A 53,297-nucleotide genomic window follows, 5' to 3' on the forward strand; every position below is an offset into this window, starting at 1 on the left:
GCCCATTCGCCGTTGTTGAAGACGCCGAGGTCCTCGCCGGCGAAGAAGTGGTTGCGCGGCGTCCAGAGGCCCGTCCCCTCCTGCCAGCTCTGCTCGAACGGCCCCTCGCCGCCGGCGCGGCCGCGGGTGCGCACGTTGAAGGCGGCGAACTGGTCCTGCAGCAGCAGGCTCCAGCCCTGCACCGAGCGCCGGCGCTGGAGCAGGGATGCGTGCGGCGGCATCCGGCTCAGTCCTGTTCGAGGCTGGGCGTGAGGGTGAACGTCTTGCCGGACTGCGGCGTGAAGGCGGTGAGCGCCTGCAGGTCCCAGTAGACCGTCTGGCCGGACGCCAGCTTGACCGACCTTACGAAGCCCGATTGCGAGGACAGGATCGCGGCGGCGCCGTCCGCGAACTGCTCAAAGGTCCCTACGAACGTGCCCAGGTAGTTCACGCCGGCGCCGGAGGTGGCCACCGCATAGGCCCCGCCGTCGCCGTTGGTGTAGGTCGGCGCCGCCGTCCAGAGCCGCACCGTCACCTGCACGCCGGCCAGGCCGGTGGTGTGGTTGCTGGCCAGCCGCAGCTCGGCCACACGGAAGGAGCCCGCGGCGATCCGGGCCGCGGTGAAGCTGGGGACGACGACAGAGCCTGCGGTGACGGACGAGCCGACCAGGTTGTTGGCCGTGTAGGCCGTGGTGTTGGCCGGCCGGGTGAGCGTCGAGGCCGGGTTCGAGGCTGTGGCCCCGATGGCGAGCGGCGTCATCGACGCCACGCCCTGGACGGACAGGACATCCGCGGAGGCCGTTCCGGCGGTCCCCAGCGCAGGCTGCTTGGCCGCAGTCGCTGCGCCGGAAGGCAGGTCGGGCGTGACCAGCAATTTGTTGGTGAGCTGCGGCTGGTCCGTGGCGAGCACCACCCGCAAGGTCCCGGCGGACTTGGCTCCGGAATTGGTGTCGGCGGCGGTCCCGGCCACCTGTGCGACGTTCACGGCGCTGTTGGCGGTGATGGAGACCGTTCCGTCGATCGTAAGCGAGCCGCCGTTGTCGGTCACCGGCACGGCGCCGGAGATCGCCACCGTGCCATCGACGGTCAAGCTGCCGCCGGCGTCGCTGACCGGCATGGGGTTGGCGGTCGAGACATCGGTCGCCGAACCGTCGGCGCCGATCTCGATCTTCACGCGCTGATGCTTGACCCCGCCAATGTCGTCGGCCGCGATGACGGCGCCGGACGGCGTGGAGCCGGTGATTGTGACGTCGTCGGCCATGGCGTCCTCAGATAGTGGGTGTGGTGTCGTCGTCGGATTGCAAGAGGGCAGGCGGCCACATCGGTGGCTTGGCTGCTCGGGTGACGCGCTGACTCAGGCGCGCAAGCCCCTGAGGAGCACGATGTCCATGGGCGCCATGTCGTGAATCGCTTGCTTGTGGTAGAGTTGCTGTCATGGTGCAGCCATGAGGGGACTGCTCGCGAGGATCGTCGGTCTGTTCAGACTTGGGGCCCGCTGCGATCAGGCGGACAGGGATAGAAGACGTTCACGTCATAGGTCTGCCGCGCGATCCGGCGATGAAGTCTCAACACTCCCGCGGTAGCATCCGCCGATGCATGCCCTGCTCTTGAGCCTCGGCCTCGTTGCCGTTCTCACCCTGGCGGAACTGCGCTGGGCGGCGAGGCGGGACCCAACCGCCCGAAAGACCAATTTGGCGGCCTGGGCGCTCTACACGGCCGCCGGCGTCGCCTTCCAGCCGGCTACAGCCGCCCTGACGGTGCTGGTAGCCAACGCCGCGGGCGGCGGCCTGGTCGATCTCGCGCGCTGGCCGCTGTGGGCGGGCGCTGTCGGCTTCACCGTGGCGATGGACCTCGGCGAGTACCTCTTTCACCGTGCACAGCACGCCCTGCCGTGGCTCTGGGGGATGCATTCCCTGCACCATTCGGATCCGAACATGAACGCCACCACAGGCGCCCGACACTTCTGGGCCGAGCCGCTGCTAAAGGCGGTGACGATCTGGCTGGCCGTTGGGCTGGTGTTCAAGGCCACGCCAGAGATCCTCGCCGTCTACAGCCTCGTCTCCCTGTATCACTTCTTCAGCCACGCCAACCTTAACGTGAACTTCGGCCGCTGGTCTTGGCTGCTCAACTCACCCGCCTATCATCGGGTGCATCACTCCGCAGAACCAGCCGACTACGGCTCGAACTACGCCGCCCTTTTCCCGGCGTTCGACATGGTGTTGGGCAGCTACTGCCGGCCGTTGCACGTGCCGAAGACAGGCCTGCCCTCCCGTCCCACCGGCTTGATCGACATCGTCGTGTGGCCGTTGCGCGTCGGCCGCCTGACTTGACCGCTTCCCCTCCCCTCGAAAAGCCCGCGCCTCTGCGCATCGGCCTCCCGCTGGCCATTCTTGCGAGCGCGGGAATCGCCTACCTGATCCCGTTCGACGCCGGCTTCGACCGGCTCACGATGGGCAGCCCGGCCTTGCGTTTTGTCGCCATGATAGGCGTGTGGACGGCGGGTCTGTGGCTGCAGCGCAGGAACGGCTTCATCCTTCCGGTCCACGGATTACGATGGCCGGTTTCGACGATCATCCTCATCTGCGCTGGCGTCGCGGCTTGGTGCGCCGCAATGGACGCTGTGGTCTTCAAGGCCGTCGTGCCGGCGAGCTACGTTGCTTTTGAAAATCAGCCCCTGGCCCTGCGGTTGTTCTATTACTGCACCCGCGCGTTCAACGAGAACGCGCTGCACCGGTTGTTCCTCGGCGGGCTGTTCGCCTGGCTGCTCCGCCTGGCCCTTCCCCAACGGAAGCTGGCGTTTCCACTCGCCCTTCTTGGGATGTCGGCGGCGCACTTGGTGAACGTCGTGTTGAACGCTGGGCCTATGGTCGACCTGACGCCGGTGACAGCCGCGTGGATGTTCTGCCGTTTCTTTCTGCCGGGCGCCTTCTGGGGCTGGCTCTATGTCCGGCATGGCTTCGTCGCCAACGAGACGGCTGCGATTGGAGTGCACCTCGTCTTGCAGCCCATGATGAGCGCGGCTTTCTAGGGCGCTCCAAGATCGCGGAAGGGCCGCTATGGACGGGAGAATCCCCGGTCACCGGCGTAGCGCGCTATACGCCTTGTGACCCGCAGATCATCAATCCAGCCGTCCGCGCGGACACGCTGCCAGGCGCTCGTGGACGGCGATCCGCAGGACAATTTGCGGTATTGTCGACTCCTCAGATGTCCCGGGTGATGTCGTAGTTGCGCTGGCGCTGCAGCGCGGCGTCCACGCGCAGCTTGCCGGTCGGCCGGCGGCGGGCGTCGCGCAGCTCGCCCAGCCCAGCCTCGAATTTCTGCAGGTAGCGGTTGGCCGCCTCGAAATCGCGGTCGAACTCGTAGAAGCCGGCCAACGAGCCGTCGAGGTAGACGTCGGGGGCGTCTTCCAGCAGCCAGTTCGTGGTGTTCGTGTCCGACAGCGCCGGCAGCTTCGCGAAGTAGGTCAGCAACACCGCGTAAGCTCGGTCCGGCGCCGGGTAGAGCTGCAACTGTGGGCCCAAGAGGCCGTAGAAGCGCGGCCGGCCCCTGGCGCCCACGTCACTGTCGTAGGAGGCCAGCACGTCGGACAGGGCCGGATCCAGCCTGGAGTACGGCTCCGACGCACCGAGCCGTAGCTGCACGGTGATCACCGCGGCGAAGTCCTGTGGCAGCGCCGTGAGCGCCGTATCGACGCTGGCGGCGTCCTGCGCCTCCAGCTTCTGGTCGCGCAGCCAGCGGTTCGCCTTGGCCTCGGCGTTGGCGACGAAGGCCGGCAGCCGGGACGTCAGGTCGCCGCGCTCGACCCAGTCGGCGATGGCGGCCTGGAGCTCCGCATAGGTGGTGATCGCCACTAGGGATTGACCGCTGTCGGCGTCTTTTCGCCGCGGAACCAGAAGATCAGATAGGTTTCCGAAACTGGGTCGATGGCGCCGCCCGTGGCGTTGACGAACTTGATGGCGATGGTGTCGGTGGCCGATACCCGGGCGTTGACGACGCCGAGCCCGGCGTTGAGCGAGGGCTTCACCACCGAGACGAAGTCGCCAGACCTGAGGCCCCGCAGGGTGAAGGTCTGTTCCGCCGTGGTGTTTGCCGCCACCGACGCCACGTCGACGGCGAGTTGGCAGACGCCGAAGCGGTCTTCATTGATCAATGCGCCCATAGGGCCTCCAAGGATGTGGGGAAGGCTGGTCGCCGGCGCCGCTTGCAGCGTCCGGCGAAGCGTCGGCCGCCTAGTTGTTGGCCAGGCGGCAGGCGAGCTGCGGACGCAGGGTCTTGAACCCGTAGAGGACGTCCAGGCGGCACGGGAACTGGTCGGTGCTGATGTTGTACTGGCGCACGATCCGCATCGAGATCCCGTCGAACACCTCGCGCGCGGCGAAGTCGACGCCCCGCGGCATCACCAGGTCGGCCGTCGCGAACGAGAAGGCGCTCTTGTGATAGGCGAGCGAAATCCCGTGGTTGGTGGACGCCGTGCCCGCGATGGTGATCGCCACATTGTCCGCGGGCGCGCCGGAGACGTTCTGCAGCGCGCCGGAGGTCACGATCGAAGGCGAAATCGGCCACGAAGTCGTGGTGGCCCCGGCGCCGACGACGAACTGCTGCAGGATGCCGGTCGACTGCTTGGTCTCCGGATGCACCCGGAAGACCCCAGCGATGGTGAAGACGTCGCCCTGGGCCGGCGCGTTGGCGCCGGTGTCGACGGTGAGCGTCGCCCCGGTCTGGCTGGCGCCGTTGGTCAGGTAGGCGCCGTTGGCCGCGCTGCGCGGGTGCGACGGCCACAGCGTGTTCTCCATGAAGTCGAAGCCCGCCGTGCGGCCCATATAGCCTTCGCGATGCTGCTTGGGGAGGGCCGTCCGGTCGTTGAACAGGCCCTTCAGCGCGTCCACTAGGTCGACGTTGTCCTGGGTGTTCAAGTTGGCGGTGCGGTTGGCCAGCGGCGCCAGGTTGTCCACCAGCAACTTCCGGCCCTGCAGGATCTTGGCGAAGGTCGCGGCCGCCGCCTGGTTGTTCACTTGGTTGTAGACGTCGCGGTACATGGTCATGGCGTCCGCCTCGATGGTAGCGGCCAGCACGCTCATCGCCGGCTCGATCACCCGCTCGGAGAAGTCGTCCAACGACATGGTCAGGTCGACCGAGGTGAAGTTGAGGTCCACCCCCTTCTGGGTCTGCACCTTCAGGTCGACGCTCTGCTCGGTGGTGTCCTGCGCCGCCAGCGTAGCGCCGGATCGCACCACGTACTGGTTCGGCAGCCGTACCTTCAGGGTGTCGCCCACCTTAGCGCCCTTGCGCGCGAAGCTGTCGTCGTATTCCCGGGTGATCGAGCCTACGAAGTTCAGCTTTTGATGCAGCACGCGCAAAGCTTCGCGCGTCACCGCCGTGGCGGTCAGAATCGTATTGGCCATAAGCCTTTCAAGTCCTCTGTTGAATGATCGGTACGGCGAATCACGCCGTGCCCTGCACGCCGCGTTCGCACTTCGTATACTTTGAAAAAATTCGCTTTTTCAGGTCGCAATGGCTCGGCGCGGTCGCGCCGGCTGCGCCATCCAGATCGCCTTAGTAGGCGGCTCGGGAAGATGCGGATGCGTGGTCTCGCACCGGTGGATCGGCGATCGTCAGAACCGCGGTCCGAACACCGCCTGGCGGACGCCCTGGTCGACCTGAGCCCCGCCCCAGCCTGTCGTCATGACCTGTGCGTTGCGCCTGGTCAGGTCGTCGGCGGCGGATCTCAGTCCTTGGACGATCTCATCGCGATGATCATAGGCTTGTTTGCCCAGGTACTCGCCGACCGCGTTCCCCACAGCGGCGCCGGCGATGGCGCCGACGGGACCTGTGACGGGAGCGGTAAACGCTCCAAGTCCCGCGCCGATTGCAGATCCAACCATTCCTCCGGCTATGCCGCTTCCAGTTCTAGCTTTGTTCTTAGCGTTATGGAATTCTGCGGCGTCGAGCACCAAACTAGGCGCCTTAAGCATGCCCTTCCCGCCGTAAGCCACCCAGCGTGACGCCTTGGGCCCGTTCTGCAAAATGAACTTGCCGGCTTGTTTCGTCCCCTCCTCAATACTTCCCATCAAAGAGCCGGGAACATAGTCTTGGACCGTATCGCCATTGGGCAGCCGCACCGAAGCCAATCCCTGCGATCCTCCAGGAACGCCGGCGCGAGCATTGTCCTGGGTTACGCGAGCCGCCCTGGCGCGAGCGTCACGCTCCCATTGACTGTCCATGCGATGAAATCTCCGGATCTAGGCGGCGTTCAGACACGATGAAATGGCAACTGACTTGCAAAAACAGCCCCCAAAATATGAGATTCGAGACACAGAACCAGATCATTGGAGTGAAAATATACCCTGGCCGCTCTGTCGGGGTGCAACCCTATTTTTATTTATTGGTATAGTTGGTCCACTCTGGGCCTGGAACGAAAGCAATATAGAAGATGGAATATTTTCGATCCGGGCTTTTGTGATCGCATACTGGCTTTCGGCGATCTTCCACATCTATCTGGCCTTTAAGCGCTTTCGGGGCGAAGGCGCGGATAGACCGATCGGGCAGATCACCGTGCCGCTCATCATCTTCGGATTGCCGCCATCGCTCGTGTTCACCCATGCGGTTGCGGCGGCGGCCGAGGAACCGCGCCTTGTCTACATCGGCGGACCGATCGCTTCGGCCTTGGCCGTTTCCGCCTTGATCGTCGCCTATGTGAGGGTTCGAAGCTGGCGCTAAACGCCGGCGGTGCCCCTATCCTCTCGTCACCTGCGCGTTGCGCCGGCGCATCCATTCCGCGGCGCCCAGTTCGTCGCGCACGCCGCCTGAGCCCGCCGCCGCGCCGGTCACGGTCACCGCCGGTCGCACGGCCTGGATCTGCGCCGTAGAGTCCGCCGTCGCTTGGCGCTGGGCCGCCTCGTCGCCCTGCTGGGCGCGGTGCAGGATGCGCCAGAGACGCGGGTCGGCTACCTCGCGCAGTTCGTCAAGGGTCACGCCGAAGGCCGCGGCGTACTCCACCAGCTTGTTGGCCACGTCCGGCGACCAGCCCTCGATTTCGCGGGCCAGAACCTGACCGGCGCTGGCGAACTGCTGAGCCTTCTCCCGCTCTGCATCGAGGCGGCGGCGGTCGTGCGAATGGGCGACCACCTGCGCGAACTCGGCGCGCACGGCCTGCGTCTCCTGGAACTGCCGCCAGAGCAGTTCGGCGCGCTGGGGATCCTCGGCGGCCAGGCCGTTCCAATCCACGCCCTGATAGGTCGCGAGATGCAGATCGAGCACGTGCAACTGCGCGCGGTCCGCCAGCGCCTGCTCGGCCAGCTCCGCCGCCCGGCCCAACGCATGGTGGCGGGTGTCGAGCTCGCGGGCGTGACCCGACAGCGCCTGCATCTTCTGCGCGTAGTCGGTCTGGGCCAGGAAGGCGTTCTGTAGCGCCGCGGGGACCTCATAGACCTCCCCCTCATGCTCCACCTGCACCATATCGCCCGCGCCCGGCTGAGCGCCCGCCGCGTCGAACGCGGTCGCGTCTTCATCTTCCATGCTGTCCTCTGGAGTCAGGCCTGCGATGCCGCAGAGGCGGCGCGCGACAGGCGAATAGGGATCGGGAACGTCACTCCGGGGAATGGCTGCGCGCTACGCTGCAAGCCGCGGACGCAATCCCCTACGACGCACGAAGTCTCTCAAATTCCCGCGGGAATGGGCGTTATTATACTTCGCGTACCCAATCCGCTCGACTCTGGCGGGTGAGGCGTTAGGATGAACGCGCCCGTAAGCCTTTCGGGCTGGCGGAGCCTGTTGGACGTGCTTGAAATCAACGGTCAGTCCTTCATGCACGCGGTGCAGGAATTGCGACGCATGCACACCTACATGCAGCAGTCTAACGATCAGGAGATATGGAAAGTATCCATTGATATGGCTCACCGCCAGCCATTGCTCGCCGCGATAGAGGGTATGATCGAGGCAACCAACCAACTCTATGCCCGCGCGGCGCGAATTTCGGCGACGCGCCTTAGAGATAACTTAGAGAATAACGAACACTACACTTGGGTGCAGATGGGCGAAGCCCTGCAAGACATCGACTCCCGTCTGAGGGATGAGCTGGGCTTGGTTAGGCTGTTTGTTCTCAACGATCAGGAGAGCATGTACCTCAGGCCCGGGGCCGAATTGTTCGGCCAGCAAATCTCGGACCGGTACCCCTCGATTATGTTCGATTTGGAGGAGGCCGCGAAGTGCCTCGCTCTGGGCCGGGCGACGGCCAGCGCGTATCACGCGATGCGCGCGCTAGAGGTCTCTATCCGCGCGCTGGCGGCATTCTTGGAGATCCCCGACCCCACCAAGCCAGCCGAGCGAAACTGGGGCACGGTCCTAAAGGCCATCAAGGACGCAATGGACGCCAAGTACCCGGCCAAACTGAGGATGCCCGGCTCTGAGGGGTGCAAGGTCGAGGCGCTTTACACAACCCTAGACGCCATCAAGAACCCATGGCGCAACGCCACCATGCACGCTGAGAACGTCTATCAGCCACACGAGGCGAACCATATTCTTCAGGCCGTCAACCAGCACATGATGAAACAAGTCGATGTGTTCAACGAGGACGGTGAAGGGGTTCCCACCGCCGCGGAACTGCTGGGATAGCGGGGCGGGGTTTAGCGGCGTCGTAGGAACTTCGGTCCGACTCCGTTATGCAGCGGGACAATGGCGCTTAGCTTTCACCCTAATCCCGGCGCGATCCTCGCTTGTGACTATGAGCCGGGCTTCAAGGAGCCCGAAATGGTGAAGCGGCGCCCCGTGGTTGTCATTACGCCGAGACTCAGGCGTCGTGAGGGCCTGTGCACGGTCGTCCCGCTCAGCACTTCTCAACCAGACCACGTTCAAGATTATCACTTTAAGCTTAGACTAAGCCCAATGCTGCCCGAACCTTTCGATTCAGAAGAGTGTTGGGCCAAATCTGATATGCTTGCCACAGTAGGTCATCATCGTCTTTCACCATTCAGGATGGGCAGAGACCGATACGGCAACCGCGTTTACTATAACGCTCTTATATCTGCGACGAATCTACGTGGGATTCAGCGCGCCGTACTTTGCGCCCTAAACCTTAAACACTTGACAGAGCACCTAAAAGATCCTAGCTAAAAGCTCCCGCTCTGCCTCGGCATCGGGCTTGAGACTGCCGACCCGTGTGTGGGCAGCGGGCTCCGCTGGCGATAACAAGCTGTCGGAGCCGTCAGATCGGGGCGCAGCTTAGCCGCTGCGCCCCTTCTCTTTGGGGGGTATGGCCCGCTCCAACAGCCGCTCAAACGCCTTTTCGCCTTCGGTGAGGCTTAGGTCGCCATCGGCCTCTAGCGCCTTTGCGGTTTCGATGAACCGGCGGCTCTGCGCCTCGTCTTCATGGGGCCGTTTGGGCGTCTTGACTGGCATGGCTCAGTTCCTCTGGTCGTACACGGCTAGGAACTTGATAATCTCGCCTTCCGCGAAGCCCGCCTGCCGCAGGATTGTGGAGGCATACTCAGGGTCGTGGTTGCGATGTCGCCGAATGAAAATGCGTTTCGTGGTGCCGCTCTGCTTATAGATCTCCATCCGGTCGCTTCGGGTCTTGTAAGAAAACCCCTTTGACCGGATGGCATTAACGAGGGCGGTGTTCGGTACCACGCGAAGATGCGCCGAGCACAAGCTCCATGGGTACGCGGAAATTCACTTCTTCTGTCCCAATTTGGTGGCCGTTGCTCGCGGTCCAGCCGCGGTCGCGGAGGAACTGGTCGAACTCGTCATCTTCGATGAGGTCCTTGAAGAGCAACTCGGTCGACTCTTCCATGAGCGAGCGGAGTTCGTCTTCGGAGTCCGCCTCAATGGCGATGCCGAGTGGGTCGCAGACGGCGATGAGCCTGCCCGAACGGTCCGCGCGCTTCGCGAACCACTGCAGGGTGGCGTTCACTTGGATTGTAATCGTGGCCATGGTCGGGTTGGTCTCAGGTCCCTCCTATATAGGTTGCCTGACCGTCCTTTACAAAGCAACAACCCCTATCAGTGGGGGTTAGATCCATTCAACTCGCCTCATCGGTGAGGCTTGGTACGCCATCGTTGCCGCCCTTTTCGGCGCTTTGGAGGCTCCCGCTTCTCACGCTTGCCCACGAGCTGTTCGATAGGTGAGCCGCTTGCCGACCACACCGGCCAGCAGGGTATCGGCCCGCGGCACGTCGCCGATCCCCAGCGCGCCGCGGTTGGAATATCGGAAGTCAAATTCCGCCAGATAGCGGTGAAGGTGGCGCTTGCCGCAGTGCTGGTACACGCCGCGCATGCCGCGCTTGAAGATGGAGAAGAAGCCCTCAACAGTGTTGGTGTGGACCTGCGGATTGAAGCGGGAGACGTACTCGCCGGCGCCGTGGTTGGTGTGGCCGTGGCCCGCGAAGCCCTTGCCGAGCTTCACGTAATGGCGAGCCTCATCGGTCATCAGGATCGCTTCCTTGGACAGGTTGGCGACAACGATCTCGCCGATCGCCTTGGCGCTGATGAAATCCAGAACAGTGGACTTGGCGCGGCCGGTCTCGCGGTCGATCAGGCTCAGCACCTTCATCTTGTGGTTCCCGCCGCGCTTGGCCTTGGGCTCGTCAGGATCGGTTCCGATGAAGGTCTCGTCCGCCTCGACGGTGCCGCCGCCATGGCCGAAGGGCGCCAATTCGCCGTCGCGCATGGCTTCGCGGATGCGGTGCGACATGAACCAGGCGGTCTTGAGGGTCACGCCCAAGGTGCGGTGCAGTTGGTTAGAGCTGATGCCTTTCTTGGACGACGCCATGAGGAACATGGCCTGCAGCCAGAACCGCAGCGGCACGTGCGAGGCTTCGAAGATGGTCCCGACCTTCACGGTGAAGGGCTTGCGGCACTGGTAGCACTTGTACGCGCCGATCCGGGTGGACTTGCCGCCCATGAGACTGATGCGCTCGAAGCCGCCGCAATGCGGGCAGACGGGGCCTTCCGGCCAGACGCGCGCCTCAACGTAGGCGTAGGCGGCTTTCTCGTTGTGGAAGTGCGGGGCGCTGAGAACCGACATCTGGGTAACTCCTTATAGGAGCTACCTTATCACGCCGGGTGGGTACGGCAAGTATAATAACGCCCGGGAATGTCAAGAACAAAATAGGAACATTATGTGCTGATCCGCCGCGGGTGGGGGGCTTTCAGCGAAATTCTGTCTTGAGCTGCAGCTTGCCTCGGCCGCCGACGACGTCAGTCGGCGTCGCTCCATAGTCGGTATAAACGTTTTCACACAACATGCATTGCTGATCTTCGACAACAACGTCGATACCATATGAGCCGGTGGGGTAGATCTCCACCACCGCATCGTCACAGACATCCGTACAGGTCTGAGGGTAGATAACGTGGCCGCCCGACTTCAGAAATATCGAGCGCCCCCATGCGCATAAATGTCGGCGCCCAAGAGGACGACAGTGTACTGGCCCACGCGGGGCCAAAACAGCACGGCGGCGCTGATCAGCAGACCGGGAACGATCACGGCCAGGACCGGCCAGATTCGCCACTTCGAGCGTGCTTCCAGTCTTGCTTCGTCCGCCATGACGCCATCTTTACCCGTCGGGCGTCGTGCGCATGGCTGGGGTTTGCCCACAGGGCTGACCAGCTTTGATCCGGGCGCCGTCTGGAGCCTGGAACGATCGATTGGCCGCCTCTCCCTCGAGGCGCGCACCCCCTCGGGGTTGTTCCGCAGGTCCATCGCGGCTTCTCCCAGCGGCTGTCCCGGCGCGAGTCTGACGCCTTGTGGCCCCAACCCCACCTGCGGCAGCACGCCCTGGATTTCGTGTTCCCAGCCCGCCATCTTCGTGAAAACCGGGCCGGCGACATCCGCGGTTCGGCGTGACCACTCCGCGTGCCTGAGCGCGTCGCCCTCGTCACTGTGGTGGCCCGCGTGAAGGATGTACTCCTGTTTGCTGATCCGCTGGGCCGCCTCGATCTTGGCGGGCAGCCGTGCACCTTGCTCAAGGCGCGGAAGCATCCGGCGATGCCTCCCCGCCACCTTCATCCGGTTGGTCTGCGCCTCGAAGGCGTCGATCTCCAGCTTCCGCGCCTGGTGGCTGCGGTCCTGCTCCAGCGCCGCGATGCGCGCCTTGGCGGCCTGCAGCGCCTGGCCCATCTGGCCCATCTGCGCCTGGGCCTGCTGTATCTCCGGTGCGGGCCCGCGCACTTGCTGCGGTAGGAGCGCCCCCAGCCGCCGGGCGACCTCGTCGGCGCCCGGCCAGTCGAGGTTCTTGGCCAGCAGGTCGCCGATCAGCGGCGCCGCCGGCGGATAGGCGCGGATCAGCTCGATCATCTGGGTCGCCGCCTCCTCCCGCCGGCTGGTGAACGAAGGGCCGGAGCGCACCGTCAGGTCATAGCGCCCGGCCGATAGGTCGTAGATCCGCTCGATCGCCCGCGCCCGCCCGTCGGCGTCCGGGGCCTTGGTCTGCACCTTCTGGTTCACCGGCACGAGCCCGGCCTCCCCGCCGGGGCCCAGCACCCGCACCACCCGGGGCGTCGCATAGACCTTGGGGATCAGGTCGATAAGGATCCGCCCGGCGTGGCGGATCGCACGCGCCAGGTTGTCGATGTAGTGGAAGGTGGAGACGTCTCCCTCCCGCTGCCGCGCCATGATCGCCCGGCCAGACGTCTCGTTGGAGCGCGCGCCCAGGCTGGCGTCGTGCAGGCCCATGATCGCCTTCATGTCGTCGGCGGCGTTCAGGGCCTCGTGGATGGCCCCGGCCGGCACGCCCGCGAACGGCTGGCGCTGCGGCGGCTCCGCGCCGTCGTACTCCAGGTAGGCGTGGGTCTGCACATTCGCACTCGCCCACTTGGCCGCGTCGGTGTCGAACGCCCCCCTGCGGCCGATGAACGGCGCCTTGGGCGCCAGCGCCACCAGTTCCGTCGTGGTGGTCCGCCAGTAGTTGAACATCCGCTGCGGATCCTTGGCGTCGCGCACCAGGCCGCGCAGCCGCCGGCGGCCGTCCACGTGCAGCTCCTCGCCGTAGACCGGCACGATGGGAATGAACCGCCCGGCCCACTCCACCGTCTCCAGCACCTCGGCGCCGGTCATGATCCGCTGGGTCACCTTCTGGCTGGCCGCCTCGCGCGGCCGGCCCACCACGCTCACCCCCAGGGCGTCGAACAGCGCCTTCTCCTTGCGGTAGGCGTCGAGCTCCACCACCTGGCCGTCGGACAGCGCCACGATGGTCCGCTTCACCGGCTCGCGCCGCCAGTACTCGGCGACCATCACCTGGTCGCCGTCGAGCCATGGCCCGTTCAGCCCCGCATAGGCGTCCGCCGCCCAGTCCACGGCGTCGGCCCCCTTCCAGCGCGCTTCGAACGCCGCCTTCGGCAGGCTGTCGACCACAAAGGCCGTGTTCCAGTCCGAGGAGTCCGCCGCGGTCGAATTCGGATCGCCGTAGATCGAGAACGGGTTCGCCACCCGCTCGATGGCGATGTCCTGCTCGAAGGCGTCGTCGCGGGTGTAGCGAGTGTTGATGCGGAAGTAGCCGAAGCCGCCGGTGACCGCGAAATCCAGCGCGGTGTCATAGGCCACCTCCGCGTCGCTCGACTGCTCGATGTGGCGGATCAGGCCGTTGAAGATCTCCGCCGTCTGCGGGTCGGCCGCCCCGTCCACGGGGTGGCAGACGATGGCCGGCTTGTTCTGCCGCGCATCGTTGACCACCTGACGGATGAAGGCCGGCAGCCGGTTGATGGTCAGGCAGGGCCGCCCGTCCAGTTCCCGGTCGCGCCGCACCTGTTCCGGCCACTGCTCGCCCAGCCGGGCAAAGCGCAGGTCGTCCAGCGCCTCGCGCCGGTTCTCCGCCTCATGGTCGGCCGAAAGCTCGAAGGCCTCGCGGGCTTCCTTCAGGATATCATCAGTCATGGGGTCTCCCGCTCCGCCGCCGGGACGGTGGCGAAGGTCAAGGCGTTCGGTCGTTTGGGACGCTCAGCCCCTGTCGGAGCCGGTGAAGGCGCGGCCGTTCGGCAAGATCAGCGCTGACCGCCGGCGTGGACGTGATTTTGATGGCTCGCCCGCAGGGAGGGAACCGGGGTTGGCGCGAAGCCGAACCGCGCTGTCTTCTCTTGGAAGGCTGGTCCGAAGTTCTCGCGGATATTGGGTTGCCGGCGCAGCGCGTTCTGAAGCGACGTGTAGGCGGCGGTGGCGGCTGGATCGGTGTTCGACGCGCCCTTCCCGCCCACGGGAAGTCCATCGACGCGATTGATATCCATCGCTCGTCCCTTGTAGTGATTGCTGCCCTTCTGGTGCATGCCGCCGGTGGTGCTGTTGATGTTTGCGGATGTCAGGCCGGCGTCGAGGATCGCGGCCGCGACCATGCCGGCCGTGCTTGCCGTCACCGGCTGCCGGGAACTGGGCGCCCCCGGATCGTCGTTGACGTAGCTGACGTGCGGCCCCAGGGCGCTGGCATCAACCGGCCTGCCCGCGACGAGATCGCGGACGCCTGATCGCAACTGCTCGTACGATGTCCGCACGCCCAGATTTGTCGCCGGATACTCGTCGATGTACGCATAGCCGTCGCGGCCGGCGCGCGTTGTCAGGGCGGAGGCCATGGCTGGGTCGCTCAAATCAGCGACGTAATCCAGGCGTCCGCCGCTCGCCGGCGCCGCGCCTCGCAACCTGTCGAGATCGGGACGATCGTTCCGCAAAAAACCTATGCCGGAGGCGACTGCCCGCTGGATGACCGCATCCGCCGCGCTTCGAAGGTTTGAGAGCAGGTGTTCGGGGTCGTCGAGCCAAGAGCGCCGACGATTTGCATCAGCATCCGGAGACATCGGTCTTCCTCATTGTTTGTTGGGTCCTGGAAAGGCCAACAGCGCGCAGAAAATCCGCCTCGCCTTTCAGGCGAGCCCGCGATTGCGAAGGCTGGCGAACAGCGGAACGTCGGCCGCGTCTAGTTAAGCGCCCCGATCCTCAACCCGTCTGCGTGGAGCGCCCCGCCGTTGTCGAGCTTGAAGACGTAGCCGCCCCGGCACCACGGTCCGCTCTGGGGGTCGGGCGGCGGCGCCTCCTCGGGCGTGAGGGTCAGGTAAACGCCGTCCGCTTTCCGCTCGAACTGCGCCCCGCCGCCGGTCGGAAATCCAACCCGGGAGTCGACCCAAACCACCGCGCCCACCGCAGGCGAGCCAGCGCGCCCGTTCAGGGCGTAGACTACGCCCAGACCCGTCCGGTCATGGTCGATGGGCGCCACCTCGCTGTCGAAGTTGCGAAACACCAGCGCGCCGCCGACCAGATGGTCGGGAGGCGTTCCCGGATCGCTGTACTGGCGCTCGGCGGCGAGCTTCAGCAGCTCAGCCACCCCCAGCGTCCCGGCCGGATCGACCTTGAAATACTGGCGGCACTGCGGGTAGGTCGATACTGGGCGAACCCCCGCCGTCTTCGCCTCTCCGCCGCTGCGCCCGCACCCGGACAACGCCAGGGCCACGACCAGGATCGCCGTCGCCCTCACCACCGCAACGCTCCCAGCTTCGCGCCGCCAGCCTCGAACATCCCGTCGTCGCCCAGGAAGGCCACGAAGCCCCGCGGACAACCGCTCATTCGCGTCCGCGGCGCGACCACCAGCTTCACGCCGTCCCTCGTCCGGCTCAGCACCGCCGGCATCGTCCCGAACGACGCCTCCGAGCTGGTCCACAGGACGCCGCCCGCCACCGGCGTGCCGAGGTCTGATCCCGTCGCCGCCACCACCACCAGCCCACGCCACGCGCCTTTTGCCGGGCGATCGGCGGGTTCGAACGTCCAGGCGATGATCGAACGATCGCCGGCGCCTTCGATCGACACCATCTTGCCCAGCCGCGCCACGTCGGCCACGGCGAGCCGCCCTTCAGGCTCGAACTTGAACAGGTCCGCACACCCCGCCGCCTGCGCCGCGCCGCTGCACCCCAACAGCCCGGCCGTCATAAGTGCTCGAATCATTCCTCCCCCGCCCACCGTCGCCGCCCCCCTCAGGGGAAGAACATAATCAGAACAACTGCACCTCGACAAGCCTGGCGCGCGCCGTCAGTTCGGTGCCCGTCCCCGATCAACCTGTGCGGCGAGTTGCGGGCCCTTTCCCGTTGTCCGATAGTATGGGAATCCTTTCGCACGTCACGCGGCGAAGGTCGGTCCTTACCCCATCCAACTCCGCCCGCCCCGCCCCGCGCGCGCCGCTTGCGGCGTCCCCGCCCCCCGCCTGTTCACCGCGAACTCGCCGAAGGCGTCCGCGCCGTGGCTCGCGGCGTCGTGCAACGGCCCGGCGTAGCTGCGGGTGGCCCCGCTCCAGCGCTTGCGGTAGGCGCGCAGGCGGTCGAGGCCCAGGGCGCAGCGCTCGGCGTCGAACCAGGTCACCGGGATCGTCAGCCGCGCCGCGTTGATGCGCTCCTCCGGGTCCGCGGCCGTCCCCACGTGGATGGGCCTGAGGCCCAGGCCGCCCAGGGTCTCGAACCGCGAGCGTCCCGCCGCCCCCAGCTCGCGCACCATCACGTCGTGCGGCAGGTAGTGGGTCCCGTAATGGTAGGGCCTGGTCCCGATGGCCGCCCGGGCGATGGCCTGCAGCCCCTCGCCGCAGGTCTCGAAATAGTCGATGGCCCGCACCTCGCGGCCGACCTGCTGGAGGAACCAGATGGCCGTGTAGTCGTCGACGCCCAGGTCCCAGGCGGTGTCGACCTTCAGCGCCGGGTCATAGGGTACGCGCCCGATCCGCCTGTCCCGCTGCGCCTCGGCCAGCAGGCTCGCGTAATAGGCGCCGGGCGCAGCGGCGTCGAAGTCCACCAGGTATTCGCTGGCGAAGCGGGCCTCGCCCTCCTCGGCCGATCCGGTCTCGGCGATCAGCTCCGCCCGCTCGCGCGCGAGTTGCTCCGGCGTGAACACATCCGTCTCCGTCGCCGCCGAGCGCCAGGCGAGCCAGCTGGGATCCAGGCTGCGCGCCTCGAACGCCCGCGCCGCGTGGTTGCGGCCCCGCGGCGTCCACAGGAAGACCGCCCAGCCGCCGTTCTCCGCCAGGATCGGCCGGATGTAGGTCCAGCAATCCGGCTTGGCCAAGGCCCACTCGGAGAACACCACCCCCACTGGCGGCGATCCCACCAGGCTGTTGTAATTGTCCGAGCCGCACACCTGCCAGGTCGAGCCGTTGGTGAAGCGGATTATCATGTCCGCGTCCCGGGTGGACGCCCGCAGTGATCTCGGGAACGCCTCGTCGATCCGCCGACGCCCCGTGTGCGGGTTGACGGCGTCCCAGATCGCCTTCCTGGCCTGCGAAGCCTCCGGCAGCAGGTGCCAATAGCTCCCCACCTTCGACTGGGCCGCCACCGCCGCCCAGTTCAGCGCCACCTCGTCCTTGCCCCATCGCCGGTGGGCGGCCACGTCGGCGCGCAGGCCGCCATCCTGCAGGTAGCGCCAGAGCGGCAGCTGGTAGGATCGCGGAACCCAGCCGGCGGGCAGCTCTAACTTGCGGCGCCGCGGCGGCTTGTCAGGCGCTTCGCCGCTCAATCCGCCGCCTCGTCGTCACCGAACCGCCGGATCACCACGGTCACCGGCTCGGCGGCCGCCTCGTCGGCGGCCCGGGCCTTGCCATAGGCGCGGTCCAGCACCTCGCGCGCCGCGCCCAGCTTGGCCGCGTCGCTGCCGTCACCGCGCATGATCTGGCCCAGCGTCTCCACGGCGAGGTCGCCCAGGGCCTTCGCGGCCTCTCGAACGTCGAACGCCTCGCCGGTCTTGCTGGGTCTGCGGGCCGGCACGGGCGTCTCCATCGGCATCGGGTCGCAGCGGGAACACCCCCGCGCCCGCTCCACGCCCCACGAGAGGCGTTGTCGTATCCGGAGCCGGGCGCGGGGGGCCTGGGCGGCGCGTCCTCGTGTCGGGGTCTCGAGCTTGCGGCGAAGAGGCGCCGGGCGCCGCGCCAGTCCGCCCGGGGGAGGCGGCAGGCGGAGGAACGGCGTCGCAGACGGGCGTCGCCGTCTTCACCCAGCCTGGTCGCGGCGCCCGAAGGCGCTCGCAGGGCTGCAAGGCCCGCCAGGCTGACAAGAGCTCTAAGACACGGACGGCCGCCCTCAGGGGCCGGCCTTTCGAGGTGCGCGCTGCGCCACAGACGCAAATCCCACCGATGTCAAAATCATCTCATAATTCCGCGCGAAGTCAAGAACAAATGGAGAACATTATGCCTCGCTCGCCAGGATATCCAGCGCCACCAGCAGCACCGCCTCCAGACGGCCCGCCTCGCGCTCCCCCGCCGCCGCCTCGCGCGGGGTCAGCTCCTCACCGCAGACCTGGTCGCAGGCGGCCACCAGGTCCCGTTGGCGTGACAGCCGTCCGCGCAGGATCACGAGGCGCGCCGCGGCCTGCGCCGTGCCTTCCGCATGCGACAGGATCGCCGACAGCGGCGCCCCGCCCGGCGCGCTGGTCCGCGGCTTGATGTTCAGGGTCGAAGGAATCGATCCCTCCACCTTGGCCCGCCGGTAGCAGGCACCATAGCGTTCGCCCGCCGCCCGCTGCGCGGCGCTGAGCCGGCCCTTGCGGGTCAGCCATTCCAGGCCGGGCTGCCGGCGATAGTGTCCTTCCCGCCGTCCGGGGGCCGGCTGGGGCGCTTCGATCGCACTGCCCCGCGCGCGGGAAAGGCCCACGGTCTCGGCGACACCTTCCGCGATGGCGAGATGTTCGGTCCGTTCGGCCGCCCGCCTCTCCAGCATCTGCAGACGCTCGCGTTCGCGCCGCGCCAGATCCAGCCTGCCTCTCATCCGCCTCTCCTGAGATGTCGTGTTGAACCGTTCGCGCCGCTCTCAGGGCGGACCGTGCTCGACCACGGCGTCGGCCAGCCGGTAGAGCGCCTCGGCCGCCGCCGGCGGCGTCTCGATCACCGCCAGCCCGGCCGCCGCATAGGCCAGGAGTTCGCGCAGGAATTCCGCCCGCACCGGTGCGGCGCGACGGCTGAGCGCGCTCGCCACCATCGACGCCGCCCCTTCGCCGCTCAGGCTCATGTGCGCACCCTGGTCGTCGTCTCGGCCGTCGGCCAGATAAGCGGAAGGCCGACCCGCATGCTCGATCTTCCGACCCGCCGCTCGGTCAGGCTGGGGAACCCACCCTGCGCCATCACCGCGGCGGCATGAGCTGCATGCCTGGCGAACTTCGGCTGCGCCTCCCCGCCGCCGCGCGCCGCCCGCATCCGGAACACCGCCTCCAGCCGCGCCGCGGTCGGCGCAGGCAAGGCGAGCTGAGTTCGGACAACGCCCGGTGGTGCGCCGCCTCTGCGCAAGGCGGCGTACGCGGACTCGATGGAGCCGAATGTTTCGGATGCGCTGGTCATGCGCGGACTGTATGTTAGATACAGTGGTTGCGCAACGAAAACCTGTATTCTAGGTACAGGTCCAACGCTATCTAAGGCTGCATGAACATGGATGAGCGATCCCAGCGCCTGCGCCTCGCCCGCACGGAGAAAGGCTATGAGACGGCTGCGTCAGCCGCGGACGCCTTCGGCTGGAACCGCAACACCTACGCCTCCAACGAGAACGGCAACGCCCCCTTCTCCTACCGTAAGGCTAAGGAGTACGCCGCCGCCTTCGACGTGCGCCCCGAGTGGCTGTACGACGCCGCGGGCCCGATGCACGCGGGCGCCGAGGCGGGCCTGGTCCGCATCATCGGCCGGGTCGGCGCGAACCCGGAGGGCTCCGTCCTGCTTGCCAACGGGCAGGAAGACGGCGATATGGCCCCCGTCCCCCCTGGCGGAACCGACCGCGCGGTCGCCCTGCGCGTGGTCGGCCACTCCATGCGCGGCGTCGCCGACGACGGCGCCCTGATCTATTTCGAAGACCAACGCACCCCGCCTACGCCCGACATGCTGGGCCACGTGGTCGTCGTCGAGCTCGACACCGACGAGGTGCTGGTCAAGCGCCTGCTGCGCGGGTCCATGCCGGGTCGCTACGACCTTGAGAGCCTCGCCGGCTCCACCCGCCAGGACGCCAGGCTTCGGTGGGCCGCGCACATCACCGCGATCATCCCGCCTTTCCAGGCCCGCAAGGTGATCCGCTTGGCCGGCTGAGATGGCGCACATTCTGGTTGCACTTATTAAGTATATAACATACAGTTCGTGCATGAACCTGGATTGGCTCGATCTGCTGGATGATGAGCGACGCCGCGACGCGACGGGCGTGCGGGCCTGGCGGCAGGAGGTCGACCGTCATCGCGGCGTCTGCTGGTCGGGACTCGCCCTTCAGCCGCCGCGGACGCGCTCCGAAGATCAGCTCGAGGCTGCGGCCCAGGCCCGCCTGCGGAAGCTGCAAGCATGGCGCGCCTCGGCCACGGGCCGGTTTCTGGCCGCCGTCAGCCGGGCGCAGCAGGCGGCGGAGGCGGCGCATTTCGCCGGCGAATCCGCTCGCGCTGCGGTCTCCCGCGACTTCGAGGGATCGGCGTCCGTCTGCCGCGGGGCGGCCGATATGTTCGATGCGCAAGGCCGCGCCCTGCTGGCCGCCGCCCGGGCGGCCCGGCGCGCGCTGCGTATCCATGGCGAAGGCGAAGCGGAACAAGAACCCCATGGCGCCTGTTGAGCAGGCGAGCCGAGTTGTTCCCGCCCTGGAAAGGCATGCGCCATGAGAGACCGAGACATCCGGGGGCGCCCCCTTCGCGACGACCTGGACCGCGAAGCGCCCCGCCGTCGCTACGATTCCCCTTCGCCGGACGACGGACAGGCCGACTACAGCCGCGACTATGGCTATGACCCCGTCCATCGCACCGGCTATCGCATCGCGGACGCCATGCCTGAGCGAGACGACTTCGGCCAGGCCGATTACGGCGAAGACTATGGTTACGATCCCGCCCGCCGCCGCGGCTACCGCCGCTTCGCCGACGACCGCGACGCTTATGATCGCGGCCCCTATACGGAAGCGGAGGCCCGCGACGCCGCCGCCGGCCCCCGCCCGGAGGACGGCCCCGTCGAGCGCCGCTCCTGGATGGACCGGGCCGGCGAGGAAGTCTCCTCCTGGTTCGGCCGGCGGCCCGACGCCTATGGCGACGACCGGCGCCGTCCCCGTGGCGCGCCGTCGGACCGGGTGATCTGGGCGGTGGTCAGCCAGCGTCTCGCCAATGAGCGCGGCCTGGACGCCTCCGACATCGAGGTCGTGGTCGACCGCGCCGAGGTCACCCTCAACGGCGCCGTCCGTGACCGCCAGGACAAGCGCCGCGCCGAGGATCTGGCCGAACTGCGCGGCGTGCCCCACGTGCAGAACAACTTGCGCGTCCGCCGCCACGGCTTCCGCTTCTAGCTAGCCGGAGATGCGCGCCGCCGCCCGGGTGACCAGCCGCGCCAATCGGGCCGCCGCCGCGGCCTGGCCGGCCTCATCCGCGATCAGGTCCTGCCGGATCTCAAGCTCGAGGTAGTCCAGCCCCCGGGCGATGGCGTGCGCCGGCACGGTGTAGTCGACGCCGTCCATGGCGTAAGGCTCGTTGTCGCCCACCGCCAGGCCAGGTTCGCTGGCAAGTTCCGCCAGCATGGCGGCGGACAGTGGCGAATCCCCCAGGTGCAGCACCCCGTACGCCCACGGCCGCGAGACGCCGTTCATCCACGGCGTGAAGCTGTGGATCGCCACCACGACGGTGGAAAGCCCCGCCGCCGCCCGGGCGTCCAGCACCTCGGCGATCCGCCGGTGGTAGGGCGCGTGCACCTCGGCGACCCGCACGGCCGCGGCGGCGGGGCTCAACGCCGCATTGGCCGGAATCTCCGTTCCGTCCGACACCGCCACGATGGCGTCCGCCCGCTCCGGCGCGCGGTTGCAATCGATCACCAGGCGCGAATAGCGCTGCTGGACCACAGGCGCGTCCAGGGCCCGCCCCAGTCGCAGGCCGACCTCGCCGGCCCCGATGTCCCAGGCGATGTGCCGCTCGAACGCCTCGGCCGGGAGGCCCAGCGTCCCCAGCGTTTGCGGGACGGCGCGTCCGGCGTGATCACAAACGATCACAAACGGTCCGCACCCGTCCAAATTGGCGACAATCGCCGGCTCCGGATCGCCTGCGACGAGAAGGCGCGTGAATCCGGTTGCCGCCTTCGGCGTAACTTCACTTGTCATGCCGATTCTCTCCGTCCGCCACCTGACGCGTTACCGCTACCGGGAACCGGTGTTCTTCGGCGAACACCGCATCATGTTCCGGCCGCAGGAGAGCTACGACCAGCGACTCCTGGAGTCACGGCTGGCGATCGGTCCGGAACCCGCCGAGTTGCGGTATGTGCAGGATGTGTTCGGCAATTGCGTGGCCGTCGCCAGGTTCGCCGAGCGCAGCCGCGAGCTCGCCTTCGAAAGCGTCGTGCGGCTCGAACACACCCCCTCGCCCCTGGCCACGGACACGGACGACGAGATCGACGCCTCGGTCCGCTATCCCTTCGCCTATAGCGTCGAGGACATGCCCGACCTCCTGCGCTCCATCGAGCGTCAGCATCCCGATCCCGATGGCGCCCTGGAAGCCTGGGCCCGGCGTTTCACCCACGCCGGCCGCCCGACCCGGGTGTTGGGCCTGCTGGCCGAGATGACCCGGGCGATCCGCGAGGAGTTCACCTACGGCGTACGTCTGCGCGGCGGCCCGCAGACGCCGATCGAGACCCTGGAGCTCCGAACCGGCAGCTGCCGCGACCTCGCCATGCTGATGATCGAGGCCGTCCGCTCCCTCGGCCTCGCCGCCCGGTTCGTCTCCGGCTACATCTATTCGCCTTCGGCTGGGCGCGGCGACCGGGTTCGCCGCGGCGGCGGCCACACCCACGCCTGGGTCCGCGTCTACCTGCCGAGCTGCGGCTGGGTGGAGTTCGACCCCACCAACGGCATCGTCGGCAACGCCGACCTGATTCGCGTCGCCGTCGCTCGCGACCCCCGCCAGGCTCTGCCCCTGCACGGAACCTGGTCCGGCCCCGCCTCGGCCTATGAGGGCATGGACGTTGAGGTCGACGTCCATGTGGAGCCCGAACCGGACCCCCGCAGGCTCGCCGAAATCGCCCCGGCCTTGTAGCCTCCTTCCCTCCACGCCGTCGGCGGGGGGATCCCATGTGCAACGAGTACAGCTTCCGTCAGTCCCTCGATCAACTGGCCGAGGCGTTCAGCACCCTCAAGCTGCCGCTCGCCTGGATAGGCGGCGCGCCGAACCTCGAGCCGCGCGATTCGATCCGCCCCACCGATCCAGCCCCGGTGGTCCTCGGCGGTGACAACGGCGCCGTCCTGCAGCAGCTCCGCTGGGGCTTTCCGCGGTCCAGGGGCGGCCCGGTCATCAACTTCCGTTCCGAAGGCCGTCGCTTCCCGGTCGGCCGCTGCCTGATCCCCGCCGACGGCTTCTATGAATTCACCGGCGCCAAGGCGCCCAAGTCCAAGTGGCGGTTCAGCGTCCCCGACCGGGAACTCTTCTGCATCGCGGGCCTTGCACGCGACGACCGTTTCACGATGCTCACTATTGAGCCCGGCCCCGACGTGGCGCCCTACCACGACCGGCAGATCGTCATCCTGCCCCGCGACCAGTGGGCCGCCTGGCTGGGCCCCGCCGACGCCCAGCCTCCCCTCGCACCCACCCCCGCAGGAACCTTCAGCGTTCGGCGCCTTCGCTAGCTTCCGGGCGACCATCGACCTTGACGAGCGTCCCGCGCGATTGTAGATAGTTTGTCAACCTAACTATCTCATGCTGCTTCGGATGACCGCCACCACACTCGCCGCCCGCCCGCAGGACATGATCGACCTCGCCGAAGCTCTGCGGCCCGCTCTGCTGCGGCTATCGCGCCGCCTGCGGCAGGAGGGCCAGAAGGCTGGTCTCTCCGCGCTCGACTCCATGCTGCTGGCGCGGATCAGGACCGTACCCGGCATCGGCGTCTGCGACCTGGCGGACGAGGAGCAGATCTCCCGCCCCACCATGAGCGGCCACGTCAAGCGGTTGGCCGCCGCCGGCTGGGTCCGCCGCATGGAAGATGCGGCGGACGGCCGCCGCTCGGGCCTGATCGTCACGCCTGCGGGCCTGCGGCAGATCGAGGCCATCCGCCGTCGCCGCAACGACTGGCTGGCTGCGCGCCTCGCCCGCCTTTCGCCCGAAGCCCGCGCGCAAGTGGCCGACGCCTGCAACCCTCTGCTGCAACTCCTGGCGGTCGGTTCATGAGCCGGCTCGCCAATTCCGGGATTGTCGCCCTGGAGCGCGCGGAGAGCGACCGCGCCGTCCGCGGCTGGCTGGTCCCCGCCATCATCGGCTCCGCGCTGCTGATGCAGAGCCTGAGCGCCACGGTGCTGTTCAACGCCCTGCCGGTGATCGCCCACGCCCTGCATGAGGATCCGCTCCGGCTGAACCTCGCGGTCACCCTTTATCTGCTGTCTTCGGCGGTGTTCCTGCCGGTCAGCGGCTGGGCGGCCGACAAATTCGGCGCGCGGCGAATCCTCGTCCTGGCCATGGTCCTCTATGCGCTCAGCTCCGCCATGTGCGGCTTCGCCACCTCGCTGTGGGCGCTGTTGTCCGCGCGGATCCTCCAGGGCGTGGCCAGCGCCATGATGGTACCGGTGGGCCGGCTCGTGCTCCTGCGCACCACGCCCAAGGATGAGCTGGTGGGCGCCATGTCCGTCCTCACCATGCCGGCGCTGCTCGGGCCGGTCCTGGGCCCCGTGGTCGGCGGCGCCATCGTCACCTTCTGGGACTGGCGCTGGATCTTCTTCATGAACCTGCCGATCGCCGTCATCGGCGTGGTCCTGGTTCTGCGCCATGTACCGAACGTTGAGGAACAGGGGGTCCCACCCTTGGACTGGCGGGGAGTGATCCTCACCGGCGTCGGCCTCGCCGGCCTGATCTTCGGCTTCGAGAACCTGGGGCGAGACGCGCTGCCGCCGGCCGCCGTCGCCGCCCTCTTCATCGTGGGCGCGGTCAGCCTCTGGCTCTACGGCCGCCATGCGCGGCGCACCCCCAACGCCGTTGTCGACCTCTCGCTGTTCCGCCTGCCCACCTTCAACGCCGCGGTGATGGGTGGCGGCTTCATGCGGATCGCGTTGGGCGCCAGCCCCTTCCTGCTGGCTATGCTTTTCCAGATCGGCTTCGGCCTGTCGCCGTTCCGGGCGGGCCTCCTCACCTTCATCAGCGCCGCGGGCGGCCTGGTGATGAAGACCGTGGCGCCCCCCATCCTGCGCCGTTTCGGTTTCCGCCGGGTGTTGATCGTCAACGGCTTCATCACCAGCAGCCTGTTCGTCGCCTACGCCCTGTTCCAGCCCTCAATGCCCCAATGGACGATCATGCTGGTGCTGCTGGCCGGAGGCTTCTTCCGGTCTCTGCAGTTCACCAGCCTCAACGGCCTGTCCTACGCCGACATCGACCAGCCGCGCATGAGCCGCGCCTCCACCATGGCCAGCATGTCCCAGCAGGTCGTCCAGTCGGTGGGCGTGGGCCTCGCCGCCCTGCTGCTTCACGCGACCATGCAGCTGCGCGGCGAGACCCGGATCACGGTGGACGCCATCGCCCCGGCGTTCGTGATCATCGGCCTGATCACCTTCGTTTCGCTTGCCTACTACATCCGGCTCCCCGCCAACGCCGGCGACGAAATGAACGGTCGCCTCCTGGTGACCGAAGCCGACAGCTGACGCGGCCTGACAAAGGTCAAGCCAGATGCGGATCGTCATCGTCCTTCGGGACCGTTGGCCAGGTGTCGCTAGCGAAGCCGCTTACCTGAATGTGCGGGTGGCGCTCGCCGCCGTTGAGAAAGGTATTCACGGCGTCAAGGTGTCCACGCGCCTTCTCTATGGTCGCGCCCACGGGATCCTCCGGCGATGGGGGCCCCTTTTCGAGGCCCAGAAAGCGCTTCCAAAACGGTATAGATGGAACCCGCTCCCAGAATTCTCCATCTATGACTTGCTTGATCCGCAGTTGGATTCCAATCCATACTGAATATGTCACAGCTATTTGCGGATTTTCCCCATCCTCAAACTCCAACGACAGGAACTGGCAGAGGCCGTCTTTAATACGAAAGAAATCGAATTCTCGTGCATCGGGATCTACAAGCGGATCATCCCGCCCATGTCGCCAACCCATGCTCAGGACAAGGGGCTCAAGCTCGGATCGGATGAGAGCCCGCAGCGTCCGGGGGCCGAACTTCCCCTACGGCGACTTGACGCGCGCCGCGTCGCCGGCCCATTTGCCGGGCGATGGTCGATCTGCTGCACCTTGCCGAACTCTTCCCGCCCGTCGACGAAACCGCCTGGCGCGCCTTGGTCGCCAAGGGCCTCAAGGGCGCGCCCTTCGAGTCCCTGACCTTGACGACCGTCGAGGGGCTGCCCATCGCCCCGCTCTACCCCGCGCAGGGCGCCCGGCCCGCGGCCTTCGTCCCGCGCCCCCACGACCCCGGACGACCGTGGGACCTGCGCACCCTGGTCGCCCACCCCGATCCCGCCCGCGCCAACGCCGACGCGCTGCGCGACCTCGAGGGCGGCGCGGCGTCCCTGGTCGTCAGGATCGACCCGACCGGCCGGAACGGCGTCGCCGTGGGCTCGGCCGACGCGCTGGTCCGTGTCCTCCAGGGCGTGGTGCTGGAACTCGCCCCGGTCGCCCTCGACGCCGGCTTCCTGGGCCCCAAGGCCGCCCACTGGCTGGACGCCGCCGCCAAGGCCTCTCCCGGCGCCAGGCTCGCCCCGAACCTCGACCCCCTGAGCGCCTTCGCCGAGGCAGGATCGAGCCCGGGGCCCATCGAGGCCCACCTGATCTCCGCGGCGGCCACCGCCGCCCGTCTGGTCGCAGCCTATCCCGCCGCGAACCTCTTCCTCGCCTCGGGCCGGGTGGTGCACGAGGCCGGCGGCGGCGAGGCGGCCGAACTCGCCTTCGCCCTGTCCAGCGCGCTCGCCTACGCCAAGGCCCTTGTCCGCGCGGGCCTGTCCATGCAGGAGGCCTTCGGCCGCATCAGCCTCGGCCTCGCCGCCGACGCCGACCACTTCCTGACCATCGCCAAGCTCCGCGCCGCCCGCGTCCTCTGGGGCCGGCTCACCAGCGCCTGCGGCGTGAATTCCGCCCCACGCATCGAAGCCCGCTCGTCGCACCGCATGCTGGCCGCCGAGGATGCCTGGACCAACATGCTGCGCCTCACCGCCGCCGGCTTCGGCGCGGCCATCGGCGGGGCCGACGCCATCGTGCTCGGGAACTTCACCGACGCGCTCGGCCTGCCTACCGCCTTCGCCCGCCGCCAGAGCCGCAACACCCAGCTGGTGCTGATGGCCGAGGCCCACCTGGGTCGCGTGGTCGATCCCGCCGCCGGCGCCGGCTATGTCGAGGCGCTCACCGACGCCTTCGCCCGCGCCGCCTGGGCCGACTTCCAGGCCATCGAACTCCGCGACGGAATCGTCGCCGCCCTCGCCAGCGGCCTGGTCGCCGACGCCGTCCGTGCGGCCGTCGAGGCCCGCGCCCAGGCCGGCCCGCCGAAGATCGTCGGGGTCACCGCCTTCCCGCCCACCGCTGCGCATGACCTGGACGTCGAACGCCCGGACATCCGTCCCGTGGACGCCCCCGACGTGGGCCTCCCCGGCCCGGACGGGCAGTGCCCGCCGCTGGTTCCGATCCGCCTCTCCGAGCCCTATGAGGGCCGCGCATGACCAGCTTCCCCGACTTCGCCGCCCTGCCCTTCGACGCCGCCGCCGTCCCCGCCGCACCCCTGCCCGATGCGCCCTGGGAGACGCCGGAGGGCGTCGTGGTCAAGGCGGCCTATGGCCCCGCCGACGTCGCCAGCCTCGACACCCTGGGCGGCTACCCCGGGCTCGCGCCCTTCCTGCGCGGTCCCTATTCGACCATGTACCGGACCAACCCGTGGACCCTGCGCCAGTACGCCGGCTTCTCCACAGCGGAGGACTCCAACGCCTTCTACCGCCGCAACCTGGCGGCCGGTCAGATGGGCCTTTCCATCGCCTTCGACCTGGCCACCCACCGCGGCTACGATTCCGACCACCCCCGCGTGGCCGGCGACGTCGGCATGGCGGGCGTCGCCATCGACTCCATCTTCGACATGCGGACGCTCTTCGACGGCATCCCGCTCGACAAGATGAGCGTGTCGATGACCATGAACGGGGCGGTCCTGCCGATCCTGGCCCTCTACATCGCCGCCGGCGAGGAGCAGGGCGTGCCGCACGCCAAGCTGTCCGGCACCATCCAGAACGACATCCTCAAGGAGTTCCTGGTCCGGAACACCTACATCTATCCGCCGGAGCCCTCTCTGCGGATCGTCTCGGACATCTTCGCCTACACCTCCCGCGAGATGCCGAAGTTCAACTCCATCTCGATCTCCGGCTACCATATGCAGGAAGCCGGAGCGACGCTGGACCTGGAGCTGGCCTACACCCTGGCCGACGGCGTCGATTATGTCCGCGCCGGCATCGCGGCCGGCCTCGACGTGGATGCCTTCGCGCCACGCCTGTCGTTCTTCTGGTGCGCCGGCATGAACGCCTTCATGGAGATCGCCAAGCAACGCGCCGCGCGCCTGCTGTGGGCCAGGCTGCTGACCGAGAAGTTCCAGCCTAAGGACCCGCGCTCCATCTCGCTGCGCGCCCACACCCAGACCAGCGGCTGGAGCCTGGCGGCCCAGGACGTCTACAACAACGTCGCCCGCACCTATGTCGAGGCCGCCGCCGCGGTGGGTGGCCAGACCCAGAGCCTGCACACGAACTCCCTCGACGAAGCCCTTGCTCTGCCTACGGATTTCTCCGCCCGCATCGCACGCAACACCCAGCTGTTTCTGCAAATGGAGACCGGCCAGACCCGGGTCATCGACCCCTGGGGCGGCTCTTACTATGTTGAGCGCCTGACCGCCGATCTGGCGACGCGGGCGCTGACCCACATCGAGGAGGTCGAAGCCCTGGGCGGCATGGCCCGCGCCATCGAGAACGGCCTGCCCAAGCGCCGTATCGAGGAGGCCGCCGCCCGCACCCAGGCGCGCATCGACTCCGGCCGCCAGGCCGTCATCGGCGTCAACAGCTTCCGCCCTGACACGCCCGATGAGCTCCCGGTGCTCAAGGTCGACAACAGCGCCGTACGCGAGCGCCAGCTGGAAAAGCTGAAGCGTCTCAAGGCCGAGCGCGACCCCGCCGCCGTGGCCAGGACGCTGGAAGCGCTCACCAGCGGCGCCCGCGGCAAGGGCAACCTGCTGGAGCTTTCGGTCGAGGCGGCCCGCGCCCACGCCACCGTCGGCGAGATCTCACTGGCCCTCGAGAACGCCTTCGGCCGCCACAAGGCCCGCGCCGACGCGGTGAAGGGCGTCTATCTGCGCGAGGCCGGCCCCACCGCCGCCAGCGACCGCGCCAAGGCCATGGCGGAGGCCTTCGCCCAGGCTGACGGCCGCAAGCCGCGCATCCTGGTGGCCAAGATGGGCCAGGACGGCCACGACCGCGGCCAGAAGGTGATCGCCTCCGGCTTCGCCGACCTGGGGTTCGACGTCGAGATCGGCAACCTCTTCGAGACCCCGGCCGAGGCCGCCGCCCAGGCAGTCGCCGCCAACGTCCACGCGGTGGGCGCGAGCTCGCTGGCCGCCGGCCACCTGACCCTGGTCCCGGAGCTGAAGGTGGAGCTGGCCAAGCTTGGCCGCGCGGACATCCTCGTGGTGGTGGGCGGCGTCATCCCGCCGGAGGATTACCCCGCCCTGCGCGAGGCCGGCGTCGCCGCCATCTTCCCGCCCGGCGCGGTGGTGCCGGAGGCGGCCATCGAGGTGATCGAGCGCCTCAACGAAGCCCTTGGCTACGCCCAGCTCGACGCCGCGCAGTAACCCAAAGGGAGGTCGGCTCAGGCCTAACCACGCCCCAACACCGCCCACTCCCGCGAAAGCGGGTACCCCGAGGTTTTGTGGCCAATTCGGCATCATCTCCGAAAGGGACTTGGAGGAGCGAAATCTCCACGCCCTCCTTTCCGATGACGATGTGGTCGGTAACCTACAGAGAAATCGACAATGGGCGCGCGAACGTCCTGGTTCCGATCGACGATCCTCCAGTTTCGCCGGCCGAACTCGCTGAGCGGCGGCAGACCATCAATCGCGCCTTGTTCATCGCGGATCATCCGTTTGGGGTGCTCGCCTACGACCTTGCCACGCTGGCCAACGCATCCCCACGGGCGCGTGACGGAGCGCTCATCGGGGGCGGGTTGGCTGACGTGGCGACGTTGGGAGCCGCGCCTCGCATCGCTTCGGTCCGTGGCCCAGCAGTGCGGCCACAGGGACAACCTGCTCCGCCGACGCTGCCGCTGCCGCGGCCCAACACCAGGTACGGAGATCTGAAACCGAACGGGCAGGCGACGGGCATAGCCGCCACGCTGACGGCGCCCATGCTCGGCTCCGGGACAAGGGCGAATCGGCGGCTGACTCCGCCAGGCTGGCAAGGCCACGGCAGGAAGTATAACGAGGCCAGGGGTCATCTTCAGGAACGGCAGCTCGGCTGTTCGGGTAGCGACATGCGGAACCTCGTCACGCTTACGCACAACGGGGCCAACTCGCCGCAGATGAGCAGCTTTGAGAATGGGGTGGCGCGCAGGGTGCGTGCGGGCGAGGTCGTCGGGTATTCCGCGACGCCGCTGTACGAGAGCGGCGTTCTGCCGCCGTCGGCGATCCTCTTGACAGCCCATGGCTCACGGAGGGCGCCTGCCGCGCGCATCGTCCAAAATCCTGCGGGGCGTCGCAGATGACCATCGAGACGCTCATCAAGGTTGTCCCGCCGCCGGCTGCGCCTTGCGAGGCGTTCAGTTGCCAGGGAGCCGATCGAAGCCGAACTCGGCACAGCCCTGCCTCAGGATTACAAGGACTTCGTTCGGATCTACGACGAGGGCGAGTTCATGGAGTTCCTCGGAATTCATGTCCCGGCATGCCGAAGTCCTCACGTGCGGTTCGAGGCCGAAGTCCACGCGGTTCAGAAGGCTTTGCTCGATGACGAAGGACTGGCCTATCCGTTGTGGCCGAACCCGGGCGGGCTCATTGTCTTCGGCAAGACCGATTTCGGCGATTACCTCTTCTGGCTTCCGCATGGTCCCCCTGAGAACTGGCGCGTCGTGGTGTGGGGTCGAGGTCTCCAAAAGTTCGAAACATTCGATCGCGACCTCACAGAATTCCTCGCGGGGCTCGCCACCGGCGAAATTCTGCCGGAGGACTTTCCCGAAGGAATGCTTCCTTGCGACCACCTGTTCAGGCCAAGCTCGGAATTCCCGAGCGCGACGATCCTGCCTTCCGTTGACGCAGCCAAGTGAAAGGAGCGCGCCGGCTTCGACGGTACGGTCGGCCCGAGTTCAATATCGCTTAGTTTTCGGCCAGACCGCCGCCTCTGCGTTAAATGGAAGTTTCCGCCGGCAACAGGGCATTTGCGGTGCGAAGCCGGGCCTCATCGCGGAGGCAGCTTTCGACCTCGCTACCGCACCGTCGCCGTCCCGCTGACCGGCCGCGCGTCGTCGCCCGGCTGTGCGCCCGGCCGCTCGGCCACGGCGTCCGCCGGCCCGTACCGCGCCTCGATGTCTCGCTGCAGCGCCTTCGCCGCCAGCAGATGGCCCGGAAAGACGGTGTCCACCGCCCAGCCGACGATCGGGATCTCGGATGTGGCCGAGTCAGCCAGCAGATAGAGGCCCATCCGCGCCAGGGTCGCCACCGACGCCGCCGCCTTGATCCCCTCGTAGATCAGCAGGCCGCCGGCGGCGACGCTGTAGACCACGTTGGCGCCCGGGATCCAGGCCAGCATGCCGTCGAGGCCCAAGCCGAATGGCCCGAAGCTGATCAGCCGATCCGAGAGCCGCTTGATGCGCTCCGCTCTACGCCAGGATTGATGGGCTCTATCGCGGGTGGCGACCATGGTCTCGCAACGTCCCGCGGAGCGTGCGGCTCCGGACAACTTCGCGATCGACATCGGAACGCCGCTCCACCACGTCAACCCCAGAGGTCCGGCCCCGGCGGCTGCAGCCGCGAGCCGTGGACCGCCAGCCCCGGCTTGCGGTCCCGCACCAGCAGCAACGCCCCGTCCAGGTCCACGAACTCCGCGCCCTGCGCCAGCAGCATCGCCGGTGCTATGGACAGCGAGGTCGCCACCATGCAGCCGGCCATCACCGCCAGCCCACGCGACCGCGCCGCCGCCGCCAGCGCCAGCGCCTCGGTCAGCCCGCCGGCCTTGTCCAGCTTGACGTTGATGCAGCCATAGCGCCGCGCGCAGGCGTCCAGCTCGGCCATGCTGTGCAGGCTCTCGTCGGCGCAGAGCGTCACCGGGCAGTCGTAACCCTCCAGCACCGCGTCTTCCGCCGCCGGCAGCGGCTGTTCGATCAGCTCCACCCCCAGGTCCTTCAGGGCGGGCGCCAGCGCCTTCAGCCCGCTCAGGCTCAGGGCCTCGTTGGCGTCCACCACCAGCCGCGCCCCGGGGACCGCCGCCCGCACCGCCGCAACCCGCTCCACGTCGCGGGTCCCGTCGATCTTCAGCTTCAGCAGCGAGCGCCGGCTGTTCGCCGCGGCCCGGCCCATGGCCTCCGGCGTATCGAGGCTGAGCGTGTAGAGCGTCATCACCGGCTCCAGGCCGGAAAGCCCCGCCGCCCGCCAGGCCGGCGTTCCCGACCGCTTGGCCTCCAGGTCCCACAGGGCGCAGTCCAGCGCATTGCGCGCCGCGCCCGCCGGCAGAAGGCCTTGCAGCGCTTCGCGAGAGGCCCCCGCCTCCAGCGCCGCCCGCGCCCCGTCGATCTCCACCAGCACGCCGGCGGTGGTTTCGCCGTAGCGGGCGTAAGGCGTGGACTCTCCGCGCCCCAGGGCCCCGTCCTCGGAGATCGCGACGACCACAACCTCGGCCTCCGTCTTGGCGCCGCGGGCGATGCGGAAGCCGCCGGCGATGGGCCAGCGTTCCGTGCGGACGGTGAGATCTCTGCGCGCCAAGCCCTGCGGCCTTCCGCTGATGAGCTCTTAAGACAGGTCGCCCGCCGCCGCCTCCAGCACCAGATAGGTGCGGCCGGCGTCGGTGTTCAGCATCTCCGCCACCTCGAAGCCGCCGTGGTCCCGTTGCGCCGCCTCCTCGAGCAGGCTCCGGTAGCGGGTGAGGAAGGTCAGCGTCTGGCGCTTCAGCTTCTCGTCGGTGAACAGGCGCCGCGAAACCCGCCGGTTGGCTGCCGGCGCCAGCATCCGCACCACCTCCCGCGCGCCCTCGGTGTCGCGCATCTGCACGACGGCGGCGATCTCGTCGATCTTCGCCCGCGGCAACAGCGCCACCGGGTCGATGCCCATCTCGGTGACTTGGCGGACCAGGGTCTGCTCCAGCTTGACCGGGTCGCCGCCCTCCGCCTCGTCGATGGACGACAGCAGGTCCTTCCAGGTCCAGCCGTCGCCGTCCGGCGCGTCCTCCGGCAGCTTGCCGCCGCTGGCCTCGAAGATGCTGGAGAACTCCTCGTCGGTGGCGGTGGGCGTCAGCCGCAGCCGTGGCCGTTGGTCCGGCTTCTCAGCCGGCGCAGGCTCAGGCGCGAGCGCCTCGACCCGCGGCGGCGGTGCAGGCTCCGGCGGCGGCCGCGGCGGGGCTTCCCAGGTGGGCGCGGGCGCCGGGGCGGGCTGCACGCCGCCCGCCGCCGCCACCGAGCCCATCACGCGCACGGCCTCGCTCAGCATCTCGTAATTGCGCCGCACCCGGCCCTGGAAGGCGTCGTCGATGGCCTGGGTCTCGGACGCGGCGCGGCGGGCCTGCTGCATCAACTCGTCCATGCTGCCGGCCACGGCGGCCCGCACCTGCTCCGCCTGCCCGCGCGCGGTGGCCGGGAGGGACGCCGTGCGCGCCTCCACGTCGCCCAGCATGCGCTGCAGCTCCTCCAGCGCCGAGCGCGCCGCCGCCGCGCCGTCCTCCAGCTTCTGGGCCGTGGTGGCGCCGGCCTGGTCGATCATCTGGGCCGATTGCTCGATCAGCCGGCGGGCCTCGTCCAGCCTGGCCTCGAACGCCTGGTTCGCCTTCTGGCCGGCGGTGAACGCCACTTCCGAAAGCTGGTCCACGTGGTGGCGCGCCGCTTCCGCGTGGGCCGCCGCCGCCGCCCGCGTCTCCTCCGCCGCGCGGGTCAGGCTGTCGATCGCCGCCCGGGTCTGGTTTTCCAGCCGCGCCCGCTCCAGGGCGGCGGCGTCGGACACCTGGCCCAGGGCGTTGGACGCCGACTGGCCGAACTGGTCGCGCTCGGCGGTGGACGCCTGCGCCAGCTCGCGGAACTGCTCGGCCGCATCGGCCACCATCGCCCGCAGGGTTTCGCCGCCCTTCAGCGCCCGGTCGCCCATCTCCACGGCGGACAGCCGCGCCTGGCTGATGAATTCGCCGAGCTGCGCCGCATGGGTCTCAGCTTCGGCGGCGAAGCCCTCATGGTCGGCCCGCAAGGCCTCGGACAGGCTCATCAACGCCGTGCGGTGCGCCCCCAGGCCGCCCTCCACGGTGCGAATCTGGTCGGCCACGCTGAGCCCCGCGGTCTCCAGTCGCACCACATGCCGGTTCAGGTCCTCACCCGCGGTGCGCGCCGCGTCGCTGGCCTCGGCCGCCGCCGCCGTCAGGTCTGCGGCCCGCGCCGCCAGCGCCGCCTCGGCCTCACGAAGCTGGGTCTGCGCCAGATCGGAGGCCTCGGCCACCATCCGCGCCTGCTGGCTGATCACGTCGGAGACCCGCACCGCCTGCTTGTCCAGGCTATGGGCCAGCACGCCCATCTCCGTGCGCTCCAGGCCCAGCGTCGTGGCCAGGCTCTGGGCCGACCGCACCGAGGTCGCCGCCGCGTCCTGCAGCCGCTCGGTCTCCAGGGCCAAGGCCTCGCGCAGCGCCAGCAGAGTGTCGCGCGCCTCCTCGGCCGCCTCGCCCGCCCGGACGATCTCCTCGCGGATCCCCATCACCACGTCGCCGGTGCGCGCCGCCGCCGCCAGCGCCGGCGAGGTCAGTTCGTCGGCCAGCTGCCTGGCCCGCCGCGTCTCCGCGCCCAGGCGCTGGCCCTGCCGGAGCACGTAGGCGGCGATCCAGACGAAGGCCGCGGGCCCGATCGCCAGCAGCGCGAACACCGCCAGTGCGAAGATGTCGTCATGGAACGGGACCACGTCGCCGCGATAGCCCACCGCAAAGGCGATCGGCCCGCATACCCACAGCACCGAGACCACCAAGGCGGAGAAATAGATCGGCCAGGCCGGCGGAAGCTCGTCGGCCTCCACCGGCGGCGCGTAGGTCGGCTCCGGTCGGCGCGCGGGAGAGCGGTGCGGCCGACGGGTCATTTCGGAGGACGCCGGCGGCGGGGCCATCGCCGGTTCGGGCTGGGGTTGAAGCTCCGGCGCGGCGGCGAACTTCGGCGGCGGCGCGAAGGTCTCGGCGATTCGCTCCGTGGTCGGTTCAGGGCCCGGTCCTCCCCCCGTCGGCTGAATCGGGACCTGATCCGCGAGGCTGCCGAACACCGCCGGCCGTTGCCGCTTCCTTATCTTCATACGCGGTCCTTGCAGCGGTCTTCCCGATCGCAAGTCCCAGACGCCCGCCCGGTCATCGGCGTCACCTCGATCATATGTCTGACTGCGCAATGGAATAACCGCGATGACCCAGGACGCAATCGATCATCCGGTCAATTCAGTGTGCTGAAGCTGATTGTCGGCGGCAAGACGGACGACGTCGCCGTCTACGCTCTCACGAACCGGGCGCGGCCGCCGGGGCGGTCAGAGACCTTGGTGACCTTCTTGGGCGCCGTGCGGGCCACCGTGCGCTCCACCGGAACCGGGTGCTCGATCTGCATCGGCTCCAGCGTCACGCCGAAGTGCGAATAGGCGGCTGCGGAGGAATGCACGACCACGGCGGCCACCAGCTCGGTGAAGGTCGTCATCGGATCTCTCCCGACTCCGAAGTGCATTTGCGCCAGTCTTCTATATGTCAAGCGCCGCCGTGCCGCGACGCCGGCGATCGTGAAATTTTGGTCATGTACCGCGCCGGGCCGGACTTGGTTCAGGCGGCGTCCTTGAACGCCGCCCCCTCGTGCCGCAGCAGCCAGCGCTTGCGCGCGAGCCCGCCGCCGTAGCCCGTCAGGTCGCCGGCCGCGCCGATCACCCGGTGGCAGGGCAGCATCACCGAGATTGGGTTGCGGCCGTTCGCCAGCCCCACGGCCCGCATGGCGGCGGGCCTGCCGATCCGCGCCGCCAGGCCCGCGTAGCTCACCGTCCCGCCGGCCGGGATGGTGCGCAGCGCCGCCCAGACCGCACGCTGGAACGCCGTGCCCCCGGTCGCCCAGGGCAAGGTCTCGAGGGCCTGGAGATCGCCTGCGAAATAGGCCTCGAACGCCCGGCGCACATGGGCCGGGACACCGCCGGCCGCCGACGGCAGCTCGCCATAGTGCGCCGCGAGCTGGCGGCGCAGCATCGGCTCGTACTCCACCCAGTTGAAAGCGCGCAGCACGCCGGCCTGGTCGGTGACGATCAGCGCATCGCCCACCGCGGTCGGGATCGTTTCGAGCGCCAGGCGTTCAGGCGGCTTGGGAGACATCGGCTCGGTCCTTTTTGGATGCAGGCTCGGAGGCCCACAGGTGTTGCGCCGCATAGGCCCGCCACGGGCGCCAGCGCTCGGCGCGCAGCAGCAGCTCCGCCGGCGTTGGGCGCTGGCCGTCGGCGCCGGCCAGCGCCCGCATCAGCCCCACGTCCGCATGCGGGAAGGCGTCGGGCTCGCGCAGTTCGCGCAGCGCGATGTATTGTGCGGTCCATTCGCCGATCCCCGGCAGGGCGCGCAGGTGCGCGATCGCCTCCTCGAGGCTGCGCCGCACCCCGAACAAGGCGGGGTCCGCGACAGCGGCCGTCGCCAGGGTCGACAGCGCCGTCCCCCGCGCCCGGGGCATGCCCAGGGCCGCGATGTCCTCACCCGCCAGCCGCTCCGGCCCCGGGAACATATGGGTCAAGCCGAGCGCTGCGGCGGCCGGCTCGTCCGACCGCTCGCCGAACGCCGCGGCCAGCTTGCCCGCCAGGTTGCGCGCCGCGCTCACCGTGATCTGCTGGCCCAGCACCGCGCGCACCGCCAGTTCGAAACCGTCCCAGGCGCCAGGCGCCCGCAGGCCGGGCCTGGCCGCCACCCGCCCGGCCAGCGCCGGATCCTTCGACAGGTGCGCCCCGATCACCTCCGGGTCGACCGCCAGGTCGAACACCCCGCGCACCCGCGCGATCACGCCTGGCAGGGCGTGCAGGTTGGTGAAGTGCGCCGTCACCCGCAGGAAGTCGCCCTCCCCCGGCCGCACCACCACCACGCCCCGCTCGCCGTCGATGCGGAGGGTGCGGGCGTAACGCTCCGCGCCTACCGTCTCGACGCCCGGGATCGCCCGCGCCGTGAGGAAGGCGACCATGGCCGCCCAGTCGTAGGGCGGCCGGTAAGGCAGCTTCAGCGTCACCCCGCCGGTCTCGGCGGCGCTCGCCAGTCCGCCCTGGCGGCGCAGCTCCGCGGGCGGGCGGCCGAACAGCTGCTGGAAGGTCTCGTTGAACCGCCGTACGCTGCCGAAGCCGGAGGCCATCGCCACCTCGGCCATCGGCAGCAGCGTCTCGTGGATCAGTTGCTTGGCCAGCAGCACCCGGCGGGTCTGGGCCACCGCCACCGGCGAGGCGCCCAGGTGCTGGCGGAACAGCCGCCGAAGCTGCCGCTCTCCCACGCCCAGCCGGGCCGCCAGCCCATCCACGTCGCCCCCATCCAGGGCGCCGGCCTCGATCATCGCCAGCGCGCGCGAGACGGTGTTGGAGGTGCCGCGCCAGGCCCCGAGGTCCGGCGAGGATTCCGGCCGGCACCGCAGGCAGGGCCGGAACCCCGCCTCCTGCGCCGCCGCCGCCGACAGGTGGAACTCCACGTTCCCGCGCTTGGGCGTCCGCGCCGGGCAGATGGGCCGGCAATAGATCCCCGTCGTCTTCACGCCCACGAAGACCTTCCCGTCGAACCGGGCGTCCCGGGTCTGGAAGGCGCGGTAGAAGGCGTCTGCGTTCATGTCCATGCGCTGGAAGATGGGCCCGGCGCCTCGCCCTGTCTCGCGGTTTTCGGACATCGTTGGCCCGGCCGATCGCGAAATCCGGTGGAATTGTTCGCACCGCCCGCGTCGTCGCGGACGCAGCCCCGCCGCGCGCTTGCGTCGGCGGCGGGGGTCGACTAAGTGACGCCCAGGGCCCCTCCGCGCGCCGCATAGCGACGGGCGGATTTTTTCTAGTTGTCGGAAGGCCCTGTATGGACGTCCGCGTCACCCCAGCTCCCGCACCCATGTCCAGGACCAGCGCCCTGTCAGCGCCCGATCTTACCCACCTGCAAAGGCTGGAGGCCGAGAGCATCCAGATCTTTCGCGAGGTCGTCGCCGAGTGCGAACGGCCGGTGATGCTCTATTCCATCGGCAAGGACTCGGCGGTGATGCTGCACCTCGCCGCCAAGGCCTTCTATCCGTCGCGCCTGCCCTTCCCGCTGCTGCACGTCGACACGACCTGGAAGTTCCGGGACATGTACGAGATGCGCGACCGCATGGCCCAGGAGCAGGGCTTCGAGCTCCTGGTGCACAAGAACCCGGAGGCGGTGGCCCGCAACATCAACCCGTTCGACCACGGCTCGGCCCTGCACACCGACATCTGGAAGACCGAGGGGCTGAAGCAGGCGCTGGACCAGTACGGCTTCGACGCGGCCTTCGGCGGCGGCCGCCGCGACGAGGAGAAAAGCCGCGCCAAGGAGCGCATCCTGTCGTTCCGCTCCGCCCAGCACCGCTGGGACCCCAAGAACCAGCGGCCGGAGCTCTGGCAGCTCTACAACACCCGCAAGGGCCAGGGGGAGAACTTCCGCGCCTTTCCGATCTCCAATTGGACCGAGCTCGACATCTGGCAGTACATCCACCTGCAGAACATCCCCATCGTCCCGCTCTACTTCTCGCAGGTGCGGCCGGTGGTGGAGCGCGACGGCGCCCTGATCATGGTCGACGACGAGCGCATGCCGCTGGAGCCGGGGGAAACGCCGATGATGAAGTCGGTGCGCTTCCGCACCCTGGGCTGCTACCCGCTGACCGGGGCGGTGGAGTCCACCGCCGCCACTCTGCCCGAGATCATCCAGGAGATGCTGCTCACCACCACCTCGGAGCGGCAGGGCCGCAAGATCGACCACGACCAGGCCGCCTCGATGGAGAAGAAGAAACAGGAAGGCTACTTCTGATGGCCCATGTCAGCGACATGATCGCAGAGGACATCGAGGGCTACCTCCAGGCCCACGAGCACAAGAGCCTGCTGCGCTTCCTCACCTGCGGCTCGGTGGACGACGGCAAGTCGACCCTGATCGGCCGCCTGCTCTACGATTCCAAGATGATCTTCGAGGATCAGCTCGCGGCGCTGGAGGCGGATTCCAGGAAGCTCGGCACCCAGGGCGATGAGATCGACTTCGCCCTGCTGGTCGACGGCCTCGCCGCCGAGCGCGAGCAGGGCATCACCATCGACGTCGCCTACCGGTTCTTCTCCACCGACAAGCGCAAGTTCATCGTCGCCGACACCCCCGGCCACGAGCAGTACACCCGCAACATGGTCACCGGAGCGTCCACCGCCGACGCCGCCGTGATCCTGATCGACGCGCGCAAGGGCGTGCTCACCCAGACGCGGCGCCACAGCTACCTCGTAAACCTGCTGGGCATCCGCCACGTGGTGCTGGCGATCAACAAGATGGACCTGGTGGGCTGGTCGCAGCAGACCTTCGAGCAGATCCTCGCCGACTACGGCGCCTTCGCCGAACGCATCGGCCTGGGCGATTTCACCGCCATCCCGGTCTCGGCCCTGCGCGGCGACAACATCACCGAGCCCAGCGCCGCGGCCCCCTGGTACAAGGGCCCCGCCCTCCTGCCGCTGCTGGAGATCCTGCCGGTCGAGGATGCGTTGCGCGACAAGCCGTTCCGCATGCCGGTGCAGTGGGTGAACCGCCCCAACCTCGACTTTCGCGGCTTCTCCGGCTTCATCTCCTCGGGCATGCTGCGCCCCGGCGACCGGTTGAAGGTGCTCCCTTCGGGGCGCGAGAGCGCGGTCGCCCGCATCGTCACCCAGGACGGCGACCTGGAGCTGGCGGTGGCCGGCCAGTCCGTCACCGTCACCCTCGCCGACGAAGTGGACGTCAGCCGCGGCGACGTGCTGGCCGCGGCAAGCTCGCCGGCTCCCGTCGCCGACCAGTTCGAGGCCACCATCGTCTGGATGGACGACGAGGCCCTGCTGCCGGGCCGGCCCTACCTCCTGAAGCTCGGCGCCCGCACCGTGAGCGCCAGTGTCTCCGAGCCCAAGTACAAGATCAACGTGAACACCCTGGAGCGGCTGGCCGCCAAGCGGCTGGAGCTCAACGAGATCGGCGTCTGCAACCTCTCCCTCGACGCGGCGATCGCCTTCGACGCCTACGTCGAGAACCACGACCTGGGCGGCTTCATCCTCATCGACCGCATCTCCAACCGCACGGTCGGGGCCGGCATGCTGCACTTCGCCCTGCGCCGCAGCCAGAACATCCATTGGCAGGCGCTGTCCGTGAACAGGGACGCCCGCGCCCAGCAGAAGGGCCAGCAGGGCCGCGTCGTGTGGCTCACCGGCCTCTCCGGCTCGGGCAAGTCCACCATCGCCAACCTGGTGGAGAAGCGGCTGCACGCCAACGGCCGCCACACCTACGTCCTGGACGGCGACAACGTCCGCCACGGCCTCAACCGCGACCTCGGCTTCACCGACGCCGACCGGGTCGAGAACATCCGCAGGGTCGCCGAGGTGGCCAAGCTGATGGTCGACGCCGGCCTGATCGTGCTGGTCTCCTTCATCTCCCCCTTCCGCGCCGAACGGCGGATGGCCCGCGAACTGCTGGGCGAGGGGGAATTCATGGAGGTGTTCGTGGACACGCCGCTCAGCGTCGCAGAATCCCGCGACGTGAAGGGCCTCTACAAGAAGGCCCGGGCGGGGGAGCTGAAGAACTTCACCGGCATCGATTCCCCCTACGAGGCGCCGGAGCGCCCCGAGATGCACATCGACACCACCCGGATGACGCCAGAGCAGGCCGCCGAGGCGATCGCCGACCTGCTCGACGGCGGCTTCGACCCGGTGATCTGACGCCCTCGCCCCGGACGACGAGGCGCCTCGTCGGCGTGAGCCGCCCAGGTCCATGGCCAGCGCCTTGCCGCATCTGCGCCGCAGGGTAAGGTCGCCGCGCCACGGGGGCAAAGGCGGATCTTTCAGCCCGATGTTCTGGACGCGACGCAACTGGATGACCCTGGCCGCCGCCGCCGGGTTCGTGGCCGTGGCGGCGGGCGCCTTCGCGGCCCACGGCGTCCGGGACCCCAAGGCCCAGGAGTGGCTGCGCACCGGGGCGACGTACGGCTTCGTGCACGCCATGGCGACCCTGGCCTGCGCCATCTTCATGCAGGTAGGCGCGCGGCGGGCGCGGTTCGCCCCAGCCTTCTTCCTGTCCGGCGTGGCGCTGTTCTCCGGCTCGCTCTACGCCCTGGCGCTGGGCGCGCCGCGCTGGCTGGGGGCGGTGACGCCGGCCGGCGGGGCCCTGTTCCTGATCGGCTGGGCGGTGCTGGCCTGGGCGGCGCGCGGCGTCGATCCCGGTCAGGCCTGAGCCCGGACGGGCGGCGCCAGCGCACGCAGCACGACGGCCGATCCCGCGCCGGCGGCGAATATGATCAAGGCCATGGGGCGGGGCGTACCGTCCTCCAGGACGCCGGCGAGCGTCGCGCCCAGCGCGCCCATGATGAACGAGGCCGCCCCCAGCAGCGAGGAGATCGCCCCGCTTCGCATCGGGTCGGCGTTCAGCGCGCCGGCCATGGCGTTGCCCTGCATGAAGCCGAAGCTGCCCAGCAGCGCGAACAGGAGCGGCAGGAAGGTCCACGGCCCGCCGAAGCCGGTCATGGCGGCCAGCGCCAGCAGCGCGCCCAGCACCGTGGCCGCCGCGGTGGCCCGGAGCAGCACCTGGTCGGCGCTCATCCGCCGCAGGAGACGCCGGTTCAACTGGCTCGCGCCGATCAGCGCCGAGGCGTTGAGCCCGAACACCCAGCCGAAATGGGCGGGTGAGATCCCGTACTGGCCGATGATCAGGCCGGGGGCGGCGGATATGTAGGTGAACAGGATCAATCCGTTCAGGGCCGAGCAGAGGGCGTAGCCCAGCACCCGACGGTGCCGCAGCAGCACCAGGTAGGCCTGCAGCGGGTTCTCGGCGCTGGCCCGGGCCAGCGTCTCGGCCGATCGCGATTCCGGCAGGCGGAGCAGGGCCACCATGCCCATCACCACGCCGAACGCCGTCAGGACCCAGAAGCAGGACCGCCACCCCCACAGCGTGATCAGATAGCCGCCCAGCATCGGCGCCAGGATCGGGGCGACGCCCATGATCAGCATCATCAGCGACAGCATCCGGGCGGTCTCGGCCGGGCCGAACCGGTCGCGCACGATCGCCCGCGCCACCACCGCGCCCGCGCAGCCGCCCAGGGCCTGGACGAAGCGGGCGGCGATCAGCACGCGGATGTCGGTGGCCATGGCGCACAGCACGGAGGCCGCCACGAAGATCACCACGCCGGCGATCACCGGCGGACGGCGCCCCAGCCTGTCCGACGCCGGCCCATAGAACAGCTGACCCACCGCCATGCCGAAGATGAAGGCCGCCACCGTGGTCTGGGTCTGGCCGGCGGGGGCGTGCAGCGCCCGGCCGATCATCGGCAGGCTGGGCAGGTAGAGGTCGAGCGACAGGGGCGCAAAGCCGGAGAGCGCCCCCAGCATGACCACCGTGCCCCAGGGCGTCTTCGGTCTGTCTATTGCGGCGGCGGTCATCGGGTCCTTCTAACGAGGTTTGCGCTCAGGTGAAGCCGCCCTGGCCTGTCCGCCGCTTCTGGCGCTAGACTGGCCGCAATGGAACGCAACACGCCCGCACCCGCCGTCTCCTCCTCCCTGAACCGGCGGGGGCTTTTCGCGGAAAACGACCCGTTCAATTACGGGTGGCTGCCCACGGGCGGTCCGCACGAGATCTTCTACGAGGAGTGCGGCAAGCGGGACGGCAAGCCCTGCGTCATCCTGCACGGCGGCCCGGGCGGAGCGATCAACCCGACGATGCGGCGGTTCTTCGACCCCCGGCGCTGGCGCATGGCGTTGTTCGACCAGCGCGGCTGCGGCCGGTCGCGGCCGAACGCCAGCCTCGAGGACAACACCACCTGGTCGCTGATCGAGGACATCGAGCGGCTCAGGGTCCACCTGGGCGTCGAGAAATGGACGGTGTTCGGCGGCTCCTGGGGCTCGACCCTGGCGCTGGCCTACGCCATCACCCACCCCGAGCGGGTGGAGGGGCTGATCCTGCGCGGCGTGTTCCTGCTGACCCAGCGCGAGCTGCGCTGGTTCTACCAGGAGGGGGCTTCCATGCTGTTCCCCGACGCCTGGGCCAAGTTCTGCGCGCCGATCCCCCGCGAGGAGCGCGACGACATGGTGGCCGCCTACCACCGTCGGCTGACCGACCCGGACCGCCGGGTGCAGGCCCAGGCCGCCGCCGCCTGGAGCCAGTGGGAGGGGGACACCATCTCGATCCGCGGGCCCGAGGCGCGACCGTCCAAGTTCAACGAGATCGACTTCGCCATCGCCTTCGCCCGGATCGAGTGCCACTTCTTCGCCAACCAGGGCTTCTTCCCGGAGGACGGCTGGCTGCTCAGGAACATCAGCGCGATCCGCAAGACGCCGGGCTGGATCGTGCAGGGCCGGTTCGACGTGGTGACGCCGATGGACGCCGCCTGGAGCCTGAAGACCGCCTGGCCGGAGGCGCGGTTCAACGTCGTCTGGGACGCGGGCCACGCTTCGACGGAACCCGGCATCGTCGACGCCCTGGTGCGGGCGACGGATCAGGCGCTGGCGGTCTGACGAGGCCGCCGGGCCCGGCTAGCCTTTCGGTGGTAAACACTTTTTTCGGGTGGCGAACAACACCTCTGCGTTTGTTGAAATGGGCGTGGAATCAAGATCTTGAGTGATCTCCGAGGTGTTACTGGGGGTGTTGACCGGTCAACGGCTTGCAAGGCTCCGGCGCGCGCGAATAGCGCCTACGGGACGTGCGGGTCGGCGCCAGACAGCCTAGCCTAAGCGGCGCGGATCGGCAAGAACATATAGGGAACATCACGAACTGGACATGAGGATCGGGCTCTCCCTTCCCCTCCAGGGCGAAGGGAGCTAGGCCCTACAGCAGCGCGCCCTTGCCGCTGGTGACTTCGGTGTAGCGGTTGACGCGGACGCATTGGACGAGGCCGAAGCCGATCATCACCGTGACCATGACCGTCCCGCCGTAGGAGAGCAGCGGCATGGGCACGCCCACGACCGGAGCGAGGCCCATGGTCATGGCGCCGTTGATCAGCACGTAGAGGGTGAAGGTGATGGTGGCCCCCGCCGCGGAGAGCCGCCCGAAGTGGCTGTGGGCGATGTAGGCGGTGCGCAGGGCCATGAAGATCACCGCCGCGTAGAGCAGCAGCAACGAGATGCAGCCCACGAAGCCGAACTCCTCGGCGAGGGCGGCGAAGATGAAGTCGGTCTGCTTCTCCGGCAGGAAGTTGAGCTGGCTCTGCGAGCCCAGGCCGTAGCCCTTGCCCAGCAGCCCCCCCGAGCCCAGGGCGATCTTCGACTGGAGTGCGTGGTAGCCGGACCCGGAGGGATCGCTCTCGGGATTGAGGAAGTTCAGCACCCGCTTGCGCTGGTAATCGTGCAGCACGAACAGCACCAACGGCGGGACCGCTACCGCGAACGCCGCCACGGCCGCAGCGATGACCCGCCAGGAGAGGCCGGCCAGCACCACGATGGCCCCGCCGGTGAGGGCCAGGAGGATCGCCGTCCCGAGGTCGGGCTGGTGCATGACCAGCACCACCGGCGCGCCGATCAGCGCCGCAGGGACCAGCAGCCACCAGGACAGCCGCGCATGCTTGCCCGACTGGCCGTGGTAGAAGCGGGCCAGGGCGAGCACGAGGCCGATCTTCATGATTTCGGACGGCTGCAGCCGCACGACGCCGAGGTTCAGCCAGCGCTGGGCGCCCATCGACACCTCGCCCACGGCCGCCACCGCCACCAGCAGCAGCAGGCCTACGCCGTAGATCGGGTAGGAGAGCGCGAACCAGACCCGAAGGTCGATCATCGCCAGCACGATCATCAGCAGGAAGCAGAGGCCGAAGCGCGCCAGGTGCGGGGCGGCCCAGGGCATCCAGGACGAGCCGGCGATGGAGAACAGCATCAGGGCCCCAGCCCCGGCGATCAGGCAGAGGACCAGGCAGAAGAACCAGTCCACCTCCCCCAGCTTGACGATCAGCCGGTCGCGTTCGCCGGGCCGGGTCAGGGCCGAGACCGTCATGTGGTCGCTCCTGTGGCGGGAGGCGGGATGGAGGTGGGCGCGATCGGGGTCGGCGCCTGCGGGACGCCGCCCTCGTCCGGCGTGTCCGGCGAAATGGCCGGCATGGGCAGCGGCTGCTCGACGCGGGCGCGGATCTGCGGGTCCTTCAGGAGGGCCACGCGCATGATCTCGCGCGCCCGGGGGGCGGCGGCGGAGGCGCCGAAGCCCCCGTGCTCCACCAGGACGGAGCAGGCGTAGCGTGGATCGTCGTAGGGCGCGAAGGCCACGAACCAGGCGTGGTCGCGCAGCTTCCACTCGCCGACGGCCCCGTGGGCGCCCCGCCCCCCGCCATAGGAGTAGGCCTGCGCCGTGCCGGTCTTTCCCGCCATCTTGATCGGCCCGAGGCCAAGGTCGGCGACACGCGCCGCGGTGCCCGTGCTGGTGACCTCCGCCATGGCGGCGCGCACGAAATCGATGTGCGCCGGATCGACCGCCAGGTCCTCGAACGAGTTCCCCGGCGGAAGCTCCACGCCGCCGATGGAGCGGACAAGCCGCGGGTGCAGCGCCTTCTTGCCGTTCGCCAGGCGCGAGACCATGACGCAGAGCTGCAGGGGGTTCAGGTGGGTGTAGCCCTGGCCGATGCCCATGCTGGGCGTCTCACCGGGATGCCAGACCGGGTCGTTCTTGAAGGTCCGCCGCTTGTAGGCGGTGTCCGGCACCAGGCCGGCCTTCTGGCCGGGGATGCCGATGTCGAAGATCTGGCCAAGGCCGAACTTGCGCGCCGTGGCCGCGATCTTGTCGGGGCCCAGGCCCAGCGCCGTGTGGTAGAAGAAAATGTCGCAAGACGTTGAAATCGCGCTGTGCATGTTCTGCGCGCCATGGTGCTGGTCGCAGTGCCAGACCCGGCCGCCCCACGGCCAGGCGCCGTTGCAGACGTAGGTGGTGTTGGGGTCGACGCCGTTCTCCAGGGCGGTGAGCGCCACCATGGTCTTGAAGGTCGAGCCCGGCGGGTAGGTGGCGGTCAGCGCCTTGTTGAACAACGGCTTGCGCTCGTAGGTGGCGAGCGCCCGGTACTCGGCGCCGGTCAGGCCGCGGACGAACCGGTTGGCGTCGAAGCTGGGCCCGGAGAACATGCAGAGGATGTCGCCGGTGCGGCAGTCCATCATCACCGCGGCGCCGCTCTCCTCGCCGAACACCTCCATGGCGCGGTTCTGGATGTCGACGTCGAGGGTGAGCTGGATCACCTTTCCCGGCACGGCGTGGATGTCGCCCTCCGGGTCCTGACGCACCTCGTGGCCGTTGGCGTCCACCTCCACCTTCTGGGCGCCCGGCTTGCCGCGCAGGTCGAGATCGAACGCCTTCTCGACCCCCTGCTTGCCGATACGGAAGCCCGGATTGAGCATGATCGGCTCGGAGTTGGGACCGGTCTCGGTGAGGTCGTCCTTGTTGACCTTGGCCACGTAGCCGATCACGTGGGCGAAGGCCCCGCCGTGCGGATAGACCCGCACCTCCCCCATGTCGGCGGTGACGCCGGCCAGCTCGGGCGCGCGGACGTTGATGGCGGAGAACTGGTCCCAGGTCATGTCCTCCATGACCGCGACGGGCACGCGCCGGGGCGTGCGGGCGAACTCGCGCAGCAGCCGGGCCTGGCGCTGGTCGTCCAGCGGCACGAAGTTGGCCAGGGTCTTGAGGGTGCCGGGGGTGTCGAGGCCCTTGTCGCGCACCACCAGCAGCCGGAAGTTCGGCCGGTTGGACGCCAGCACCGCGCCGTTACGGTCGATGATCAGGCCGCGCGGCGGGGGCACCAGCTTGAAGTTGAACTGGTTGGAGGCGGAGAGCTTCTCGTAGCGCTGCGCCTCGACGAGCTGCAGCTGCGCCAGCCGCCCGCCCAGCGCCAGCAGGCTGGCGCCGGCGAAGCCGCCCATCAGGAAGGCGCGGCGGTGGAACACCCCCTGCTTCTCGTTGACCTCGGCGAAGAAGATGGATGGCTGAGCCATGAGACCGGCGCCCCTACCGGAACCGAACGTCGGCGTCTTCGAACCGTTCGATCAGCCGATGCGCCAGGGGATATAAAATGATTGTGGCGAGGAATTGCCAAAGCAGGGTCGGGAGCGACGGCGTCGACCGGGTCGCCAGCAGCGCCACGAAGGCGGCCGTCGCCATGGCGATGGCGGTGACCGTGGCGAACCAGGCCCACATCATCGGCGTGCCCTGCCCGATCATCATGCTGCGCGCCCCCAGCACCACGCCGTAGGCGACGAGCAACGACAGCGCCCAGAAGCCCATCGGGCAACCCCAGAAGATGTCGAGGAACAGGCCCGTCGCCAGCACGGCGAAGGGGGCCAGGATCGAAGGGCGGATCATCGCCCAGGCGAACACCGGCCAGACGGCCCAGATCGGCTCGGGAAGCTGCAGGCCGAAAACCCGCAGCGGAATGGCCAGCAACACCGTCAGGGCCAGGCATTGCAGCATCGGGACGCCGATCCAGCGCCAGGGGGCGAGCGTCGCCGCGCCGGTGCTCATAGGGGCGGTTCTTCCGGGGCGGCGGGCGGCGGGGACGGCGAGGCCGCGGACGGCTCCTCAGGCTTCGCCGCCGCAGGCTTCGGCGCATGCGGCTTCGGCTGCAGCGGTTTCGGCCCTGGCGGCTTCGCCGCCGCAGGCCTGGGCGCGACGACCGAGACGGGCGGCTTGGCGGCGGAGGGCTTGGGCGTGGCGACGGCCGGCGCTGCAGGCTTGGCGGCCAGCGGCTTGGGCGCGGCGGGGGCTGCAGGCGTCGTCGCGCCGGCGGGGGCGGCGCCGGGCTGGCCGACGACGCCGATGGTGGCCGCGCCGCCGGTGGGCGGCGGCGGCACGGGCATCCGGTCCAGCTCCTTCTGGTTGGCGAGCTGGGCGAAGTCCTGGAAGGCCAGGATGCGCACGAAGTCCACCGGAGCCGTGTCCGAGGCCAGCACCACGCGCCAGCGGCCGTCGAGCCCCCTGGCGGCCGTGCCCACCGGCAGGCCGCGCGGCAATACGCCGCCGTCGCCGGAGGTGACGATGCGGTCGCCCGCACGCACCGGGTCCTGGCCGCGCAGGTAGTCGAGCTTGGGATTGGGACCGCCGTCGCCCGTCAGGATCGCCCGGGCGTTGGTGCGGTCGATCATCACCGGAGTGCGCGAGGCGATGTCGGTGAGCAACAGGACCCGGCTCGCGCCGGTGGTCACGCCGATGATGCGGCCCACCAGGCCGTTCTCGCTCATCACCGGATAGCCGGGCCTGACCCCCTTCTCCTCGCCCACATTGGCCAGGCGGGTGTTGGCGAAGGGACCGCGCACGTCGCTGACGATCCGGGCGGAGATCATCGGGATCGGCGGGTCGGTCTTCATGCCCAGCAGGGTGCGGTAGCGGTCGTTGACGTCGCGCAGGGCCAGCGCGGCGTCCTTCCACTGTCCGGCGTCCTTCAGCTCGGCCTTCAGGCGGCGGTTCTCGGAGACGGCGAAGAAGTAGCCCTTGACGGCCTCGATCCCCGCGCCGGTCCAGCGGGTCGGACCGGCCAGCACGCCGCCCACGGGAACGGCCACCGCGTCGCCCACCTTGCGCGAGGCGCCGTAGGCTTCGGCCTGGAAGGAGCCGCGGCGGTCGGTGGCCAGGAAGGCGATGGCCACGATGGCGGCCACGATCAGCGCCACCGCCGCCGTCCAGGTGAGCGGGACCTTCAGTTCACCGAGCGGATTGTCCCGAAAGGCCACCTAGCATCGCTCCAACCGGCTCCGAAGGCGGCCTCGCCGCCCGCAAAACCGAGCGATTCGTACGGTACTACGCCAGGGTGCTCTCAAGCACGCCCTTCATCCATTTCGGATGCTCGAGCACTTTGCCGCAGCCGAGGGCGACGCAGGACAACGGGTCGTCGGCCACGGTCACCGGCAGGCCGGTGTGGTCGCGGATCTCGGCGTCGAGGCCGCGCAGCAGCGCGCCGCCGCCGGTCAGCATGATGCCCTTGTCGGCGATGTCCGAGGCGAGCTCCGGCGGGGTGGCCTCCAGCGCCATCTTCACCGCGTCGACGATCTGGCCGACCGGCTCGGCCAGCGCGTCGGAGGCCTGCTTCTCGCTGATGCGCACTTCGCGCGGAACGCCCTGCATCAGGTCGCGGCCCTTGACCTCGATGGACAGGCCCTCGCCGTCGGCCGGCGCCCGGGCGGTGCCGATCTCCTTCTTGATCCGCTCGGCGGTGGTCTCGCCGATCAGCAGGTTATGGTTGCGGCGCATGTAGGAAATGATCGCCTCGTCCATCTTGTCGCCGCCGACGCGGACCGAGCGCGAATAGACGATGCCGGAGAGCGAGAGCACCGCCACCTCGGTGGTGCCGCCGCCGATGTCCACCACCATCGAGCCGGTGGGCTCGTGGATCGGCAGGCCCGCGCCGATCGCCGCGGCCATCGGCTCGTCGATCAGGCCCACGCGGCGGCCGCCGGCGTTGAGGCAGGAATCGTTGATCGCCCGGCGCTCGACGGCGGTGGCGCCCGACGGCACGCAGACGATGACCTTGGGGTTCACGAAGCCCTTGCGGTTGTGAACCTTGCGGATGAAGTACTTGATCATCTCTTCGGCGACTTCGAAGTCGGCGATCACCCCGTCGCGCATGGGGCGGATGGCTTCCATGTGGCCGGGCGTGCGGCCCAGCATCTGCTTGGCCTCGATGCCCACCGCATGCACCACCTTGCGGCCGCCGACGTTGCGCAGGGCGACCACGGAGGGCTCGTTCAGGACGATGCCCTTGCCCTTCATGTAAATGAGGGTGTTGGCCGTTCCGAGATCGATGGCGATGTCGTTCGAGATGGCGCCGAAGAGGGACGAGATCATGCAGGGCCCTGGTCAATGAGGGGCATTTCTTGGGGCACGAACGCCGAATCGCTTCCCCCCGGAGCGCCCCAGCCTTCGTTTACGGAACTCTCGTCCTGTGCCCTGCCATTCAGTTCATTTCAAGGCTAAAGGACGCTATGCGGCGTCCCCGCGCACCCAGGCGGCTCGCCGCCGGTGTCGCCAGGACTCCGGGAGCGTTTGTACCAGCGGATGGTTAACGATTTCCCGTGCTCCGGCGCATCAGCCGAGCGCCGTGGCCGCCACGCCTGCCGCGGCCAGCAGGGCGCCCAGCGCCTGAGCGAGGGTCAGCCGCTCCCTGAACAGGCGGGCGCCGGCGAGGGCCGCGAAGGGGATCTCGATGACGCCCACGGCGCGCACCATGGCCGCCGGCGCCTGGGCGAGCGCGGCGAACCAGCAGGCCGAGGCCGCCGAGCCGAAGAAGCCCGCGCCCAGCGACTGGCGCCAGGAAGCCGCCACGGCCGCGAGCGCGCGCGGCCGCGTGGCGGCCAGCGCCAGGAGGAGCGTCAGGGACTGCAGGGCCTGGGCGACGCAGACGCCGGCGGTTCCCGCGTAGATCGGATGAGCCGGCTCCAGCGCCAGGCCGGACTGGCGGTAGGCGTTCAGCGCGATGGCGAAGGCCCCGCCGGAGAGCGCGCCCAGCAGGCCGCCGGCGAAGGCGCCCGTCGCCGCGGCGCTGCGCGGCCAGGAGAGGACGGCGACGCCCAAGGTGGCGGCGGCGACGCCGGCCCAGGCGGCGGGGCTCAACCGGTCGCCGAACAGGAGGAGGCCGAAGACGGCGGCCAGCGGCAGCGACGACTGCTGCATGGCGGTAGCGACGGCGAAGCCCGCCCGCCGCATGGCCACCAGCAGGGCGGCGGCGGCCCCCACCTGGGCCAGGGCGCCCACCGAGGCCCACAGCCAGAACCTGGCCTGGAAGTCAGGATGCGCGCCGGGGGTGAGCAGCGCCACGACGGCGAAGATCGCCAGGGAGAACGGCAGGCCGAACAGGAAGCGCACCAGGGTGGCGCCCCAGGGGCCGGCGTCGTCCACCAGCCCGCGCTGCAGGGCGTTGCGCGCCACCTGCAACGGGCCGGCGGCGGCCGTCAGGAAGATCCAGAGCATCGGTCGCTCGCTTCAGGATAAGGGCGCAGGCCGGCGGAGCCGGACCCCGCGGGGGCCCGGGCCGTCGCATGCGGCGTTCTGGCGGTGCAGCTAGAAGCCGCTGGCGACCTTGGCCTCCGGGGCGCTCTTCTCCTTGCGGGCGAAGAGGTTGTTCAAGGCGTTGACGTAGGCCTTGGCCGAAGCCGTGAGCGTGTCGGTGTCGGCGGCCTGGCCGGTGGCGATGCGGCCCTCCTCCTCCAGCCGCACCGAGACCTGCGCCTGGGCGTCGGTGCCCTCGGTCACCGCGTGCACCTGGAAGAGGCGCAGGGTCGCGGTGTGCGGCACGGCCTCGTGGATCGCGTTGAACACCGCGTCCACCGGCCCGTCGCCGGTGGCCGCCGTCGAACGCTCGACCCCGTCGACGGTGACGGTCAGCTCGGCCTGCTGCGGGCCCTCGGTGCCGGCGATCACCCGCAGGCTCTTCACCTGGATGCGGTCGGAGCCGGAGGCCAGCGCATCGTCCACCAGCGCGACCAGGTCGTCGTCGAAGACGTGCTTCTTCTTGTCGGCCAGATCCTTGAAGCGCTGGAAAGCCTCGTTGAGCGCGTTCTGGCCCAGGTCGTAGCCCAGGGCCTTCAGCTTCTCGCGGAAGGCGTGGCGGCCGGAGTGCTTGCCCATCACCAGGTTGGTGGCGCCCTGCCCCACGTCCTCGGGCCGCATGATCTCGTAGGTCTCGGCGTTCTTCAGCATCCCGTCCTGGTGGATGCCGCTCTCGTGGGCGAAGGCGTTCTTGCCGACGATGGCCTTGTTGAACTGCACCGGGAAACCGGTGATCGCCGAGACGTAGCGGCTGGCGCGGGTGATCTGCTGCGGATCGACCCCGGTGTGGAACGGCAGGCGGTCGCCGCGCACCTTCAAGGCCATGACGATCTCCTCGAGCGCGGCGTTGCCGGCCCGTTCGCCGATGCCGTTGATCGCCACCTCCACCTGCCGTGCGCCGGCCTGGACGCCCGACAGGCTGTTGGCCACGGCCAGGCCCAGGTCGTTGTGGCAATGGGTGGAGAAGACCACCCGGTCGGCGCCGGGCACGTTGTCGATCAGGTCGCGGAAGATGTCCGCATACTCCGACGGATAGGTGTAGCCCACCGTGTCGGGGATGTTGATCGTGGTCGCGCCGGCGCGGATCGCGGCCTCGACGCAGCGGCGCAGGAAGTCGCGCTCGGTGCGGGTGGCGTCCTCGGCGGACCACTCCACGTCGCCGCACAGGTTGCGGGCGTGGGTGACGGACTTGAAGACCAGGTCCAGCACGGTCTCCGGCTCCATCTGCAGCTTCCACTTCATGTGCACCGGACTGGTGGAGATGAAGGTGTGGATGCGCCCTCGCCTGGCCGGCCGGATCGCCTCGGCGCAGCGGTCGATGTCGCCGGCCCCGGCGCGGGCCAGGCCGCAGACGGTGCTTTCGGTGACGATCTCGGAGATCCGGCGCACGGCCTCGAAGTCGCCGTTGGAGGCGATGGGGAAACCGGCCTCGATCACGTCGACGCGCATCTCCTCCAGGGTCTTGGCGAGCTCCAGCTTCTCCTCCAGCGACATGGAGGCGCCGGGCGACTGCTCGCCGTCGCGCATGGTGGTGTCGAAGATGACGACGCGATCCTTGGCGGCGTCGATGGTGGGGGCGGTCATATCAAGGTCCTTCGCGGTGCTGCTTTGGGGAGGAACGAGCAATCCCCTGAGCGTCGGCCGCGAGGCGCGCGGCTAGACGGACGCCCAGGGGCTCCTAAGCCCCAGCGAAATAAGAAGCAGGCTGTCGCGAATGCGGCGCATGGCCGGACTATCTATTGGTGTTCGGCGCTTTGGGCAACCTCAGGCGCGACCTCCGCTTCCCGAACTCGCATCCAGCGCCGCGCCCAGAGGCCGGCGCCGATCCAGATCAGGAGCGCCAGCCCGAACAGGCCGAGGTTGGCCCAGAGCTGACCGGAGCGGGCGTGGAGCACCGAATGGCCGGCCATCACGGTCAGCAGGATCTTGGGGACGATGCCGATCGCGGCTCCGAGCGCGAAGGCCGAGAAACGCATGGGCGTCATGCCGGCGGCCATGTTGACCACCACGAAGGGAGCGGAGGGGACCAGGCGGACGATCAGGCTGGCGAGGAAGCCGTTCTGGCCGATCATGGCCATGAAGGTCTTCAGCTTCTGGCCGCCGAC

Annotated in this window: 57 protein-coding genes; 20 read left to right on the forward strand and 37 right to left on the reverse strand. The window is 68.9% G+C overall.

Translation table 11 applies throughout. From position 1 onward, the window contains the following. Positions 1 to 221 (reverse strand): hypothetical protein (locus VGL30_RS05810; protein WP_331537740.1); only part of this gene is annotated, 221 nt, incomplete at its 3' end. A 5-nt stretch (positions 222 to 226) separates the two neighbouring features. Beyond that, positions 227 to 1,240, reverse strand: a complete 1,014-nt coding sequence (locus tag VGL30_RS05815; RefSeq protein WP_331537742.1) for a hypothetical protein — start codon at positions 1,238 to 1,240, stop codon at positions 227 to 229. A 331-nt stretch (positions 1,241 to 1,571) separates the two neighbouring features. Here VGL30_RS05815 and VGL30_RS05820 point away from each other — a divergent pair, with 331 nt between their 5' ends. Next, positions 1,572 to 2,309: a sterol desaturase family protein gene (locus VGL30_RS05820; RefSeq protein WP_331537744.1), complete on the forward strand. Its 738-nt coding sequence runs from the start codon at positions 1,572 to 1,574 to the stop codon at positions 2,307 to 2,309. Further along, positions 2,306 to 3,007, forward strand: a complete 702-nt coding sequence (locus tag VGL30_RS05825) for a hypothetical protein (protein WP_331537746.1) — start codon at positions 2,306 to 2,308, stop codon at positions 3,005 to 3,007. The genes VGL30_RS05820 and VGL30_RS05825 overlap by 4 nt, the downstream gene beginning before the upstream one ends. 172 nt (positions 3,008 to 3,179) lie before the next feature. On the opposite strand, the gene VGL30_RS05830 is transcribed toward VGL30_RS05825, so the two are convergent. The 4 genes from VGL30_RS05830 to VGL30_RS05845 all read right to left on the reverse strand — a co-directional run bounded on the left by VGL30_RS05830 (position 3,180) and on the right by VGL30_RS05845 (position 6,107). After that, positions 3,180 to 3,830, reverse strand: coding sequence for a phage adaptor protein (locus VGL30_RS05830; RefSeq protein ID WP_331537748.1), 651 nt, complete (start codon positions 3,828 to 3,830; stop codon positions 3,180 to 3,182). Next, the gene (locus VGL30_RS05835) at positions 3,830 to 4,138 is read right to left on the reverse strand and encodes a hypothetical protein (protein WP_331537750.1); all 309 of its coding nucleotides are present in this window, start codon (positions 4,136 to 4,138) and stop codon (positions 3,830 to 3,832) included. Before VGL30_RS05835 ends, VGL30_RS05830 begins: the two co-directional genes overlap by 1 nt. A 70-nt stretch (positions 4,139 to 4,208) precedes the next feature. Beyond that, positions 4,209 to 5,381: a P22 phage major capsid protein family protein gene (locus VGL30_RS05840; protein WP_331537752.1), complete on the reverse strand. Its 1,173-nt coding sequence runs from the start codon at positions 5,379 to 5,381 to the stop codon at positions 4,209 to 4,211. Between the two features lie 210 nt (positions 5,382 to 5,591). Then, on the reverse strand, positions 5,592 to 6,107 hold the full coding sequence (locus tag VGL30_RS05845; protein ID WP_331537754.1) for a hypothetical protein: 516 nt from the start codon (positions 6,105 to 6,107) through the stop codon (positions 5,592 to 5,594). Positions 6,108 to 6,243: 136 nt separating this feature from the next. Here VGL30_RS05845 and VGL30_RS05850 point away from each other — a divergent pair, with 136 nt between their 5' ends. Continuing rightward, a complete protein-coding gene (locus VGL30_RS05850; RefSeq protein ID WP_331537756.1) occupies positions 6,244 to 6,696 on the forward strand; it encodes a hypothetical protein in 453 nt (150 codons plus the stop codon). 15 nt (positions 6,697 to 6,711) lie between these two features. On the opposite strand, the gene VGL30_RS05855 is transcribed toward VGL30_RS05850, so the two are convergent. Beyond that, positions 6,712 to 7,494, reverse strand: coding sequence for a hypothetical protein (locus tag VGL30_RS05855; RefSeq protein WP_331537758.1), 783 nt, complete (start codon positions 7,492 to 7,494; stop codon positions 6,712 to 6,714). Positions 7,495 to 7,710: 216 nt separating this feature from the next. Here VGL30_RS05855 and VGL30_RS05860 point away from each other — a divergent pair, with 216 nt between their 5' ends. Beyond that, entirely contained in the window at positions 7,711 to 8,589 is an 879-nt protein-coding gene (locus tag VGL30_RS05860; protein WP_331537760.1) for a hypothetical protein, read from the forward strand. A gap of 60 nt (positions 8,590 to 8,649) precedes the next feature. After that, complete coding sequence (locus VGL30_RS18785) at positions 8,650 to 9,087, forward strand: type II toxin-antitoxin system PemK/MazF family toxin (protein ID WP_414694960.1); 438 nt, start codon at positions 8,650 to 8,652, stop codon at positions 9,085 to 9,087. A 108-nt stretch (positions 9,088 to 9,195) separates the two neighbouring features. On the opposite strand, the gene VGL30_RS05865 is transcribed toward VGL30_RS18785, so the two are convergent. The 13 genes from VGL30_RS05865 to VGL30_RS05925 form a co-directional block, all read right to left on the reverse strand. Next, complete coding sequence (locus tag VGL30_RS05865) at positions 9,196 to 9,372, reverse strand: hypothetical protein (RefSeq protein ID WP_331537762.1); 177 nt, start codon at positions 9,370 to 9,372, stop codon at positions 9,196 to 9,198. A gap of 205 nt (positions 9,373 to 9,577) precedes the next feature. Continuing rightward, a complete protein-coding gene (locus VGL30_RS05870; RefSeq protein WP_331537764.1) occupies positions 9,578 to 9,886 on the reverse strand; it encodes a hypothetical protein in 309 nt (102 codons plus the stop codon). Positions 9,887 to 10,069: 183 nt separating this feature from the next. Then, positions 10,070 to 10,999, reverse strand: a complete 930-nt coding sequence (locus tag VGL30_RS05875) for an IS1595 family transposase (protein WP_331537766.1) — start codon at positions 10,997 to 10,999, stop codon at positions 10,070 to 10,072. Between the two features lie 124 nt (positions 11,000 to 11,123). Continuing rightward, entirely contained in the window at positions 11,124 to 11,279 is a 156-nt protein-coding gene (locus VGL30_RS05880; protein ID WP_331537768.1) for a hypothetical protein, read from the reverse strand. A 59-nt stretch (positions 11,280 to 11,338) separates the two neighbouring features. Next, positions 11,339 to 13,843, reverse strand: a complete 2,505-nt coding sequence (locus tag VGL30_RS05885; RefSeq protein WP_331537770.1) for a portal protein — start codon at positions 13,841 to 13,843, stop codon at positions 11,339 to 11,341. Positions 13,844 to 13,950: 107 nt separating this feature from the next. After that, positions 13,951 to 14,751, reverse strand: coding sequence for a hypothetical protein (locus VGL30_RS05890; RefSeq protein WP_331537772.1), 801 nt, complete (start codon positions 14,749 to 14,751; stop codon positions 13,951 to 13,953). 119 nt (positions 14,752 to 14,870) lie between these two features. Further along, the gene (locus tag VGL30_RS05895; RefSeq protein ID WP_331537774.1) at positions 14,871 to 15,428 is read right to left on the reverse strand and encodes a hypothetical protein; all 558 of its coding nucleotides are present in this window, start codon (positions 15,426 to 15,428) and stop codon (positions 14,871 to 14,873) included. Further along, positions 15,422 to 15,874, reverse strand: a complete 453-nt coding sequence (locus VGL30_RS05900; RefSeq protein ID WP_331537776.1) for a hypothetical protein — start codon at positions 15,872 to 15,874, stop codon at positions 15,422 to 15,424. Before VGL30_RS05900 ends, VGL30_RS05895 begins: the two co-directional genes overlap by 7 nt. A gap of 207 nt (positions 15,875 to 16,081) precedes the next feature. Next, positions 16,082 to 17,440, reverse strand: coding sequence for a hypothetical protein (locus tag VGL30_RS05905; RefSeq protein WP_331537778.1), 1,359 nt, complete (start codon positions 17,438 to 17,440; stop codon positions 16,082 to 16,084). Beyond that, the gene (locus VGL30_RS05910) at positions 17,437 to 17,688 is read right to left on the reverse strand and encodes a hypothetical protein (protein ID WP_331537780.1); all 252 of its coding nucleotides are present in this window, start codon (positions 17,686 to 17,688) and stop codon (positions 17,437 to 17,439) included. Before VGL30_RS05910 ends, VGL30_RS05905 begins: the two co-directional genes overlap by 4 nt. A 417-nt stretch (positions 17,689 to 18,105) precedes the next feature. Then, complete coding sequence (locus VGL30_RS05915) at positions 18,106 to 18,684, reverse strand: hypothetical protein (RefSeq protein WP_331537782.1); 579 nt, start codon at positions 18,682 to 18,684, stop codon at positions 18,106 to 18,108. A 42-nt stretch (positions 18,685 to 18,726) separates the two neighbouring features. Next, complete coding sequence (locus VGL30_RS05920) at positions 18,727 to 18,924, reverse strand: hypothetical protein (protein WP_331537784.1); 198 nt, start codon at positions 18,922 to 18,924, stop codon at positions 18,727 to 18,729. Beyond that, positions 18,921 to 19,250, reverse strand: coding sequence for a hypothetical protein (locus tag VGL30_RS05925; protein ID WP_331537786.1), 330 nt, complete (start codon positions 19,248 to 19,250; stop codon positions 18,921 to 18,923). The genes VGL30_RS05920 and VGL30_RS05925 overlap by 4 nt, the downstream gene beginning before the upstream one ends. Before the next feature lie 87 nt (positions 19,251 to 19,337). Between VGL30_RS05925 and VGL30_RS05930 the strand changes: the two genes are divergently transcribed. From VGL30_RS05930 to VGL30_RS05940, 3 genes are read left to right on the forward strand one after another with little or no spacing between them, the layout of a single operon-like run. Then, complete coding sequence (locus VGL30_RS05930; RefSeq protein WP_331537788.1) at positions 19,338 to 19,982, forward strand: S24 family peptidase; 645 nt, start codon at positions 19,338 to 19,340, stop codon at positions 19,980 to 19,982. A 52-nt stretch (positions 19,983 to 20,034) separates the two neighbouring features. Further along, positions 20,035 to 20,487 carry a hypothetical protein gene (locus VGL30_RS05935; protein ID WP_331537790.1) on the forward strand — a complete coding sequence of 151 codons (453 nt, stop codon included), beginning with the start codon at positions 20,035 to 20,037 and terminating at the stop codon, positions 20,485 to 20,487. A gap of 42 nt (positions 20,488 to 20,529) precedes the next feature. After that, a complete protein-coding gene (locus VGL30_RS05940; RefSeq protein WP_331537792.1) occupies positions 20,530 to 21,201 on the forward strand; it encodes a BON domain-containing protein in 672 nt (223 codons plus the stop codon). Here VGL30_RS05940 and VGL30_RS05945 read toward each other — a convergent pair whose 3' ends face one another. After that, a complete protein-coding gene (locus tag VGL30_RS05945) occupies positions 21,202 to 21,894 on the reverse strand; it encodes an N-formylglutamate amidohydrolase (protein WP_331537794.1) in 693 nt (230 codons plus the stop codon). Between the two features lie 106 nt (positions 21,895 to 22,000). Between VGL30_RS05945 and VGL30_RS05950 the strand changes: the two genes are divergently transcribed. The 4 genes from VGL30_RS05950 (at position 22,001) to VGL30_RS05965 (ending at position 25,512) form a co-directional block, all read left to right on the forward strand. Beyond that, the gene (locus VGL30_RS05950) at positions 22,001 to 22,930 is read left to right on the forward strand and encodes a transglutaminase family protein (RefSeq protein ID WP_331537796.1); all 930 of its coding nucleotides are present in this window, start codon (positions 22,001 to 22,003) and stop codon (positions 22,928 to 22,930) included. 35 nt (positions 22,931 to 22,965) lie between these two features. After that, positions 22,966 to 23,517 (forward strand): SOS response-associated peptidase, encoded by a 552-nt coding sequence (locus VGL30_RS05955; protein WP_331537798.1) that lies wholly within the window; start codon positions 22,966 to 22,968, stop codon positions 23,515 to 23,517. An 82-nt stretch (positions 23,518 to 23,599) separates the two neighbouring features. Beyond that, positions 23,600 to 24,055, forward strand: a complete 456-nt coding sequence (locus VGL30_RS05960) for a MarR family winged helix-turn-helix transcriptional regulator (RefSeq protein WP_331537800.1) — start codon at positions 23,600 to 23,602, stop codon at positions 24,053 to 24,055. Continuing rightward, entirely contained in the window at positions 24,052 to 25,512 is a 1,461-nt protein-coding gene (locus tag VGL30_RS05965) for an MFS transporter (protein WP_331537802.1), read from the forward strand. The genes VGL30_RS05960 and VGL30_RS05965 overlap by 4 nt, the downstream gene beginning before the upstream one ends. A 16-nt stretch (positions 25,513 to 25,528) precedes the next feature. Here the strand turns inward: VGL30_RS05965 and VGL30_RS05970 are convergent, their stop codons facing one another. Beyond that, positions 25,529 to 25,960, reverse strand: a complete 432-nt coding sequence (locus tag VGL30_RS05970; protein WP_331537804.1) for a hypothetical protein — start codon at positions 25,958 to 25,960, stop codon at positions 25,529 to 25,531. 113 nt (positions 25,961 to 26,073) lie between these two features. Between VGL30_RS05970 and VGL30_RS05975 the strand changes: the two genes are divergently transcribed. From VGL30_RS05975 to VGL30_RS05990, 4 genes are all read left to right on the forward strand, one after another. Further along, positions 26,074 to 27,507, forward strand: a complete 1,434-nt coding sequence (locus tag VGL30_RS05975; protein WP_331537806.1) for a methylmalonyl-CoA mutase family protein — start codon at positions 26,074 to 26,076, stop codon at positions 27,505 to 27,507. After that, entirely contained in the window at positions 27,504 to 29,663 is a 2,160-nt protein-coding gene (gene scpA / locus VGL30_RS05980) for a methylmalonyl-CoA mutase (RefSeq protein ID WP_331537808.1), read from the forward strand. The genes VGL30_RS05975 and scpA overlap by 4 nt, the downstream gene beginning before the upstream one ends. Positions 29,664 to 29,806: 143 nt before the next feature. Further along, positions 29,807 to 30,571 (forward strand): DNA/RNA non-specific endonuclease, encoded by a 765-nt coding sequence (locus VGL30_RS05985; protein WP_331537810.1) that lies wholly within the window; start codon positions 29,807 to 29,809, stop codon positions 30,569 to 30,571. 21 nt (positions 30,572 to 30,592) lie between these two features. Further along, complete coding sequence (locus VGL30_RS05990; protein WP_331537812.1) at positions 30,593 to 31,126, forward strand: SMI1/KNR4 family protein; 534 nt, start codon at positions 30,593 to 30,595, stop codon at positions 31,124 to 31,126. 158 nt (positions 31,127 to 31,284) lie between these two features. Here the strand turns inward: VGL30_RS05990 and VGL30_RS05995 are convergent, their stop codons facing one another. From VGL30_RS05995 to VGL30_RS06020, 6 genes are all read right to left on the reverse strand, one after another. Then, on the reverse strand, positions 31,285 to 31,773 hold the full coding sequence (locus VGL30_RS05995) for a DUF4112 domain-containing protein (protein WP_331537814.1): 489 nt from the start codon (positions 31,771 to 31,773) through the stop codon (positions 31,285 to 31,287). Positions 31,774 to 31,793: 20 nt separating this feature from the next. Further along, on the reverse strand, positions 31,794 to 32,777 hold the full coding sequence (gene dgcA / locus VGL30_RS06000) for an N-acetyl-D-Glu racemase DgcA (RefSeq protein ID WP_331537816.1): 984 nt from the start codon (positions 32,775 to 32,777) through the stop codon (positions 31,794 to 31,796). A 27-nt stretch (positions 32,778 to 32,804) separates the two neighbouring features. Further along, the gene (locus VGL30_RS06005; protein WP_331537818.1) at positions 32,805 to 35,111 is read right to left on the reverse strand and encodes a polar localization protein TipN; all 2,307 of its coding nucleotides are present in this window, start codon (positions 35,109 to 35,111) and stop codon (positions 32,805 to 32,807) included. Between the two features lie 392 nt (positions 35,112 to 35,503). Next, positions 35,504 to 35,704: a hypothetical protein gene (locus tag VGL30_RS06010; RefSeq protein ID WP_331537820.1), complete on the reverse strand. Its 201-nt coding sequence runs from the start codon at positions 35,702 to 35,704 to the stop codon at positions 35,504 to 35,506. Positions 35,705 to 35,823: 119 nt separating this feature from the next. Continuing rightward, positions 35,824 to 36,357, reverse strand: a complete 534-nt coding sequence (locus VGL30_RS06015; protein WP_331537822.1) for a methylated-DNA--[protein]-cysteine S-methyltransferase — start codon at positions 36,355 to 36,357, stop codon at positions 35,824 to 35,826. Then, complete coding sequence (locus VGL30_RS06020; protein WP_331537824.1) at positions 36,338 to 37,828, reverse strand: AlkA N-terminal domain-containing protein; 1,491 nt, start codon at positions 37,826 to 37,828, stop codon at positions 36,338 to 36,340. The genes VGL30_RS06015 and VGL30_RS06020 overlap by 20 nt, the downstream gene beginning before the upstream one ends. A gap of 266 nt (positions 37,829 to 38,094) precedes the next feature. On the opposite strand from VGL30_RS06020, the gene cysD reads away from it, so the two are divergent. The 3 genes from cysD (at position 38,095) to VGL30_RS06035 (ending at position 41,436) form a co-directional block, all read left to right on the forward strand. Further along, the gene (gene cysD / locus VGL30_RS06025) at positions 38,095 to 39,021 is read left to right on the forward strand and encodes a sulfate adenylyltransferase subunit CysD (RefSeq protein WP_331537826.1); all 927 of its coding nucleotides are present in this window, start codon (positions 38,095 to 38,097) and stop codon (positions 39,019 to 39,021) included. Beyond that, on the forward strand, positions 39,021 to 40,925 hold the full coding sequence (cysN, locus tag VGL30_RS06030) for a sulfate adenylyltransferase subunit CysN (protein ID WP_331537827.1): 1,905 nt from the start codon (positions 39,021 to 39,023) through the stop codon (positions 40,923 to 40,925). Before cysD ends, cysN begins: the two co-directional genes overlap by 1 nt. A gap of 130 nt (positions 40,926 to 41,055) precedes the next feature. After that, the gene (locus tag VGL30_RS06035; RefSeq protein WP_331537830.1) at positions 41,056 to 41,436 is read left to right on the forward strand and encodes a DUF423 domain-containing protein; all 381 of its coding nucleotides are present in this window, start codon (positions 41,056 to 41,058) and stop codon (positions 41,434 to 41,436) included. Here the strand turns inward: VGL30_RS06035 and VGL30_RS06040 are convergent. After that, entirely contained in the window at positions 41,427 to 42,638 is a 1,212-nt protein-coding gene (locus tag VGL30_RS06040; RefSeq protein WP_331537832.1) for a multidrug effflux MFS transporter, read from the reverse strand. The two genes, VGL30_RS06035 and VGL30_RS06040, sit on opposite strands and share 10 nt — an antisense overlap. A 78-nt stretch (positions 42,639 to 42,716) precedes the next feature. Here VGL30_RS06040 and pip point away from each other — a divergent pair, with 78 nt between their 5' ends. Beyond that, positions 42,717 to 43,709: a prolyl aminopeptidase gene (gene pip, locus VGL30_RS06045; RefSeq protein WP_331537834.1), complete on the forward strand. Its 993-nt coding sequence runs from the start codon at positions 42,717 to 42,719 to the stop codon at positions 43,707 to 43,709. Between the two features lie 310 nt (positions 43,710 to 44,019). On the opposite strand, the gene rodA is transcribed toward pip, so the two are convergent. The 8 genes from rodA to VGL30_RS06085 all read right to left on the reverse strand — a co-directional run. Beyond that, positions 44,020 to 45,174: a rod shape-determining protein RodA gene (gene rodA / locus VGL30_RS06050; protein ID WP_331537836.1), complete on the reverse strand. Its 1,155-nt coding sequence runs from the start codon at positions 45,172 to 45,174 to the stop codon at positions 44,020 to 44,022. After that, the gene (mrdA, locus tag VGL30_RS06055; RefSeq protein WP_331537838.1) at positions 45,171 to 47,150 is read right to left on the reverse strand and encodes a penicillin-binding protein 2; all 1,980 of its coding nucleotides are present in this window, start codon (positions 47,148 to 47,150) and stop codon (positions 45,171 to 45,173) included. The genes rodA and mrdA overlap by 4 nt, the downstream gene beginning before the upstream one ends. A 13-nt stretch (positions 47,151 to 47,163) precedes the next feature. After that, positions 47,164 to 47,676 (reverse strand): hypothetical protein, encoded by a 513-nt coding sequence (locus VGL30_RS06060; RefSeq protein ID WP_331537840.1) that lies wholly within the window; start codon positions 47,674 to 47,676, stop codon positions 47,164 to 47,166. Then, positions 47,673 to 48,881, reverse strand: a complete 1,209-nt coding sequence (gene mreC / locus VGL30_RS06065) for a rod shape-determining protein MreC (protein WP_331537842.1) — start codon at positions 48,879 to 48,881, stop codon at positions 47,673 to 47,675. Before mreC ends, VGL30_RS06060 begins: the two co-directional genes overlap by 4 nt. Before the next feature lie 67 nt (positions 48,882 to 48,948). Then, positions 48,949 to 49,992, reverse strand: coding sequence for a rod shape-determining protein (locus VGL30_RS06070; RefSeq protein ID WP_331537844.1), 1,044 nt, complete (start codon positions 49,990 to 49,992; stop codon positions 48,949 to 48,951). 240 nt (positions 49,993 to 50,232) lie between these two features. Continuing rightward, positions 50,233 to 51,114, reverse strand: a complete 882-nt coding sequence (locus VGL30_RS06075; RefSeq protein WP_331537846.1) for an EamA family transporter — start codon at positions 51,112 to 51,114, stop codon at positions 50,233 to 50,235. 90 nt (positions 51,115 to 51,204) lie between these two features. Then, the gene (locus VGL30_RS06080; RefSeq protein ID WP_331537848.1) at positions 51,205 to 52,776 is read right to left on the reverse strand and encodes a 2-isopropylmalate synthase; all 1,572 of its coding nucleotides are present in this window, start codon (positions 52,774 to 52,776) and stop codon (positions 51,205 to 51,207) included. A 152-nt stretch (positions 52,777 to 52,928) separates the two neighbouring features. Continuing rightward, positions 52,929 to 53,297: TVP38/TMEM64 family protein (locus VGL30_RS06085; protein WP_331537850.1), on the reverse strand; the 369-nt coding region annotated here is incomplete at its 5' end.

Source organism: Phenylobacterium sp., from assembly GCF_036502675.1.
In the GTDB taxonomy this organism is placed as follows: domain Bacteria; phylum Pseudomonadota; class Alphaproteobacteria; order Caulobacterales; family Caulobacteraceae; genus Phenylobacterium.

Excerpts from the sequence above, each read along its gene's own strand:
- VGL30_RS05860 (WP_331537760.1), top strand. The coding sequence starts at position 7,711 with ATGAACGCGCCCGTAAGCCTTTCGGGCTGGCGGAGCCTGTTGGACGTG.
- VGL30_RS06015 (WP_331537822.1), bottom strand. The coding sequence starts at position 36,357 with ATGTCTCCCAAGCCGCCTGAACGCCTGGCGCTCGAAACGATCCCGACC.
- VGL30_RS05930 (WP_331537788.1), top strand. The coding sequence starts at position 19,338 with ATGGATGAGCGATCCCAGCGCCTGCGCCTCGCCCGCACGGAGAAAGGC.
- VGL30_RS05940 (WP_331537792.1), top strand. The coding sequence starts at position 20,530 with ATGAGAGACCGAGACATCCGGGGGCGCCCCCTTCGCGACGACCTGGAC.
- VGL30_RS05920 (WP_331537784.1), bottom strand. The coding sequence starts at position 18,924 with ATGAGCCTGAGCGGCGAAGGGGCGGCGTCGATGGTGGCGAGCGCGCTC.
- VGL30_RS05835 (WP_331537750.1), bottom strand. The coding sequence starts at position 4,138 with ATGGGCGCATTGATCAATGAAGACCGCTTCGGCGTCTGCCAACTCGCC.
- mrdA (WP_331537838.1), bottom strand. The coding sequence starts at position 47,150 with ATGGCTCAGCCATCCATCTTCTTCGCCGAGGTCAACGAGAAGCAGGGG.
- VGL30_RS05855 (WP_331537758.1), bottom strand. The coding sequence starts at position 7,494 with ATGGAAGATGAAGACGCGACCGCGTTCGACGCGGCGGGCGCTCAGCCG.
- VGL30_RS05975 (WP_331537806.1), top strand. The coding sequence starts at position 26,074 with ATGGTCGATCTGCTGCACCTTGCCGAACTCTTCCCGCCCGTCGACGAA.
- VGL30_RS06075 (WP_331537846.1), bottom strand. The coding sequence starts at position 51,114 with ATGCTCTGGATCTTCCTGACGGCCGCCGCCGGCCCGTTGCAGGTGGCG.
- rodA (WP_331537836.1), bottom strand. The coding sequence starts at position 45,174 with ATGACGGTCTCGGCCCTGACCCGGCCCGGCGAACGCGACCGGCTGATC.
- VGL30_RS06070 (WP_331537844.1), bottom strand. The coding sequence starts at position 49,992 with ATGATCTCGTCCCTCTTCGGCGCCATCTCGAACGACATCGCCATCGAT.
- VGL30_RS06060 (WP_331537840.1), bottom strand. The coding sequence starts at position 47,676 with ATGAGCACCGGCGCGGCGACGCTCGCCCCCTGGCGCTGGATCGGCGTC.
- VGL30_RS06010 (WP_331537820.1), bottom strand. The coding sequence starts at position 35,704 with ATGACGACCTTCACCGAGCTGGTGGCCGCCGTGGTCGTGCATTCCTCC.
- VGL30_RS05890 (WP_331537772.1), bottom strand. The coding sequence starts at position 14,751 with ATGTCTCCGGATGCTGATGCAAATCGTCGGCGCTCTTGGCTCGACGAC.
- VGL30_RS05995 (WP_331537814.1), bottom strand. The coding sequence starts at position 31,773 with ATGTCGATCGCGAAGTTGTCCGGAGCCGCACGCTCCGCGGGACGTTGC.
- VGL30_RS06005 (WP_331537818.1), bottom strand. The coding sequence starts at position 35,111 with ATGACCCGTCGGCCGCACCGCTCTCCCGCGCGCCGACCGGAGCCGACC.
- VGL30_RS06080 (WP_331537848.1), bottom strand. The coding sequence starts at position 52,776 with ATGACCGCCCCCACCATCGACGCCGCCAAGGATCGCGTCGTCATCTTC.
- VGL30_RS05925 (WP_331537786.1), bottom strand. The coding sequence starts at position 19,250 with ATGACCAGCGCATCCGAAACATTCGGCTCCATCGAGTCCGCGTACGCC.
- VGL30_RS05970 (WP_331537804.1), bottom strand. The coding sequence starts at position 25,960 with ATGGGTTGGCGACATGGGCGGGATGATCCGCTTGTAGATCCCGATGCA.
- pip (WP_331537834.1), top strand. The coding sequence starts at position 42,717 with ATGGAACGCAACACGCCCGCACCCGCCGTCTCCTCCTCCCTGAACCGG.
- VGL30_RS05955 (WP_331537798.1), top strand. The coding sequence starts at position 22,966 with ATGTGCAACGAGTACAGCTTCCGTCAGTCCCTCGATCAACTGGCCGAG.
- VGL30_RS05885 (WP_331537770.1), bottom strand. The coding sequence starts at position 13,843 with ATGACTGATGATATCCTGAAGGAAGCCCGCGAGGCCTTCGAGCTTTCG.
- VGL30_RS05900 (WP_331537776.1), bottom strand. The coding sequence starts at position 15,874 with ATGACGGCCGGGCTGTTGGGGTGCAGCGGCGCGGCGCAGGCGGCGGGG.
- VGL30_RS05820 (WP_331537744.1), top strand. The coding sequence starts at position 1,572 with ATGCATGCCCTGCTCTTGAGCCTCGGCCTCGTTGCCGTTCTCACCCTG.
- VGL30_RS05865 (WP_331537762.1), bottom strand. The coding sequence starts at position 9,372 with ATGCCAGTCAAGACGCCCAAACGGCCCCATGAAGACGAGGCGCAGAGC.
- VGL30_RS05815 (WP_331537742.1), bottom strand. The coding sequence starts at position 1,240 with ATGGCCGACGACGTCACAATCACCGGCTCCACGCCGTCCGGCGCCGTC.
- VGL30_RS06035 (WP_331537830.1), top strand. The coding sequence starts at position 41,056 with ATGTTCTGGACGCGACGCAACTGGATGACCCTGGCCGCCGCCGCCGGG.
- VGL30_RS05875 (WP_331537766.1), bottom strand. The coding sequence starts at position 10,999 with ATGTCGGTTCTCAGCGCCCCGCACTTCCACAACGAGAAAGCCGCCTAC.
- VGL30_RS05965 (WP_331537802.1), top strand. The coding sequence starts at position 24,052 with ATGAGCCGGCTCGCCAATTCCGGGATTGTCGCCCTGGAGCGCGCGGAG.
- VGL30_RS05960 (WP_331537800.1), top strand. The coding sequence starts at position 23,600 with ATGACCGCCACCACACTCGCCGCCCGCCCGCAGGACATGATCGACCTC.
- VGL30_RS05840 (WP_331537752.1), bottom strand. The coding sequence starts at position 5,381 with ATGGCCAATACGATTCTGACCGCCACGGCGGTGACGCGCGAAGCTTTG.
- VGL30_RS18785 (WP_414694960.1), top strand. The coding sequence starts at position 8,650 with ATGGCGCTTAGCTTTCACCCTAATCCCGGCGCGATCCTCGCTTGTGAC.
- VGL30_RS05915 (WP_331537782.1), bottom strand. The coding sequence starts at position 18,684 with ATGAGAGGCAGGCTGGATCTGGCGCGGCGCGAACGCGAGCGTCTGCAG.
- VGL30_RS05950 (WP_331537796.1), top strand. The coding sequence starts at position 22,001 with ATGCCGATTCTCTCCGTCCGCCACCTGACGCGTTACCGCTACCGGGAA.
- cysN (WP_331537827.1), top strand. The coding sequence starts at position 39,021 with ATGGCCCATGTCAGCGACATGATCGCAGAGGACATCGAGGGCTACCTC.
- VGL30_RS05850 (WP_331537756.1), top strand. The coding sequence starts at position 6,244 with ATGGCAACTGACTTGCAAAAACAGCCCCCAAAATATGAGATTCGAGAC.
- VGL30_RS05985 (WP_331537810.1), top strand. The coding sequence starts at position 29,807 with ATGACGATGTGGTCGGTAACCTACAGAGAAATCGACAATGGGCGCGCG.
- VGL30_RS06020 (WP_331537824.1), bottom strand. The coding sequence starts at position 37,828 with ATGAACGCAGACGCCTTCTACCGCGCCTTCCAGACCCGGGACGCCCGG.
- VGL30_RS06040 (WP_331537832.1), bottom strand. The coding sequence starts at position 42,638 with ATGACCGCCGCCGCAATAGACAGACCGAAGACGCCCTGGGGCACGGTG.
- VGL30_RS05935 (WP_331537790.1), top strand. The coding sequence starts at position 20,035 with ATGAACCTGGATTGGCTCGATCTGCTGGATGATGAGCGACGCCGCGAC.
- cysD (WP_331537826.1), top strand. The coding sequence starts at position 38,095 with ATGTCCAGGACCAGCGCCCTGTCAGCGCCCGATCTTACCCACCTGCAA.
- scpA (WP_331537808.1), top strand. The coding sequence starts at position 27,504 with ATGACCAGCTTCCCCGACTTCGCCGCCCTGCCCTTCGACGCCGCCGCC.